The following is a 57,671-nucleotide window of genomic DNA, read 5'->3' on the forward strand; positions in this document are numbered from 1 at the left end:
AATGGAATCATTGCAGTTAATAATCTTCCTGAAAATAAGGAAATTACCATAGAAGGTAAACTAGAAAGTATGACTTCCAACCGTTTTCCCTTTCCCGGAATAAGGATAATTAATAAAATATAAATAAAAGGTATAAATGCAATAGCACCCCTTGATACAGTCATAAGAAGTGCTGTTAAACTGATAAGCTGTAGGGCAGAATAAAGAGCTTTTAGGTGCTTTTTGTCTGAACATATACCAAGGGCTATTAGAATAAAAAACACAATTCCCATATATGCCCCAAAGCTATTAGAGTATTGTAATACTCCCCGGACACGACCATATTCATCTATTACCCCTTTAAAACCTAAGGCATCACTTAAATTCTTTCCAAGGCCCGCATCAATTCCCAAAAAGGCTGCTATGCTGCCACTTATACCCAATATGTTAAGCCACAAAAAAACGTCCTTTTTGGTTTTTGTAAAATCCGATAAAATCAAAAAAATTACCATATAACTTAAATATCTAAAGACATATGTTAATGCTCCATAACGACTTGCCGCCACCCCAAATACTAAAGGAAGAACATATACCACCGGGAGCAATAGTACAAAAATCATAGTAAAACTATCTATCTTCAATTTTTCTTTTTTCAGGATTTTAAAATAAGACCACAAAATAAAAAGAGCAAAAATTCCTATTTGTATGGGTAATATTTCTTTTTCAAAGAATAGTCCCCTAGGAAAGGGAAGTAAAAATAAAATTATTCCTAAACCTATATATAAAGCCCACCGTAGATACCCTTGTTGTTTCATTATTTGTTATCTCCTCTATCTTTCTTGTATTTTAATGTATTATATCACATTACTCAATTTAAAATCAAAAAAATAGTGCCTACCAGACCATACTTCCACACTTTTACAAATGTGGGCATGAGGTCTGATAGTCACTATAATAGGCCTTAATTAAAGTAGATTATATCTTCCCTATAACTCTTTTGAAGGTCTTTTTGTAGAAATTCTAAAAACCTATTAATAATTGCTGAGGCTTCGCCCCTTTTCATTTTATCCTGAGCATTTATATTGTTATTCTCATCCCCTCCTATGATGCCTATTTCTGATGCCATATATATAGCATCCCTTGCCCAATTAGGAATCTTCCCATCATCAGAAAAGGAAGTCTTATATCCTGGGGTCGGTGCCATGGATTCAAAACCTAGGGTCCTCATTAGGATTGTTATTGCCTCCCCTTTTGTTATGGTTCCATTGGGATTAAATTTATAATCATCGGTTCCTGATATTATATTTCTATAATAGGCTTCTTTTACATATGGAAAGTTAAGATCTGATGATCTCACATCTAAAAAGATTACTTCTTCTACTTCCTTTTTATTTCTGCCACCTCTTTTTTTAGTTTCTTCCTCTTGTACCTTGATATCACAGGACTTTACAATTGCCTTTACAAAGTCAATCCTGCTCATGGCTGTATTGGGGCTAAAAAAGGTCTGGCTGCCATCAAATACTCCAAGGGAGTAGAGTTTTTCAATATCTCTTTGTGCCCAATATCCACCTATATCCCTAAACTTAGGGACTGGTAATCTTTCCACCATCGGTAGCATGGAAGCTTGGAGAGTCATGGTGTTTTGAGTTCTTTTATATGAATCAAAGCCCTCATCTACTTTTTTGGGAAGATTATAGGTATATTTTGATACCATTTCTTGGGTAGTAGTTTTTATATATCCTCCATTAAATGTGGTCATACTTGCTTGATTTTGGGAATACTTTAAGACTTTCATGGTGCTATCGGATACTTGAACATTAACTGTTCCTTCCCAAGATAAATTATTAACTTCTTCCCCCTCGCCAATCCTATCGATTGTATATACATAATCTAAGGATTGGGTTTCGGTATTTCCCCAAAAGTTCTTATAACCTACATTTTTTCCGGTCATCTTCACTTGGGCCGTACCTTCATTATTATTTATTGTATAATATTTAAATATCTCTATATTACCATCATAGAAGTCTATCGCTGGGCGGTTATCTATAATATCTGATTGAGAAAACTGAACATTCCCTGCTGTCAACCTATAATTATCTCCATCGATAGTTACCGTTTCCGTGTATCTTGTTACTTCCGTATTGGCAATTGTCTGCCCCTTATCATTATAAGGGGCATACTCTGTTTTAAGCGTTACACTCCTTGATAACCTACCAGGGATATTTCTATCCTCAGGGGTTAAAGTAAATGTGTATTTAGTTTCTTTTGATTCACCTTTTTCTTTTTCGTCTATTTTGACTATCCCTTTGAATACGATAGGTTCCCCTGATAGAAAAACAACTTCCTTGTATTCAATTTTATTATACACTCCCCCAGTAAATTCTATGGGGGTTGCCCACAGAATTTGGGTGAAAAATAAGGTAAATAGGATTGTTAGTGGTAATTTTTTCATGAGATCCTCCTTGTTGAATAATGGGGCGGTATGAAAACTGCCTCATACGTTTGAATGATATGTAGTCCCATCCCTGTCTAGGGTTAAAAGATTTATTTTACTATGATGATTTTGGCCTTAAAGTCATCCCTTATGATGTATAATCTATCGGCTTGTTTTAGCTCATCTGGTTCTATTATTTTGTTATTTTTGATGATTAGGGATTCCTCCAAGGTTAGGTAGAATGAATCTTTTCTTGCCATCCAATTATCTTTTCTTGGACTATAGTCAATGGCGTTAGATATATTTATTCTCCAGCCTGTCCATTTATGATCTTCTGGTGCACCTGCTGCTACCCCATTAGTGGTTCTTAATCTTAATAAGGAGTCCCTATTTTTTTGAACCATAAGGGCAACTATTCTATCTCCATCGGCATAAATATATACATATCTATCTTCTAAATCATTATCCCTTGCGTAATCACTATTTTCGTCTATGGCATAATCCCCTGCCTTAAACTCTTCTAAGGTCTTCATCTTCTTTTCATCTAAATCATATATTAAAGTATCATCATCATAGAATAGCTCCTTGGTGCCCCTAAATCCTTCCCAAGCATTATTGTTTAATAGGGCAAAATCTTTTAATAGGATACTATTACTTGGTAAGATACTATCTAATCTTCCTTCGTATATGTAGTCTTGACCAATATTCGAATTATTGATATCTTCGTTATAAACATATATCACATTGGCATTCATTTGATTCATTAAGTTCCCATCTCCTACAATAAAAGCATCCATCCCAGAATCTAGGGAATTAATATCTACCAATCGCCCGTTTTTTATTACTATAGTTCCATTATTAATACTTAAATTTCTATGCTTTACAGCTAGTTCGAGGGAATTGGAATACCAGTTTATTTCTCCTATTTTATCTAGGTAATTAAATTCGTTGTTTGCTTTAATTACCATGCTCTCTATTCTCTCGGTACTGAAGAAATCTTTAATTACCAAATATGCAATGTTTTCTCTATAATGTTTAAGCTTAGAGGGGGTTATTTTTTGCCCCCCTATATAAATAGGTAAATTTTCCGAATAGGATATGGTTTTGGCGCTACTTAGATTTTGCCATTCTCCATTATTAAATACCTTTAATTCGGTCAGGGTTAATTTATTGTCTATTTCATGGGTTACCGATATCCTTCCTTTATACAATCCCTTTATCTCTATGGATTTCCCTTGCACTGCTATTATGCTAATTACGCTTGTATCCATTTCATCAAAATATAATTTCACCCTATCCCCCACATAAAGGGTCTTAAAATCTGTCTTTAATCCGTCTTTTAAGAAAATGGTTCCCGGTCCCGTAAAGTAGCTTTCCACTCCCCCTATATCCAAGGCTATGATTAGTTGATTTCTATCTATAGTCTTAATGGTCCCAACCCTTGTTTTACTACCTTCTTCTATATATCCTGCTTCTACTGTTGAATATCCTTCCATATAATTTATTTTGCGGTTCCTGAGGGTTGCATAAACTTCCATTCCTACTCTAAAATCACTTAATTTAGCACTGAGGGTATCTATACTAAATATAGGATTTTCCCCAAAGGAAAGGGTATGAAGTGTCCCATCATATTCTTCTATAGACACCTCATTTTTACCTATTTCCGTAAGAAACCCTTCAATAAGACCCTGACGATAGGGGGTTCTCTCATCGGCAAAAATGCCCGTGGTACTAGAAAACACTATAAATAATATTGTTACTATCATTAGTATTTTATCCAAGATACTATTTCTCATCATTCTGACCTCCCTATCTCTTGCTGCCTACTACCATATATCTTCCTAATCTATTGATATAGGTTCCGATTGCCATTTGTTCATTAGTTTCTACCTTTTTAAGTGATACCCATCTTCTACTAGATGCATCATATCTATTAAAGGAGGCAGTATTTAATCTCCTCATAGAAGCCATATTCCCATTATAATCAAGATTTAATAAAATATTGGCGTCTAGATGTTCCATTTTTTCGCTACTTTTTCCAATGTATTGAGTCGCCTCTAATACATATTCCGTAGAAAGAGCAGTCATTCCGCTTTCTAAGTTCAGATTGCCCGTATTTGGAAACATTCTAAATCTTATTCCTGAATCTTTATTGTATCTATTTGCCAGCATCTTTTCAGTTTTAAATGCCTTGGGATTGATGACTAAAACAAAGTCTCTTCCGATAATTGTAATATTCTTAGAGTAATAAGAAGTTACTACCTCAGAGGCCATACGAATATCTACTTGGGTAGCTCCCGATAGGGGGCCTCTTATTAAGTCTATAGTCAATTCCGTATTATAATCCTCTCTTCCAAGGGTTATCTCAGCCCAATTCCCATTTTTTCTAATTATGGTCTTTTCGTTAAGTTCACCATCTATGTCAGGATTGCCTGTTACTGAACCGGTTCTAACCATATTACTTTCTTTAGATGCTTTAGATATATTAAATTCCCCAAGGGCTTTAACAATAAATTTGTATCTCGTTCTAGGCTCTAAATCCTCATAAATAAAGCTATTTAGCTTTGTGGTTCCTATCATTTCCATATTCCTATTATCTATAACTGCATATATTTCATACTCTATGACATCGGGAACAGAATCCCATACTATTTTGATATATCTATCATAGACTAAGTCAGCCCTGACCCCTCCCGGAGCACTAACTTCTGGCAGGGAATAGGAAAGAGCATAAATACTACTTGCCCCCCCATCGGAATTTATAATGATGACTCCTAAACTGTCTTTATTACCTTCTGGAGTGATTACCCTAAGAGTTTCTTCATCAATAAATTCTACCTCTTTAGCTTCTATTCCCGACTCTAAGGTATAGGCTTCTCCATCAATATAAAACACGTTTGTCCCTTGGGTATTTCCCTCTATCTTTCTAATAACAGGATTAAAGTATACCCGAGCTCCTGCCTTAAAGCCATAACCTTTTAGTTTAACCTCCTGTCCTCCTTCAACAGATATAACTTTAATCTCATTTAATTCATTTAAATCCATTACCTTTACAATCTTTGGGTTACTTATAAATGTAAATTTATTTGGGAGAATAACAACAGTTCCATCGGGATTTTGTATTTTTACTTCTACTTCTCCTGGTTCATGGGCAGGAGTGGTAGCATAAATATATTTCCCGTCCATTGACACACTTATATTTGACGCGGGAACTTCCCCAAAGTATACCCTAAGTTTTTCATTAAATCCTGCCATCGTATCTCTAAAATCTTTTCCTTCAATGGTTACTTTTGTTCCTCCACTAGAAGGTCCTTTATTTGGAGTGATGCTACTGCCACTAGGATTGCTTTCTCCTTTTGTAAATATTATATAAATAGGCAGCTGCCCAGCTATTTTGTCAGAAGATGCACTAGCTCCATCTTCATTTAAAACAACCAATCGATAGTACTTTCCTATTGCACCTTCGGGGACCGCAGGCATATCAAAGGTTAATCGGGTAGGAATACCTTCAAAATTTATCCTATTGGATGGTATATCCAGTATATTTCCGATGGATATAACAGCATTTTCTCTAAAATCACTCCCTAATATCCTTATAGTATTTCCACCCTTGTGATTTACCCTTATTATTCTAGCCGTAATTTCTTTTCCATTTAGATTAATAACCTCTGACGTGGGAGAAATATTTTGACTGGTAATATCAGTAATCGTAGGTTTACTAGCAGGATTTAAATATTCAAAAGTTGAAGTTCCTATTCCCCCATCTGGATTGATTACCCTTATGGGAACTCTTCCTACTGTATGATAAAAAGGTGTGGTTACGGTTATTTCCCCACTTGAAATATAACTTGTTGCTGGGGCAAAACCCCTTTCTACTATAAATCTTCTATCCACTACTGAAAACTTAATAAGCTCGCTGTAGGGGTATTGCCTTCCCTCATTGTCAACTAATAACTTAGTATTAATAAAAGATTCTTCATCGTTAAAGTTAGTGAAGGTATTAAAATATAAGATATCTTCATGTTTTAATCTAATAGTTATTGATGGACTCGGATTGGTATGGGCATTATACACTGCATTGTATACTGCTGTGAAATCCTTTTCAAGAGATACCTGAGCATTTCCTGCATTGATAAGCCCTGAATTCGGTTTATCTCTATCGATACTTTTATTTGTATTATCTCCAAACTGTACCAATACAGTTGTTAGATTCTTCTTTTTATCTACTGAATCATTATACACTTTAACATTTGATTCCCGAAAATCAGAACCATATATGGTTACCCCTGTCCTCCCTGCCTTATTTCCCGCATTGGGGGATACCTTTGTAATAATAGGTTTCGAACCCTCATATGTATAATTTACTGAATTCGACCTTCCTGAATCATTATTCTCGATAAATACTTGCGCTGTTCCCGCCGTCGCTTTAGGTGTAAGAACTTTGATATATGTACTGTTAAATTCTACAATCCTAGCCTTTTGCATCCCAAAATATACCTTAGGAAGAAGGGGTGACTCATAGTAGTAGTTATATCCACTAATTGGGGGATCAAGTTTTACCTTGCTCTTTTCTATATCAAACTTATCGTCATAAATACCGTTTTTGTTCAAGTCTGTATAAGGTTCATCTTTGTCCCTAACTTGGTTTCTATTATAATCTTCAAAGGGTTCAAAATCCCTAAAATCACTTCCAGTAATCTCCACTATAGCTCCCCCTGCTGCTGTCCCTGATGCCGGGACTATCTTTTGAATTCTAGGGTTACTACTGGGCACTACATAAGTATAGGCATTTTCCATGGAATCATTACCCCCATCAGGATTAATAATAACCACCGGAACCGTCCATCGTCCCACTCCTTTATCTTTCATTAAATCTCCGTTGTATGGCGGTACGACAACAGTCATACTACTTCCTGATGTCGCAACATTTATATTATTAGGGGATACCTCTACACCATTTATGAATACTTTTATTTTTTCATATCCAGTATCTATAAAATCTTTCCCAGTGATGGTAATGATATTATTCCCATAAACACTTCCTTCTTCAGGCTCGATTTTTGTAATAGCCGGTCTGCTTAAAGGCTGTTTATAGTAATAAAAGCCCTGTTCGTCTTTTCTAGTATCTTTCTTTGTATCCGGATTTTGAACTGTTACGTCATACCATCCATCTGACGGTAAAACTGGAACTGTAAAATAGATGGTATTTTTATCTATTACCTTTACCCTATCCCCTGTTACTATACCTTCTTTTTCTTCATAGGGGGTTACGATTTCTAATTCTAGGGGTGGGGTCTGTCCTATCATTACCTTATTGTCCAAAATGGTTAGATCAAATAATCCCCCTCCTAACTTATCTGCTTTAAGCTTAGTCTTTGTTTCATCTAATTTAACCGTATAATCATTTCCAATACCATCAGAAATAATCGGAACACCGGATGAATCTACATCAATTGTATAAAGTCGTTCTCCTGCCCTTAGTAAAATACTATGGTAATAATTTGCTACATTCAAAGTTCCATTTTGTATCGTAAATAAATTTTGTTTAGGAGAAAAAGTTCTTAGTTCAATCTCCCTAGTGGAAGTATTTATGTTATAGGAGTTTATTTCTTTACCTTCTAACAGTATTCTTGTCCCTATTAGACGGTAAATCCCATCTACCCCCCCCGTAGGATCGGGTTTTAAAAAGTTTTCCCCTTTAACCACAACTAATGTACCTGTATTTCCCTTCCTTGGCTCAATTGATGTAATCTTGGGATCTGTAAAGGTCTTTACATATATGAAGGGATAAATATCCATACCTCCTTCAATATTCATGACTTGAAGCTGCGTCTGACCTTCTCTGCCTTTAGGTGCCTTAAAGGTAATAGTCTTACCATCTGCTTCCCTTCTAATAGGCTTTACTTCCGCCCCATCTATGAAAATCTTAACCCCATCGGTAAAATTACTACCGGTAACTATGATATCTTCTCCTCCATCGACAGATACCACGTTTGGATTTACATTTTGAATAATAGGATTTTTGGAGGTGTCAGGATTTACAAATTCAATATAGTCAAGAATCTGTGTATCAAGTCCTGTTTCCTTAGAATTTCTCATGGGGTTGGTTAGCCTAATATATGCCTTTCCTAGAGCCACACCTGTTGCAGGGGTTCCCTCTTCTAATTTTATTAATATTTTTGTCCCTATTTCACTTCCACTAGAACCATCCAATTCTCTTCCTGTAGAATCAAACACCTTTAAAATCACATCATTCCTTCCATTAAGACTTTTATTAGGGTCATTAAAGTCTTCACTAGGATTGTTCTTATCGATTCTAAGATTTGGACCCAGTTCTACTATAGGATATCTGACTACTTCCCTTCCATCTGCATTAGTATATTTATGGATCATGAAGTTTTTACCATACACCGCCATATACCTATCACTAGGAATCTGGAGGGCTCCATTATTATTAGTAACCTGGATTTGTTTTGGAACAGCATCAGTGATTTCGGGTTTTACCTTACTAAGTATAAATGTATATCCATTTATTTTTACGGCTCTTTCCTTAATAGTTATGGTATTACCATCTTCTTTTGTTAATACGGTTTCCGTTTCTATTACAACATCCTTTACAGGATTCGTATCTGCATCTGTGATTTGTGGTGCCCTGACAGTTATTTTATCTAAATCGTTATTAAAGGATACATCATATTCACTGCCTCTTTTAATAAAATTTGCTTTATTCCCTATTATAACCCGTATGGTCCTTTCCGCCTTTTTTATCTTTATCCCAGAAGGTCCATAGGTTCCATGACCATATTCTACTTTTAAGGCATCGGGGGTGGAATTTTGATTTACCACCATGGTTGATTCCGCAGAAGGGGCGAATTCGGATACATTTAAGCTTCCTATAAACTGTCCAGAAATTGTTACCAATTCTCCTGTATCTGCACCTCTATTTGGCTGCACATCTATGATAATTGCTTTATTCCTTCCATCAATAATAGTAAATTTATCAGTAATTATCGTTTCCCCTGTTACTTCTTGCATTGGATCTTTTCCTTGGGATATTTTATTTGTTAAAACTACATAATATTCACCCACAGGAAGATTAGGTACCTGGGTTGTTAAAAAGTCATTTTCCTCTGCAAGGGATTTTGCTTTATATACTGTGTTTAATCCTTTATTTGTATTACTGTAAGGGTCCGTACCGTCTAAATTCTTTAAAAAGAAAACATCATATTCATCTAATTTATTCGCTGTAAAATAGACAGTATCCCTAGGTTCTCCCCTATTAGGAAACATTTCAAGGGTCCCCTCAATGGCTAAATCTTTTGTGAATCTAAACTGATCTAGGTATGTATAGTTAATTTGTACCTCTACATCATTGCTTTTACCGTTATTAAAGTTAACATTTTTATTGGTAAATTTGCTTTTAAATATTAGCTCTTGAAGACCCAATTCACCGCTGGGCTTTTCTACTTTTAATACAGTTTTATCCTCTGATAGGGTATGGGAAAGACTTTTAATAGACTTATAGTTATTTTCCCTCCCAAATAAAGCATCTATATTAAGCTCTGAATTCCCAAGATTTGAAAGTCCTGTCCCTTTGATCTCTAAATCATCAGTACCAATTTTTACATTTCTCCTAACTTCCGTAAGGGTTGGCATATTTGCTTCATTAATCGGGATTCTAATACCTTCGATTGAAATAAATTCTCCTAATTGATTTTGGTTAATACGAAATTGTAATTCTCCTTCGGAATTTATCTCCCTATTTCCCAATGTCACAATCCCGCCTTTATAGGTTACAATTCCTACATTGGCATCTTTTAAACTCGTTCCCGTAATAGTTATATACATATTTTCGATAATACGGTTTCTATCATATGTTTTACCGATGGTTACACTTGTAACAGTAAACCTCGTCTGATCAAAAGCATATACGAATTGCTCAGGCAAAAGACTAATCCCCATAATTAAAATCATAAACCATGATAAACAAAACTTAATTCCTTTATGCATATATTCATCCCCCGTCTAATAAGTGAAGTACCTGTCACCGCAGTTATTAAATCTTGTTAATTTTCTAGTATTACAAACAATCCAGCTTTTTGGGTGGTACAGGTTACCTTTTGATTAATATAGTCGATATAACTTATTTCTTTGTTCCAAGTTCTTCTTATTTCATCGTAGCGATATATATTTAAATTAGCTCCATTGCTATTTTTATAGGGTATGGATACATCTATCGTGTTCCACCTGCAATTTTGAGCCCTTATTTCTATAAAATCGGATTTTACTATCCTTTGCCCTAATTTAGTTTTTACCCCCTGGACCACTCTCGGTTCCGCTCTTCCTATATATAAATTTACCTCTGAATTATTGCCCCCTAGGTTGTAGAAACTTACATCTGCATATTTTGACTTTGTATATAATTTTCCTATATAATCGCCCATGTAGGTCTTATAGTTTATTCTTCTAGTCCAAACCTCTTTCCCCATTAATTCATCCAAATCTAATTCCACTATCGTCCTATTAGTGTATCTTCCACTTAGGTATAGGGTATCTGTACTTACTTTGATATCTGCTAGTACATCTCCTTTTAAATCTCTATTTTTAACTTTGTACTCTTCCGTTGGTATGTTATCTCTATCTCCCCTAGGTAACACGCTAAGGGTCCCATATGTTATTGTAGAATGGTTATTATCATTTTGAATTATTATATTGTATAATCCTGAACCAAGCCTTCTTGGCAAGTATACAACTAAATATGTATTTCCTTTATTGTCTTTTTTAATTATTATATAATCTGCTTCTTTTTCGTTAAAGAAAACCCTTATAGAAGATGTATAAAAGAAATCCCCATAAATCTTGATATATGTATCTGACGAATAATCTTCTATTACCGTTTGATTGAGGATTTCCTTATCTGTTACAGAAGGGGAAGCCATGGTTGTAAATTCCCAAGTGATTGGACTGCTATATCTTTCTTCTTCTACCGCATCATTTCTTAATACCCTCCCAGCTATTCTTACAATATAGTCTGTTTGAGGGGATAGTGGTTTTATAGGAATATACAGATAAGCTTCCTTTTTAGTTCTATCTTTTTTAAAGATATATGTGTAATCATCATCATTTGGATTGGCTAAATCATTTCTACACATATTCAAAAATTCCGTATCCAGGTATTCTATATTACTACCAATAGCTTTTATGCTACTTGAAAGAAGAAACTCTATTCCTACAGGTGAATTAAATTCTAGTTTCCCATCTATGTCCTCAAAAGTTACTTTAAGGAAACTTCTATCCTTTAAGGCATTATGGGGAAGTTCTCCTTCATCAATCCAAGGATATCCTCCGTTTGACTTTGGATAAACATCTGTTACTTTCGGGGTTGATTTAGATAATAAAGAAAATCTTGCGGTATCTTCGATGTAATCTTTATAATTATATTGAAGCTTATCTTTAAGGGTAACCTTTTCGTTAAATCTTAACCCATAATTATATAAAACCTTTAAATCTACCCCTGATGTAAATTCCCTAAGGCCTTTTCCTGGTGAGTATACAACTATGATTTTATAATCCCCAGAATGATTGTATTCCCTGAATTTATCCAGCACATCTTTTCTAAACTCCATATTAAGCCTTGTATTACTTACTACCCTTATATCTCTTTTTTCTATGATTATATCCTGTTCCTCTATCGGAAGAGATAAGGCTCTTCCCGATATGGGTCTTAATATTATCTTTTCGACTCCCTGTCTTAGGTTTTCTCCGATTAAGGTGTAATCCCAATATCTAAGGTCTTTATCGAATACGCAATCCGATGTATAGTCTATTACAACTTCTATATCTGAATTATTAAGTCCTCCTGAAAGCTTTTCTACATCCTTATCTTCTAATGTTAAGGTTAACTTAGTATCATTTTCATATTTAACTCTTTGCTTGGGTATTACAATTTCCCATGCACCATTTTTGATGTTTTTGAGAACAATTTGCTTGATATCTTTCTTAAAATCCTGTCCTGTTATAGTAATATTTTTAGAATTATATCGACCTATGATGGGTATCCATATTTCTTCTCCTTTATATTTCAACTCTAGATTATAATTCCCTGCATATTTTTCTTGGGAGAACTTTTCTGCATTGCTGCCTTTAATTTTTACTGTAAGTTCCCTTTCATTGCTAATTGTAAAATCACTTTTGTTAATTATAATGGTATTATTACTATCCATAATATTTACCAAGCGGATACCTTCCAAATCCTTCGTAAAATTCTTATCCCCATATACGGTAAAATCCCATTCACCTTTTTCATAAATGTCTGTTACTTTTGCCCCATTGTTTTTCATACGGCCATATACAACTCCTTCTACGGTTTGAGAAGGAACCTTTGTATCTTTTTCCAGTCCCCAAGAAGTACTTTGGGGAATCATACCAATTAATATTAATGGAATAAGAGCTAGACAAAATCCTTTTATTTTTGTAAGATATAAACTTTTCAAAACACAATTCCCCCTTAAGTATAAAGATTGGCTTATTGTTTTTATCGTCATATTATGTAAATATCTTTATAATAAAAACAACCCCTATTTCGGGGTTATTTTTTGGTTTTATCTAATATAAAGTGTAGATATTCTAAAAATTCATCTTTTAAATCATCACGATTAAGGGCAAATTCGACGGTTGCCCTTAAAAAGCCCATTTTATTTCCTACATCGTATCTTTTCCCTATAAAATCATAGGCATAGATAGCCTCTTCCTCTGAGAGCTTTTTCAAGGCATCGGTTAATTGTATCTCTCCCCCTGTCCCAGCTTCCTGAACTTCAAGATAATCAAAAATTCTAGGGGTAATAATATATCTTCCAAGAATTGCTATATTTGATGGTGCCTCTTTTGTCTTTGGTTTTTCAACCATATCAGTTACTTTATAAACCCTATTTTCTATATGTTTAGCCCCTATTATTCCATATTTATTAACATCTTCATCAGGAACCTTTTGCACCCCTAAGATAGAAGTCTTAAATTCATTAAATATTTCTATCATCTGTTTTAAACAGGGATTTTCTGAAACAATGATATCATCCCCTAATAAAACTGCAAAAGGTTCGTCCCCGATAAAATTTTTTGCAGTTAATATTGCATGTCCTAGGCCTTTGGGTTCTTTTTGGCGGATATAATGGATATTTGCTAGTTCTGAGGCTTGTCTTGCTAACTTTAAAAGTTCTACTTTCCCTTTTCTTTCTAAGTCTAATTCTAGTTCTATAGACTTATCAAAATGATCCTCTATGGACCTTTTACTTCTTCCTGTAACAATAATTATATCTTCTATACCTGAATTTACTGCTTCCTCTACGATGTACTGAATGGTTGGTTTATCCACTATGGGGAGCATTTCTTTAGGCTGTGCCTTGGTTGCAGGGAGAAATCTTGTTCCTAGCCCTGCTGCTGGGATAATTGCTTTTCTTATTCTCATGGTTTTCTCTCCTATATTTTGGGCTATTATAATACCCTATACTTTTTTAAGATTCTTCACTACGCTCAGAATGGCAGCTTAATACAATTAACTCCAGTCATCCTGGGTAGAGCGAAGGTTCTTAGTTTCTCCATTATGTTCTAAATAACAGGAAGTAGGTATGGTCCTTTCCTGATTAACTGTAGAATTAATCTTTATATTTAAAAAATTTATTCCCATGGATGCGTGATTTATCTCCATTTCGTAAGTGATTTTAATTTCACCTTCCCCCTCATATAAATCTGTATTAATTTTTTTAGCTAAGACGGAAATAACCAAAGCTCCCTGACTAGTATCATAGTAAGTTGTATGCTTTTTATTAAGCTCGAAGGTCATATTGGAATTAATCCCCCCAAACCTCATAACCGACACCTTACCATTATCAATCTTTATTGTAGTCACTGTATCTTCTTTGTCTTCATTTTCCTCTTTATATGTTAGATATTCTTTATTATTTTTTATATAATAATATCCTGGGGCAACTATTTCAACAGCATCCTCATGCCCTTCGTATTTTTGTGTTCCTAGTATGGATAAAATAACTTTCTGACCCTTTTGTGTATTTTTCATGATTTACTCCTTCTTAGTACTTTTCTATATCTATTTTTTGCACTGGCGGTATCATTTTTTTAAGAACAATGGCTGCTATTTGTTCAAACTTTGTTGTATTATCACTGACATAGAAAAAATGATTAGGAGAACTTTCTGATTCTCTTAAGCCCTTTTTATTTGCTAAAAGTTCCTTTAGATTCATTGCGGCCTCTAGAGCAGGATTTACTAATTTAACCTCAGGCCCAATTACATCTTGTATAACCCCCATAAGAAGAGGGTAATGGGTACACCCAAGGACTAGTGTATCTATTCTTTTTTCATAAAATGGCTCTAAATATTTTTTAGCTACTAAATAAGCAATATCGTTATCTGTCCAGCCCTCCTCTGCTAAGGGAACAAATAAGGGGCATGAAGATGAAAAGGTTTTTATATTTCCATTGTACTTTTTAATAGCATTTGTGTAGCTTTTTGACCTTATGGTTGCTTCTGTGCCAATAATCCCCACTCGGCTATTTCTAGTCGTCTTATATGCCATAACAGCCCCGGGCCCAACCACTCCTATAATAGGAATCTGAAAAGTGTTTTGTACATCTTCTAAGCTGTTGGAGCTAGCTGTATTACAGGCAATAATAATTGCCTTAATATTCCTTGTAAGTAGGAACCTAATAATTTGTTTTGAATATTTAGTTACAGTTTCTTTAGATTTACTTCCATAAGGGACCCTTGCAGTATCTCCAAAGTATATTATTTCTTCATTAGGAAGCACCTTTAGTATCTCGCTAACTACTGTAAGCCCCCCGACCCCTGAATCAAATATTCCTATGGGACGATTGTCCATTTGTATTCCCCTTCTCCATTAGTTTTCTACTTTTTTTAGAGCTAATTCAATAAGTGTATGACAAAGTTTCTGCTTTGGAATACCAGCATTCTCCCAAAGCATAGGATACATACTGATGGAGGTAAAACCAGGCATCGTATTTATTTCGTTAAAAATCACCCTATTAGTATCTTTTTCCACAAAAAAGTCGACCCTTGATAACCCTAAACCTTCAACAGCCTTAAATATACGTATCGCTTTGGCTCTAATTTCATCGACAATTTCCTTTTCTAAATTTGGGGTTAATATTGTTTTTGATTCATTATTGTTATATTTTGCATCGTAATCATAGAATTCTGCAGCTGGAATTATTTCACCCACTCCTGAGGCAGATACATCTTCATTTCCTAGAACGGCACACTCTACTTCCCTACCTATTATGGTCTCTTCTATTAGTATCTTTCTATCATGAAGGGCTGCTATATTTAGACCCTTTATTAATTCTTCCCTATTATGAGCCTTAGTTATCCCTACAGATGAACCTGCATTGGAAGGTTTAATAAAACATGGATAGGCAATAACATCTTCTATCCTTGATACCGTATCATTTATATTCTTTAATTCTTCCTTATATACGACGGTATATAAAGCTTGCGCAATATTTTGTTTTTCTATAATAATTTTGGTATATACCTTATCCATAGAAATACCCGAGGCTAAAACCCCACACCCCACATATGGGATATTTGCCATTTCTAGCATTCCCTGGATGGTCCCATCTTCTCCATACATGCCATGAAGTACAGGAAACACCACATCTATAGGAATTATTTTAAATTTATCCCCAGCAATTTTCACTAAACCCTTAATGGTAGCATCGGGACTTATAAAGGCAGGGGTTGCAAATCTTTCCCATTCCCCTGATTCTATATGTTTAATAGGACCGTTATATAACATCCACTTACCCTTTTTTGTTATACCTACGGTAAGAACAAAGTATTTATTTGTATCAATACTGCTTATTACATTTTTGGCAGATACTAAGGAAACCTCATGTTCCGAGGACTGTCCCCCAAAAAGTACAACTACTGTCTTTTTATTATTCAATCCAATCCCTCTTTTCAAATGATATATAGTATTATTGTATGACCTTAGGCTTATTAGAATCATAAATATGTATAATTTATTATTTATCATATTTTTATGCTCAGGCATAATGAAGGATTTTATCACTTATGCCCATTACCTATACATTTTAATGTTTTATGTTAATGAATTCAAGTTCTTTTATTATAGATAAAAACCCAATAAAACAAGGCACATGAATGTGCCTTGTTTTATTGGGTTAGGACTGAATTTTTATTTTGTATTATTTGTAATATCTTTTCTTGCCTTCCATTTTCAGCATTAATATAAACTATGAATGGATTTTTTTCATGTACGCCCTTAAACTCGTAGCAAAGTACCTCCCTTTTAGATTCTAATGGAATAACTGCCATATTTACTTTTTGGATTTTAAAATTGGAGGTTATCTTTTCCCTTGCTTCTTCTTCAGTTAATTTTATTTCTGGCAACTTTCTATCGTGGTGCATCATTATATACCCCAAAGATTCAAAACCTATTATCTCTCCATTATTCATGGATACCTTTACTTTAATTAAATCGGGGTACATTATTACTTCGTCTATTTGAGGAGCAAAATTTATAACAACCGTACTATCTACTTTTTCATAATAACTAGGCTTCATATGGGGATAGTCTTTTTCCTTTAGAAATTGCTCCGCCTTTTTTCTAGCTTCCTCTAGATTTATTTCCTTTCCGGAAGACTGTGCTTCTGTGTAATTTAACATCCAAAGAATCATACCTTTTTGTTGAGTCACATCCACTGAAATTGTCGGTTCATCTTGATTTTTTAAAATTACTTGGTAACTATATACTGGGATTGTGTGTTCTACCTTTGTATCTGTTTGACCTGTTTGTTTAATGGAATTAATTTTATCTTTACCTATAAAATCTTCAACTATTTTTTCTCCTTCTTCTTTTGTAATCTTTCTTTTATTCCTAAGCATCCTAGGTTCCATCTTTTCTATATGGTCTGAGAAGGGGCCATCGTAAATTAATGTAGGAATATCCTGGAATTGCTTACTAACCTCCGATATTGAACCTGTTATTTTCTTACCTTCCCCCTTAGCCAAATCTTGATATCCCGCCTTTTCTACCTTTTCCCAGTCTATTCTGCTGCCATTATTGATTTCTTGCTTTATATTATTTAATTCCTTAGAAAGAGCCTTTGCATATTTTTGTATCTGAGATACCTTTTCCCAGTCTTCTTTATCTAATTCATGCCCTCCTATTGCCTTATTCGTCATGGCAAAGGAAAAGTCACTGGCTTGGGATAGAAACTTTAAGGCTTTTGAAATACTAGCATGCTGATAAGGTAAATCCCCCAGGTTTCCTTGGGCTGAGGAAGCTTCTCTCCAAATCTGAGCAAATATTGGAGCACTTTGATCGGGATTTTTAGTGAGTTTTGTTTTTGATAGCAAATTATCCATATTGTCTACATAGGTAACCGTTTCATAAAAAGACTTTTGGAAACGATTTTGTAAATATTGTCTATAATTTAGCTTTTGCTTATACTGGTATATGCCAAAACCCAGAGTAAGAGCCAAAACCACCATTGTAATACTATACATTTGGACTCTGGATAATTGTTTTTTCCATTGATAAAATTTGTTATTTCTTTCTTTCAAAAAATTCACCTTCTTAGTATCTTATTTTTTACCAAAAACATGCTTTCCTATTCGTTTCGTAATCGGTACTGACCAAATCCATTTACTTTTAGCTGTTGCAGGGTTCCAATAATATATCGCCCCACCGGTAGGATCCCACCCATTTAAGGCATCCCTTGCCGCTTTAAGGGAGGAGTCCCCCGGGTCTAGATTAATCTGACCATCTTTCACAGCATCAAATGCCCCTGGTTGATAGATTACCCCCGCTATGGTGTTGGGAAAAGATGAATGCCTTACCCTGTTTAAAATCACTGCTCCAATTGCAACTTGACCTTCATAGGGCTCTCCCCTTCCTTCCCCATGGATAGCCGATGCCATAAGCCTCACATCCTTACCTGAGGCTGAATCTCCTCCCCCTCTTTGTGAATTATCTTTAACTTGAATTCCTATTTTTTCAAGGGTTTGCTGTCCTGCTATGCCATCTGCCTTTAATCCATTTTTAGATTGAAAGGACTTAACAGCCTCCCAAGTTTTATACCCGTATTTGCCATCTGCATTACCTGTATAATATCCCCATTGCTTTAGTTTTTGCTGTATCTGCCTTACTACATCTCCTTCCGAGCCCCAGGTATACGTAGCAGCCTCTATGGTCTTAGGGGTAACTAAATAAACCCACCCACTAAAACCAAGATTAATTATCATAACGGCAGAAAGTACTATAAGTGATATCTTTTTAAAATCCATAACCTACCTCCTGTATCTATTTTGCAAATACATGCTCTCCTATTTGAGTTATAATTGGTCTTGACCATATCCATTTGCTAGTTGCCGTTGACGGATTCCAATAATATATCGCCCCCCTGAAGGATCCCAGCCATTTAGAGCATCTTTTGCTGCTTTAATAGAACCTTCATCCGGAGTCAGGTTTATTTGACCGTCTTTTACGGCATCAAATGCCCCCGGTTGATAAATTACTCCTGCAATAGAATTAGGAAAGGACGAATGTCTGACTCTATTTAATATAACCGCCCCCACAGCTACTTTCCCTGTATAGGGTTCCCCCCTAGCTTCTCCGTGGATTGCAGCGGCTAAGAGGTGTACGTTCTTATTTCCCTCAGAAGCAGTATGGCCTGTGGGGATTCCTAAAGCGGCTAAGGTAGCACTACCTGTCACCCCATCCACTGTAATTCCATTTTTTCTTTGGAAACCTCTTACAGCAGACCAAGTTCCATAACCATATACCCCGTCTATATTGCCCTTATAATAACCCCAGTTTTTTAGCCTTCTTTGAATCTCACGGACTGTCTCACCCCTAGAGCCCCAGGAGTATATTTTTTTGCTGCCGGAAGTGCCTACTCCTGTACTAATGCCAATTTTACTTAAGGTAACCGGCCCCGCTATACCATCTGCTTTTATGCCATGTTTTTGTTGAAACTTTCTTACAGCTGCCCAGGTCTTGTATCCGTATTTCCCATCTACATTGCCATAATAATACCCCCATTGCTTTAATTTAGTTTGAATCTGTCTGACCCCACTTCCCTCCGAACCCCAGGTATATGTAATAGCTTCTACCGACTCCGGAGTAATATATGAAGTAAATAATGCTGCTGAGCTGCTTATTATCGCGCCAATAATAAGTAAGCTTATGGCAATTTTCTTTGTATTCATCGTGAGCCTCCTAGTTCGCCTTTATTTCCATAATAGTATTTGTGAAAATATAGTTTTTTATCCAAAAAGGAGAATAAAAACAGATGCATAATGCATCTGTTTTTATTCTCCTATACTTCTTCCAAGGACTCTTATATAATTTACATAGGGATCTGCCGTTCCCTGCATCTGACAATTTTCCTCTTTCAAAATCTTTACATAGTCTATAATATCTTTGGTAATTCTTTCTCCCGGGCATATTATCGGAATACCCGGAGGATATGCCATAATCATCTCGGCACAAATTTCCCCTGCACATTCCTCTAAGGGGATTGCCCTTTTATGGCTATAAAAAGCATCCCTTGGTGATACTATAAGTTCTGGCATATCGGGAAGGCAAATTATATTTTTTACATCATGGACTCCCCTTTTCTTTGCAATATCTGCCACTGCATCCACCAGTTTGTCTATATCTTCTTTTTTATCTCCCAAACTTATAACAGCCATAACATTGTATATATCAGACATTTCGACTTGTATACTATATTCATCTCTTAAGACTTTTTCCATTTCAAAGCCACTGATTCCAAGTCTTCTAACATGAATCCCTAACTTGGTTTCATCCAAATCATAGCAACCGGGATTTCCTATTAGTTCTCTTCCAAAGGCATATATTCCTTCTATTTCATTTAACCTCTTTCTAGCATACCTACAGAGCCCTAGGGTTTCTTCTAACATCCCCTCCCCCTTAGTGGCTAGTAGCTTCCTAGCCGTATCAATGGAGGCCATAAGTAGGTACGAAGCACTAGTTGTAAAAGTTAAATTGATTACCTGTTTTACTTTTTCTTTCTCAATCATATTTCCCCTAAGAAGTAGGACTGAACTTTGGGTTAAGCTGCCCCCTGTTTTATGGGTGCTACATGCACTCATATCTGCCCCGACCTCCATAGCTGTCAAAGGAAAGTCATCATGAAAATGCATATGGGCTCCATGGGCCTCATCTACCAAAACTGCCGTACCATTTCTATGGGCACTTCTCACGATTGCCTTAAGGTCTGATACTGCTCCATAATATGTAGGATTAACAACAAAAACTGCCTTTGCGAAATCATGGATTTCTACTGCTTTTTTTATAACAGATGCTGCCACTCCCATGGCAATGCCCAATTCTTCATTAATCTCTGAGGGTACATATATTGGGATTGCTCCAGATAAAATGACGCCTCCTATAGTTGACTTATGTGCATTCCTTGGAATAATTATCTGCTCCCCTGGTCTTACGGCACTCATAATCATGGCCTGTATTCCCGAGGTTGTGCCATTTACTAAAAAGTATGCACTCTCAGCCCCAAAGGCATCTGCTAAATATTCCTCTGCTTCCTTAATAACTGAAATGGGGTTACAGGCATTATCAAGATCCTCCATCCCATTTACATCCGCCTTCATTGTATTTTCACCTAAAAACTCTAAAAGTTCCGGATTTCCATGACCATATTTATGTCCTGGCACATGAAAGGGTACAATATCCTTATCCATATGTTCTTTTAGAGCCGTAAATAGAGGGGTTTTTGTATGATCAATTCGGTTCACTTATCTGCCTCCAATTCTTAATTGCATAAAATTTATTATAATGATAATCAAAATATGAGTTTTATGCAATACAAACTTTTTAAAGATTCTTCCCTACGTTTAAAATGATAGAAGGTTGATATTTAGAATTCCAGTAATTAAAAAAGAATTATGAAATTATCATAATCCTTTTTCAACAAATTGATATTTCTTGTTGACCTTTTTCCCTTGCCACCATTCCACGATTTTAAACTTTATTTTAATGGGAATTTCCTCTTCATAAGCTGCTTGGGTTATTATTTTATATTCTTCTTCACTAAGAACCTGTTTTAAATCCTCCTTCGTATCTTCCGGGACTACCCCGTGGGTCACATCAACAAAACAAAGAGGAGGAAACATAACACACCACCAGTTCTTTCCTGTAGCTTTCCCTATGGATACTTTTAGCGCTTCATACTCCCCTGTTGGAAGAATGATATCTCCATATTGCTTCGTTGGAAATACCGCAGGGCCTAAGGTAACTTTAACAGGATAATTTTTACCCCATTTCTTTATTATTTCCTTTGCTATTTCTTCCATCTTATTGCTATTTTTAATAAGGATGTCTCTTGTTACCTCTATTTTATCAGAGGTAGAAAGTAGGGGAGTCATTTCTTCTAAAATAGCATCCCTTACTTCTATCTTCATTTCTTGGTCTTCTCTAGAATCACTATTTGCTACGACATGAAATCTAATAACATGATTTGCTAAGGAAGTTTGGATGGCTTCTGAGTATCCTTTAGTATAATTTAAAATGACTCCTGTAATGATACTTCCTAGGATTATAGATACAAGGAGTATGGATTTTTCCCTTTTAAACCAGTTGATTATTTTCATTAATAATTCCCCCTTTTTGGTATATTTTTATTGTTTCCATTTATAATCCTTTTATACCATAAATTTATTTTGCCTGTCCTATACGGCGGATTTTTACATGGATATCAATTATAAAATCCATCTCTTGAAATTCTTCTTCCCAGTTATCCTTTACCTTATTCCACCTTTTGTAATCTTGCCTTTCTAATTCTTTTCCTATTTCTATTACATCTGCCTTATATTCTTCCTGAAGTACTCTAAGGGAGTTACGGATTTCTTCTTTTATAACCTTTTCAAATGCCATTTCAATCTTTTTAATTTCCTTATTGTCCAATGCACTTTCATCAAGTATATATTCATCAAGGTTTCCCTCTGCTTCAATTATGATATTACAAGACAGCTTCCCGTTATCTTCATTAAATCTTATCTTGGACTTGGCGCTAGATACATGATATGCAACATGGAAATCCTTATAAGGAGCACTAACCTCTAGCCTTCTATTTTTCTTTTTGATCCAAAGAATTCCCTTTATCTGCCTATCGTCAAGCCATCCTGCTAATTCATAATCTTTAATAATTGCTGCCCCGGCAATTTTAATATCTTTTTCCCCAAGATGTATTTGAGGAATGATTGCCATTTTATCTTCTTGAAGGCTTTTAATAAGTTCTCCTAAGGTTTTTTCTTCAAAACGTATGGTTTCCCCTTGGTTGTTTTCAAATAACTGTGTAATATGCATTCCTATCATGGGCTGCATATCGGGGTGAACCTTGACAACATCCTCTGCGGCACCATCGATTGCTACAATGGGAATACTTCTACTAAATTCTGAATTCCTTAAAAAAATATCTAAAACCTCTTTAAATAAGGCTTTATCCTTTAGAAGTTCATCACCTAATACTATTGCCTTAGTATGTCCAAAATAAATTGTCTTGTTAATGCGTCCTTCTAATCCTTTATAGGTATTAGAAAATGTTGGTCCTGTACTAACCTTGGCATATCTTGGTTCTTCAGTTACCCCTTGCTGACCTACAAGTTTTGGAAGGTTAGGGATACTAAAAGCTACCCTGAATTTTGTCCAATGGGTATTCAAATTAGGATCATCTTTTTCTTCATCAAATATAAATTTATCTATACCTATCGCTAAGACAAATGCCCTTCTATCTATGCTCATTCTATCCCAGCAGCCTGTAAGTATAGTCACTATTAGTATAGTGGATAAAATAAATATCTTATTTCTTTTCAATGGGTTCACCTAGCTTTCTTACCCTTGCAATAATCAGAAGAATGAGAGGTATGGGAAGAATAAACAAAATCCTAAAATAGTTTCTAATAAGTTTTGTCCATTCTAAAGTTTCTACAATATTATTAGGAATAAGAGATATAAAATATAAAACAGGTACTAAGGGAAGTACTAAAAATCGCTGTTCCCTAGCTTTGATAAGCCTTGTAATAATCAAGCTAATAAAATATAAGCCCGCACTGATAAATGAGAACACAGATAAAATCCAAAAAATCATCATAAGAGCATCTTGTCTTTCAATAAAAGCACCGGGGATTTCTATTACTTGCATTAAGGTCATAACAGGCCATATTTGCTGTTTTGTCCCTATGGAGCCAAGAACTCCTATGGTGATTATAACTAAAATGGTACTCATAACCCCAACAGCTCCTATGGCGGTAAAAGAGACCCTCCTTAACTTTTTAGGATTATTCACAAGCGGAGCAACCATCAAAAGTAGTTCCACAGGGGTATAGGTAAATGCCATAAAATACATTCCCTCTAGCATTTTAGGAATGGGTGTTGTAAACACAGGCATCAGATTGGAAAAATCTGTATCCGGAATTACAAATATCAAAATAATAATTAGGGGAATAAACATAATAAATATAAGAATTTCTCCAAGTCTCGCCCTACACTCATAACCTTTTCGAACCATATAGGAACATATTAAAAGCATGGAGGCTATTATAATCTCAATGGGAGTCCTAGGTAGGAGGACCTGTTTTGTCAATTCTCCAAACACCCTTAGCTCAAGGGATATACTAAAACATAATTTTATAGCTAAAAGACTGCTTAAGATAATTCCAATAGGTTTTGATAGTATTTTAGAAGAAAACTCAACAAAGGTATCCCCCGGAAATCTCATAGCTATTTCTGTTACAAGGTATCCATAAACAAATGCCAGTAAAGTTGAAAGAATAACAATTATCCACGCATCCTGATTTGCAAATTCAGCCGCACTCCTAGGAAAAAAAAGTACGGATGTACTAAATAAATCTAAAATGAGTAGTATTTCTACTTGTCTAATAGAAGCCTTATCATTTTTAGAAAACATAATGCCCTCCTACTCATTCTTTTTTTTATCTATTCTTAAACGTATTCTTTCATTAGGTCTAGCAAAAATTGGCCTTCTTCTCATCATAAATATAGGCAACCTAAAGATAGAGTCCTTCAAATCTTCATATTCATTGATGCCGGAAGAAACATAGGGAGACATATATGGGATATTAAAACTCTTTAAGGAAACAAGATGAATCAATACAATCAAACTTCCAAGCAAAAATCCATAAAGACCAAGGGTCGCTGAAGATATGATAATAAGATACTTTACAAGTCTTAGACCCACGGTTAGAGAATTATCGGGAATGGCAAAACTAGAGATAGCCGTAACCGCCACAATTATGACTACAACCGGGCTAACTATTTTAGCTTCAACAGCAGCCTGTCCAATGATAATCCCCCCTACAATCCCGATGGTGCTTCCTATGGGCCCTGGGAGCCTTGTTCCTGCTTCCCTAAGAAGCTCAAATGCCAATTCCATCAATACGACTTCTACGACTGAGGGAAAAGGGACTACTTCCCTCGATGCCGCTATAGCCATAGTAAGAGGAGTCGGTATCATAGAAGGATGGTAATCCGTTAAGGCTAAATAAAATCCTGGTATCGCTGCCGCAAAAAATGCTGCAATATAACGGATAACCCTAGTAAAACTCATAATAGTCCAACGCTGATAATAATCTTCTGCCGATTGAAAAAAGCTATTTAATGTGGATGGAACCAAGAGTACAAAAGGGGTAGTATCCACGATAATGACAATTCTTCCTTCTAATATGGCTGCAGCCGCCTTATCGGGCCGTTGGGTCGATTGAATTTGTGGAAAAGGGGTTTTCCAGTCGTCCTCTATAAGATGTTCTATATATCCACTATCTAATATTCCATCTATTTCAAATCTATTTAAACGTTCTTCTAAATCCTTTAATATATCTGGTCTAACTATATCCTCTATATACATAAGAGCGATATCTGTTCTGCTTCTAATTCCTATCTGAAGCTGCTTTACTTTAAGTTTTGTATCCCTTATTCTTCTTCTTATAAGGACAGTATTTATCCTTAGGGCTTCACTAAAGCCCTCCTTAGGCCCCCTTATAACAATTTCCGAATCCGGCTCTTGTACACCTCTGCCGGGCCACCCCTTTGTGGCTACTATAATAACCTTGGCATAGCCATCTATAAAAAGTGCTGTATCTCCTGAAAGTATAGCTAAAGCGGCTGCATCTAGTGTATCTTCTTCTTTTATATCTGCAGTTGTAATTCCCCCATCACGGATAAAATCGAAAAGTGATGTTTTTATCTCATCTATACTGGGTGGAACCTGCCTAACTTGTATCATTAGCTGTTCTAATAAGGAACCTTCTATAATTTGTCTGTCTGTCATTAAATCAATATATGCAATAAACATATTTACATTTTTATTTTTGCCTATGGGAAATTTTCTTCTTACAAAATCGCCACAATCCTTAAAAAGCATTTCAAGATTTTCTATATTTTCATTTAGATTTTTAGAAAGAGGTATTGTAATCTTATTTTCAGCGTCATGAAAGACATCCTCTCTTTTTTTATTGTAGAGTTTATTCCCAAACCACTTTTTAATTTTACTCATCTTAAACCTCCATATTAGCATTAGCTCAATACTTTAAGGACTATAAAAACTCCCAATCCGCCTATAATATATATAAGGCCGATATATCTTGCCCATTTAGCTTCCTCTACATATTTTTTTGATTTAAGAACTATGGCATCATTAAAGATAGTAAGAACACCAATTCCTACAGTTAATACCATAAACCATACAGAATATAAACTTTTTATTTTTTCGAATATAAGACCCATAAATTACCACCATCATATTTTTTATATTTATTTCATTTTCTGTATTTTTTACTAATTTTATTCACAAAAAAAGCCTTCAGGAAATTTTCCTGAAAGCTTTATTTTGCAGCTTCTCTTCTTACATACTTAATAACTGCTCTTTCTTGATTTTTAATATGTTCTGTTGCAACTTTTTCTGCTAGGCTTGGATTTTTATTTTCGATGGCATGAACAATTTGTTCATGTTCTTCTTGTATCGCTTTAAAGTCACCAAAACTCTTTAAATATGCAACTCTATATCTATGAATCTGTTCCCTTAAATTATTTACTATTTGAATAAGCTTTTCATTCTTGGTTGCCCCAAAAATAATATCATGGAATTCTGTATCCTTTTTAATCATAGTATCCACATCTTCTTCTTTAGCTGCATCAGAAAATATATCCATGGTCTCCTTTAACTGACCCAAATCTTCCTTTTCCATCTTATCGCAGGCAAGCCTTACAGCTAAAGCTTCTAATACACTCCTTACCTCAAGTACATCTTGAATGTCCTTTTCCGTAATATTAGCGACCTGTGCCCCTTTTCTCGGCACCATTACAACAAATCCTTCCAATTCTAATTTTCTTATGGCTTCTCTTATAGGTGTTCTGCTAACCCCCATCTTTTCCGCCAATTGTTTTTCCATAAGTCTCTCCCCTGGAAGCAAGTCTCCAGATAATATGGCTTTTCTAAGTGTATTAAACACAACATCCCTAAGGGGAAGATATTCATCTAAATTCAAATTTAATGCATTTTTATCCATCGTTATCTCTCCCTGTTAAATATGGTAGTAACAAATACATCCTTTGCCTTGTTATGAAGCTTAAGCTCCTTACTAACTGCCTGGGCCTGTTTTTTTTCCTCAAAAATCCCATATACTGATGGGCCACTGCCACTCATTAATGCGCCTAGTGCCCCATATTCTACCATGGTCTGTTTAATCCTATCAATAGCTGGATATTCCTTTATGGTTACGCTTTCTAATACATTCCCAAGATTTTTAGCAATAAGATTTAAATCCCCTTTTTCGATGCCCTCAATAACCTTTTTTGTATCAGGCCTTAAAGATAGTTCATTTAATTTAAGGTTTTTATAAATATATGCCGTAGATACATTAATAGATGGTTTAGCAATAACTAAATAACAAAAAGGCATGGGGGGTAATTTTGTGAGTTTCTCCCCTATACCTCGGGCTAGGGCTGTTCCCCTTAAAATGCAATAGGGTATATCTGCCCCTAATCTAACACCTAAGCCCATTAATTCTTTCTTTGGGATATTTAAATTAAACAATGCATTGAGTCCCACAAAAACCGCAGCTGCATCGGAGCTTCCTCCTGCAAGACCCGCCGCTACAGGTATTCTCTTTTGAAGTTCTATTAATATTCCATCCTTAATACTATAAGTTTCAGTCATTAGTTGGGCAGCTTTATATGCAAGATTTTTCCCATCCTCAGGGAGCCATTTTAAATTCGTTTTTAGCTTAATCCCCGGAGCCCTCATTTTTCTAATGGTAATATGGTCATATAGGTTAATACTTTGCATAATCATTTCTACATCATGATATCCATCGGGTCTTTTGCCTAATACATCAAGGGTCAAATTAATCTTTGCCCTAGCTTTAAGTTCTATTTGGTGCATGGTACTCATCATATCATTCCAGTCCTAAGTGGTATACTTAATATTATATACATTATTGCAAATAGAAGTCAATAACAGGTAGGAATGTACTTATAATATTATATTAAAAATAAAAGGCCTGCATGAGCAAGCCTTAAATTGCCGATAGTTTTTTAATTATTAGCAATTTCTGTCCCTTATAGATTTTTTCGGGGTCTTCAATATCATTAATGGCTGTTAGTTCTTCTATAGTTGTATTATATCTTTTTGCTATTTTCCATAAGGTATCCCCATCCTGTACCATATATATTATCAGGCTCGGCATATTCATAAGTACATCGGGGTCTATTTCTGTTTCCGCCATATCAATTATAATATCTATTTCTTGTTCATCCATAATTTCTGCATCTACTTGGAACATCATTTTAACCCCAATATCTCTTTCTGATTTAAAAGTATGCATAATATCATCTACATCGACCCTTATATCTACCTTTTTATCGATTGATGCCCCCTCTATATCCATGGTCTGTTTAAAGGGCATCATTGTTTCATAAAGATAAATCGGATTTTCCCTCTCTCCAGTTAAATATATTAATTTTATTTCCGCTATACCCTCTAAACCTATCTTATCATCCATAAGGCGAATATCTTCTATCTTAGGTTTAGCATAAATATTATAGATTTCGGCAATATTGGGGGCATCGGAATCTAGGGTCAGGGATTCTTCTAATACGATACTTTCTCTATCTTTGTTTATTAATCTTTGATAGGGAAGTTTTTGTTTGTTTATTTTTATTTCTTTCCCCGGGCAATATGCATCATCTATAACCTCTATCTTTTCCGCAGAAATTAATCTAATACTAATTAATATAACCAATTCCACTTCCAGTATTCTTTCTTCCCCATCTAAATCAGGTCTAATTTGAATATATTGATTTAATACTTTAATATCAGTGTTGCAATGCATACCTTCACTAGCCCCTGGACATTCTATGGTTCCATTGTAAGGAATTTTATGATCTATGCATTCTATTTCATTTTCGCCCATAACCCCTGCATACAAGGTTCTTATATTCACATCACCTTTTATGGTAACTGAATCCTCTCCTACCTTAGCTTCCTTATTAGAAAGACAAATATCACTTTTTAAAACTTCTTGTATATTAGGTTTTCCTGAAGGTACAGCCAGCTCGTCTTTTATAACCATTTTATCTTGATTTAATCCTGCCGTATTATAAAAAGTGAGAGTTTGCTTTTGAATTTGAACCGGATTCTTACTATTAGCTCCAATGATTATCTCATTTTTCTTTCTTTCAGTTACATTGGCATTCATAGAAACTAAAGCCTTCACGCTAATTTTTCTGCTATTTATCCAAGTATAATCCAAGTGTTCCAAATCATACTCCATAGTATAATTCATTTCTTTCTTAATTCCATCCATATTAATAAAGTTATCCAGGGGCAGACTCCCCGTCATATTATGTACCACCCTTTCAGAACCTTCTGCAGCGTATAGTACATAAACCCTAATCTGTCCTTTATAATTAATCCTATCTGCTAAAATGTCAACCTGTTCTAATTCCACCTTGCCATTCATTTGTAAAACCCTTACCATATCGGGTTTTATATCTGGTACAATAATATCTCCTTCTACAATATCCTGAACTGTTTCTTTACGAATGGGCCGGTCAAATTCTATTGTTTCCTTTATAAGTTCTAATGACATAAATTTCCCTCCTTAAGGACCTTTGTCTATATAAAATGTATGACTTATCCTAAGGAATTTATGACTACGATTTTATATTTTTACAAAAAAATAAAAGCATACAGAATTTGCACACTTTTATCAATCAAAATTTGCTATCTTTAGTCAAAATCCAGCTTTTAAAAAAGAACAAAATCATATAAATTGACTTTGCTCTTTTTCTACTTCATTATAAAAAGAAAGCTCTACTGTTTGAGTTAGGATATCGGTATAACTGTAGGAAATTCTTCTAAAGCTGTTTTCAAAAGCATTTTTAACCCTAACTACGAAAACGCTTGAGTAAGCATCCTCTAGTACTCCTTCATTGATGACGGTTTTGCGCCTACCCTTATTGGTTTTAAGCTTTACCTTTTCACCTACACATTCTTCGATATCTCTCCGAATCTGGGAAAGATCTTGCCTTAGCATCATTCACATCACCTCATCCTATGTCACTTTATAGAGTATATCATACCCTCTTAATAATGTCAATAAATTTTTGATTATATCAAAATCGGCAATAGTATGTCAATAGAAATACGTAAAAATGTTAAACTAAAAATCTTCAAAAAACTACAAAATACTTGGTGCACCTTCCCTATATTTTCCTCTTGTTTGAAAACCTCCTATTCCTTTTAGCCCCGTAATGGTATTTTCTATAATTTCTTCTATCGCAAGAATCTTTGCCATGGAAGCATATGCTATCTTTTCACATATAAAAACCGGATCTAAAGCATGTATCATCACTCTTTCCGGAGAACTGGCAAAATTAGCCCCTGCCTCTATTAAAGCTTCATAATTTGATTGACAGGCTCCAGCAAATACTACCAGTTCATCCATATTGGGCTCATATTCTCTTGCTCTTTTTACTGTCTCAACAAAATGCTTTGAATTCCTATAATTATTTATATTTTTATAATCACTAGTCCCCTTTACTATAGAATCATGCCCGGTTATTACCAATATATCCGGTCTATATTCTCTTAGCATAGATGAAATTTCTAAGGGATGATCCTTTTCTTCTATGTCTTTACCCACGACATCAATTCCCAGTCCTTCGTAAAACTTTAAGCAGACTTTTAAATATGATGGGTCTCCATCTACATGCAGAACCTTCCCCGGCCTTTTTAAAATTGATTCTCCCGAAGCCCTTCTTTGATTTTCTTCTGATAATCTTTTTTTTAATATGCCTCTCATGGTCTTTTCTGCTTTAATTAAAGTGATATCATCTAGGGGATTGCTATAATAGACTTTTTGCAAATCTTGCCACGGGGCATCTGCCAAAATCCTATAATTAAGCCCTGATAATTTCACTATTCCATAGGGTGTTACTTCAGTTATTCGAAAATATAAGTCCCCGCCATAAGACCTCCTAACTACGATATCTCCAACCTTTAGCATATGGATCCTCCTTTCAAAGGCTATAATCCATATTATGTAAAAGTTGGCTTGCTGTGCATAAAAATAAAGTGTAAATGTCTTACCCTTTATTCTTGTTGGAATATCGCATTTTATAAAAAAACAATCCCCTTGACTTATTTCTTATATGCAAACTTTAACCATATTGGGGTAATTAATGTGGTTAGTATAACCATAATTATTACAGGGGCAAAAAAGGCCTCTGGCATCAATCCGACTGCGGCTCCTTTATTGGCAACGATAAGGGCAACCTCCCCCCTTGAAATCATACCTACCCCTATTCTGTAAGATTCTTTAGTTGAATATCCACTTATTTTAGCCCCTAGTCCACATCCAAGGACTTTACTAAATACGGCAACTAATACTAATAAAACCGTAAACATGATAATTGTGTTATTCATTCCCACGATAGAAGTTTTAATACCTATACTAGCGAAAAAAATCGGAGATAAAAACAGGTATGAAAGAATCCCTATTCTCCTTTGTATATAGCGAGATTGTAGGGTGTTGCAAAGAATTAACCCTGCAATGTAGGCCCCTGTTATATCTGCTATCCCAAATTCCTCTGCGACATAGGATAGGATTAAACAAAAGGCAAGTCCAAGTACTGGAATCCTTCTTTTTTTACCCCCTTGCTTACTAAGCCATTGAAAAAAATAATAGGATATAACCCCTGCCCCTATAGCCAATATAAAAAATGCAACTATTTTAAAGAGTATCATTAAAATACTCGGAGCATCGGGGCTAGCCGTGCTGGTTATTATGGTTAAAATAATAATTCCTAATATATCGTCTATTACTGCAGCCCCCAAAATCGCTGTTCCTGATTCAGTCCTTAATTTTCCCATTTCCTGAAGGGTTTCCACAGTAATACTAACCGATGTAGCCGTTAAAATAACCCCAATAAATATATTCTCTAGCCAGTTTTGATTAAAGAGTACAGAAACCAAAGCTCCCCCTATCAATGGAACTACCACTCCTATAATAGCTATAACCAAAGAGGCCTTCCCACTTTTTCTTAATTCCTTTATATCTGTTTCAAGACCTGCTGAAAACATAAGGACAATTACTCCTAATTCTGCGACTAGGGAAATAAATTCTGTTTCCCTTAAAAAATTTATTCCTGCGGGTCCTAGTATAATTCCTGCTATAAGTGCCCCTAAAACTTGAGGCATACTAAACCTCCTGGTAATTAATCCAAAGACTTTTGTAAAAACTAAGATTATAGCTATATCTAATAAAAAGGCTGTGGACATGGTGTCATCTCCTTATGCAATCTATGATAGAAAATCTACAATACTTTAATATTATAGCAATGGGAACAGCTTATTATTCTGGTATGTCCCTATAATTTAAAAAAATCCTTAAGAAATATAAAAGTGTGCAATCTCTGCACACTTTTAATCATATTCCCTCTATTTTTTTCATTACCGAATTAGATAAATCCATTAGTTTTTTATTGGCATCTTCTTCGCTATTTCCTTTGACTCCAAAATAGAACTTTATCTTTGGCTCTGTCCCCGACGGTCTTGCACAAACCCAGGCACTATTTTCTAGATTGAAATATAATACATTGGATTTTGGAAGATTTATTTTAGTTTCTTCGTTGGTTACTTTATTTATTACAATTTGTTTTTCATAATCTTTTATTTCTAATATTTTCATTCCAGCAAATTCTACAAGAGGACTATTTCTTAGAAATTCAAGAATTGTTTTGATTTTTTCTAGGCCTTCTATGCCTTTTAAAGTAATAGAGTTTAGGGATTCTTTATAATACCCATATTTTTTATATAAATTTTGTAAGCCTTCATATAAGGTTATGCCCTTATCCTTATAAACTGCCGCCAATTCACAAGCTAGCATTGAAGCTACTACGGCATCCTTATCCCTAGCATAGGTTCCAGCTAAATATCCATAACTTTCCTCAAAACCAAACAAATATTCGTTTTTCCCACTTTCTTCAAAGTATTTTATCTTTTCTCCAATATACTTAAATCCCGTTAATACTTCAAATAAGGAAATATCGTATTCTTTAGCAATAGCCTCAGCCATCCTTGTTGTCACTATGGTTTTAATAAGAGCTCCGTTCCTTGGAAGGATATCCTTTGCCTTTTTAGCAGATATTATATATTCTGCTAAGAGGACTCCTGTCATATTTCCCGTCAAAACTATGTATTCTCCCTTTTCGTCCCGAACTAAAACCCCCATCCTATCTGCATCAGGATCAGTGCCTATGATAATATCCGCATTGTTTTCTTTTGCTAATTTGATAGCTAGTTTAAAAGCCTCTGGATCCTCAGGATTAGGATATGATACTGTAGAAAAATTAGAATCGGGTTTTTCCTGTTCTTTAACAATAATTACATTTTCAAAGCCTACTTCTTTTAAAACCCTCCTAACCGGTTTATTTCCCGTTCCGTGGATAGGGGTATAAACAATGGTAATATCAGAAGCCATCTTTTTAATAATATCCCTGTTAATACTTTGGCCCTTTACTGCCTCGATATAGGCATCGTTAAGTTCTTCTCCTATTACATTAAAAAGACCTTTTGACTTGGCTTCTATCTCATCTATGGTCTTTACTTGCCTAAAATCGGTTATCTTATTAACCTCTTTGATTATTTCCTCATCTAATGGCGGTGGCACCTGTCCCCCATCGGACCAATATACCTTGTACCCATTATATTCTGGTGGATTATGACTGGCAGTTATAACAATCCCCGCTACACATCCTAAATATCTAACAGCAAAAGAAAGTTCTGGGGTTGGGGTTAGTTCTTTAAATATATATGTTTTAATACCACTTCCATTTAAGACTAAGGCAGCTTCTGTTGCAAATTCTTTTGAATAATGCCTTGAATCATAAGCAATAGCAACGCCTTTTTCTGTATTTTCCAATCCCTTATCTAAAATATAATTTGCAAGACCCTGGGTTGCCTTCCTAACTGTATATTTATTCATGCGATTTGTTCCTGCCCCTATGATTCCCCTTAGACCCCCTGTACCAAATTCCAAATCTTTATAGAATCTTTCTTTAATTTCATTCTCGTCGTTTTTTATTTTTATTAATTCATTTTTGGTTTCCTCATCAAAATAATCATCTTTTAACCAACTCTCATAGCCTTTAACAAAATCCATTGTCTTCCACCCCTTTATACATATTTTATTTATATTTATACTACAGTTTTACTCTCCCATATTACCATTTTCTAGGGCTGAGCCAGTATCTTTTTTATCCTCTTGAAGGGTAAATAAGAATTGTTTTTCCTTTTTACCTTCCTCTAGAGAAGCTGGGAAATGAATAGGACTATATCCTTCCTTTACAAGGGAAATCTTATGTTCTCCAAAGGGTATTTGCCGTTCAACAGGAGATGTACCTATAAAGGTATCGTCTATATATACCTCTGCCCCTGGGGGATTGGTATCAACTACCACTTTAACCATCTTAGCCATTTCATTTTCCTCTAATTTTATTTCAATTCTATTGTCTTCTTTTTCCACCTTAAAGTCTCGGCTCCAGTCTTTATAACCCTCTTTTTTTACTATCATATGATAATCCCCATATTCTAGCAATATAATTTCGTTAGCAGGGTATTCAACGTCATTAATAAATATCTTATAATCCGTAGTGCCCTTTGCTATTACTTGGAGTCTTCCAATTTTCTTTTTCATATCCTTTAGGTCAATTTCCCGAACCTGTCCAGCATCTACTTGAATATTTTTTACGACTGGTTCATAACCCGTTCTTTTTATTACTACCTTATGGCTCCCCTCTAAAACTTCTATCTTTTTTGCCTCTTTTATACTTATAAATATATTATTATCTATTTCCACCGTTCCATCCTCATCGGAAGAGTTTACAGCTATATATCCATGGGAAGTTTCAAGATCGATAAATAATGCTTTGTTTTTATAACCTTTTAGGCTTATTCTATCTATTGCACTAATATCTTCTAAAGATATTGGATCATTTTTATACATTGTAATCAATCTGTGGGTATAGGAGTATATTTCATTACCTACTTGTATGGTCTCTGATTCTAAATCTATTATTACGTCCCTAATCCCCTTCTTTTCCCAAGCCTCGCCGCTGATTCTAAAGTATTTCGGGACCCTACTGCCCTTATCATATTTTGTTTGGATTATATCCCCTTTTTTAAATTGCTTTAGGGTCATGGCATTTCCATATAAATCCTTCATTTCTGTTCCACTCTCAATATTAAGGATTAATTGCTCTTCTGTGTCGATATTTATGATTTCTATTTTATTGCTATCTACCCCAGTTACTACTCCTATTGTTTCCTCCATTTCTCCTGTTTCTTCACCCTTTTGGGGATCTTTATCTTCCCTAGAAATACCCTTATCTTCCTTCTTAAACCCATCTTCCTTTCCCATCATGGAATAAAAGATTCCAAACATAATGAATAATATTAACAAGCCTCCAAGCCCTGTTAAAAGCATAAACTTTATAAAATCTGATTGTGATTTAGCATTATTTTTCTTTTTATTAGCCACTACAATCCCTCTTTTCAACCTATATTTTTGTGCCGTATAAACTGACAATTGTATTATACACCAATAATAAAACAAAAAAAAGAAACCTTTTCAGGTTCTTAAAAGGGAACCACACAAAACACTCATCTGTAAAGGGCTAAAGGGTATTTCAATATCTATGATAAGTTCATAGATTGGAGAGGACGATGATTGTGTTTTGTATGATTTATCAGTAATCATACCAGTAAATAACGAATTTTTCAACAATAAATTTTTATAATTTATCTATATACCTTATAAACTCTATTAAATTTTCTTTTTGTTCCACAATGGAATTGAGTTTCCTTATAAGATTTCGAGATGGCCACGCCCTTTTACTATTATAATACTTATTACATGTCTTCCAAAAATCAGTAGGAAAAATTAAAAGACTGATTAATATATTCTTCATGCCTTCTATAGTAAATTCTTTATTATACAATGCTAGAAGTTCATTAAGCATTTGGATATTCCATCCGTGCTTTTTCATTATCTTTTTTAATACTGAGGCCAAATCGTAAACGGGAAGACCATATTTACACTTTTCAAAATGGGTCACATATAAATGTCCCTCGGAAACCATAATCAGATTATGATATGTATAATCATTATGGCAAATATACTTGCTTTTTCTCATTTCTTTACTTATTTCACTGTAATAAGCCTTCTTAAGATGTTCTATAGCCTTCAAAGAAAATTCCTCATAATCCTTATGATGTTTTAAAAATAATATATCAAAATCACTCATATGGCTTTGCCTATTAATCTTTTTTTTCATTGTATTAAATTCTTTTACCCTTTTTCTAAAGATTAAGGGTAAATCATCTCCATAATATCTAATCCTACTCCCTTCAATTGCAGTCATACCCTTTGATTTTTTATGCATATAACCTAAATTAGAAATCGCCTTTTTTATATCTATCGGATTTCCGAAGTCGCATTCTCTTCCATCCACCCAATCGGTCATAATATATATTACCCCATCGTGAATATAGTAGGGGGCATTTTTATCAGAAATATGAAATCTATCAATCCATTTAAATCCATTGGCATATAGGTATTCTTTTGCACTATGTTGGAAAAGGAGATTAGGGATATCTTCATTTACGGCTCTAATAATTTTTATCCCTTGATTCGTTTTACATATAAAGGAGTTTCTAAAGGGTGTATAGGTCTTTAATCTATATCCAAATGCTTTTATAATTTCTGGCTTTAGCTCTTTCAATATTTCACCCCCAATTTATTTATGCAGGACCAAATCTAAATTATCAATTTAGCATAGAAAACGGTTCTCTATATGTTTATGAATGAATATAGGAAAATATGAGGACATGATTCGTAAATTTTATTTGATTTACAATTTGTTCATAATTTGTTCATAGTATCAAATTATACTATGAGGGAAATCACTTTATAAGGAGAAGTTTTATATGATAGAGGTAAATGACTTAACAAAGTCCTTTGGCTCCCTAAGAGCTGTAGATAATATCAGTTTTTCTCTTAATGATGGGGAAATCCTAGGATTTTTAGGTCCTAATGGGGCCGGAAAATCAACTACAATGAATATGCTTTGCGGCCTATTGCTTCCCGACAAAGGAAGTATAAAAATTAATGGAATTAATCTGCTGGAAAACCCAAAAAAAGCAAAATCCCATATAGGATATCTTCCTGAACATCCTCCTTTATATCCCGATATGACCGTTATGGAGTTTCTTTTGTTTTGCTGCGAATTAAAAGATATTCATAAAAATCCTAAGGGAGAATGTTCTAGGGTTATTCATTTATGTGGCATTGAAGAAGTAAAAACAAGGCTTATTAAAAACCTTTCTAAAGGATATAAACAAAGAATAGGAATTGCCTCTTCCCTAATTGGAAGTCCCGACGTGCTTATTTTGGATGAGCCTACCGTAGGTCTTGATCCTAAACAAATTAAGGAGATTCGAAATGTAATAAAGGGGTTATCAAAAAGTCACTCTATCATTTTAAGTTCTCATATTCTTCCTGAAGTGAGTACCCTTTGTGATAAGGTTATTATTATGAATAAAGGAAAGATTGCTGCTATAGATACTTCTGATAATTTATCCCATTCCTTACAGAATTCTTTTGATCTTTATATGGAAATAGAAGGGCCAAAAGAAGATGTATTATATACTATTTCATCCCTTAGGGGGGTACTATCTGCCCAGGCTCTAAAGCCCATTGAAGAAAACATTTTTGCCTATAAAATCAAAGGGGAAAAGGATATAGATATCCGCCGACCCCTTTTTTATGCCCTTGCTGAATGTAGAATGCCCATACTTAAAATGGACCTAAAAAAGATGAGTCTAGAAGATGTATTCTTACATATTACCCTAGATGAAAATGAGGAAAGGGAGTAAATGTTAATGAAAATATGGATCATATGTAAAAGGGAATTAAAAGGATATTTTTACTCTTCCCAGGCCTATATTTTAATAGGACTTTTCTTGTTATTAAGTGGTTTTTTCTTTTGCAATTTTATAATCGGTGCTAAAAACTCCAGTATTCAGTATGCAATGGCTAGCTGGCCCATTATATTTTTATTTATTGCCCCCATCCTAACCATGAAACTTTTTACCGAAGAAAAGAAAAATGGAACAGAAAAACTAATCTTTGCTTCTCCCATATCCGTTAGGGATGTGGTTATTGGAAAGTTTTTAAGTGTTTGCCTAGTTTATATTATGACCCTAGCTCCTACCCTTATTCATGTAGTACTGGTGCTTATTATTGGCAAACCCGATATGGGAATCATTTTTTCATCCTACATAGGTAATCTACTTCTTGGATTAAGTTTCCTATCTGTTGGAGTGTTTGCGTCTTCTCTTACAGAAAATCAAATTATTGCTGGGGTTATAAGCTTTGGTCTTCTACTTTTCTTCTGGCTTGCCGACCTTTTACAGGGGGTTTTTTCGGGACTTCCTCGAAGCCTTATAGTAATATTTAGTCTCTTTGAACCCTATAATCCTTTTCAAATGGGAATCATCTCCCTATCGGGGATAGCTTATTATCTAAGTTTTACAGGGATATTCCTATTTTTAACCATTAGAGTAATCAAAAGCCGCTGGCTACAGTAGGAGGAGTACAATGAATATAGAAAAATTAATAAGGGGAATTAAATATGGAAGCAATTCTATAACTTTTGCTGCTACTATTATTGGAATTATTATTATCATTAATTTATTTATCCACTCTTTTAATATCCAATGGGATTTAACTAGGAGCAAATTATACTCCCTTTCTAATGAAAGCAAAACCCTTTTAAAAGACATAGATGAAAAAGTAGAATTGTTGTTTTTTGCTAATCCTGCTGATTCTATTTCCCTAGATATAAAGCAGTTATATGAAAGTATATCTAAAGTGAATAAAAACATTTCCCTCGACATCATCGATCCTATGAAAAATCCAAGCCTTGTTAATGAATATCAAATTAACTCTGAGTATACCTTTGTTGTTTCTTCTAATAAGAGAACAAAACAAATTCCCTATTATGATTTAATAAGGGTTAATTATAATACGGAAGAACATTATTTCGATGGTGAAACCTCTCTTATACAGGCCATACTAGATGTAACCGCTGAAAAAGAAATCACTGTTTATATTCTAGAAGGGCACGGAGAATTTCATAAGGATAAAGAATTAACCCTCCTTACCCATCTTTTAGAACAGAAGGGAATTAAGGTTGTAAACTATTTCCTTGCAAAAAACAAGGATATACCAAAGGATTGTGATATTATCTATATAATAGGTCCCCAGTTTGATTATAGTCCTGATGAAATTAAACTCCTAGAAAATTACCTTGATGATGATGGCAAAATGCTTCTAACCTTTAATGCTTATGCGGAAGGTGAGAATCTTAATAATTTAAAAAATCTTGCCCTAAACTATGGCATAGAAATAGAAGATAGTTTGCTAAAAGATCCTATAAATAATTATGGTGGAGATGAACAAGCCCTAATACCCTTATATAATTCCCATGATATCGTTAAAAAATTGATGGAAGATAATATTGCAACAATAATCCCTAGGGCTAGGAAGCTTTCTATAAAAGAAAAAAGCGCTGTAACCAACAATGTTGTTTTTGAAACTTCTGAGGGATTGCCCTTTGCCATAACTGCGGAAAAGGAAATAATTGCCGGTAAGAAAGCTCAACTTTTAGTAATTGGTAATTCTTTTTTTGCCCATGATGAAATTATAAGTATTGGGGGAAATATTGAAATATTTTTTGGAGCTTTATCGTGGTTTAGGGAAGATTCTAATATAGTAGACATACCCCCTAAAACTTATACCCCAAAACCCATTGTACTAGTGGGCACCCAGCCGGTTTTAATATTTATTGTTTGTATCTTTCTTATGCCACTTTTTGTATTTTTGTTTGGGGGAATAGTCTATTTCAGGAGGAGAGCTTTATGAAAAAGGTTATCCCAACCCTTATAGCCCTTGCACTGTTTATAGGAATGTTCTTTTATTATAAACATTTTAAAGACTTAAGGCTGGACAAAGAACTTAACAATGGATTCATATGGAAATGGGAACAAAATAAGATTACACAAATAAACATCACTTCTGAAAATGAATTTATAAAACTAAAAAGAGATGGAGATACTTGGGATATCCTTTCCCCTATAGAGTATCCTGCCAACTCTTTTAATGTAAGTAATATAATTGCTAGATTTTCTTCCCCTACCTTTAATGAAATTGTAGAAGAAAACCCCAAGAACCTAATAACTTACGGTCTTAAATCCCCAACTAAAAGTATTACTTTGACTAATGATGAAGGGCTTTCCAATACCTTAAACCTTGGCAGCCTTGCTCCCTTATCTAGGGGATATTATGCCTATAATAATAATAAAGTATATACCATGGATTTTTCCATTTGGGATGAAATCCCCCTAGAGCTTACTTATCTTAGAAAAAAAAGCCTTCTCTCCTTTAATAGTGATTATATAGATAAAATCACTGTAGAAAATGAAGGAAATTTCTTTTCTATCATTTCCAAGGAGGAAGATGGCAAAACTAATTGGTATATCGATAATCGCCTTTTAAATCAAGCCTCTGTGAATTCTTTGATAACTTCATTAAATGGAAAAATCATTAAGGAATTTGTAGATGATAATGCCTCGAAAGAATCCCTAAAAAAATATGGGCTTGAAAATCCAAGGGCAAAGATAACCCTTTATTTGAACGATAGGGATGAATCCCGTTTAATGCTTTATATTGGTGAGTTAAAGGAAAATATGGCCTATGCAACCACAGATATGAAATTTATATATAAGATAGAATCTTCCTTCCTTCTACCCCAAGAGTTAACCGTAGATTATTTTATGTCCTTACAATAAAATAATAGTACCGATACAAATTCAAAAGTAATTTAGTCATTGCTATGAAGCATTTTTTCTCTTCCATAGGATAGGAGCTGCTCTTTAGTATTTAAACCTGGGTTTTTTATTACCATTTCAAGAAGATATTCTAGGGTTTCTCCTATTGTTTTTCCTTTTTTTATACCCAATTTTATTAAATCCTCCCCGTTTATTGCCAGTTCCTTTAAGGAAAAACACTCTTTGTTTTGCTTGACTTCTTTATATATCTCATAAAGACTTTTAAGCCTTTCTTCTTTTTCTTTATAAAATTTTGGGTTTTGTGCTTTAGAATCTGCCAATTGGACTTTCAATAAATCTAAAAAGGCATCTTCCCCTATTTTATGGAGGACTCCTTTAATAGACTTTTTATCTTCTTCTATTCTCTCATCATGCCATTTAATAAGTTGTAATATATGCTTTGAACTTTTTTTATCAAATTTCAGCCTGTCCATAATTTTTTCTGCCAATACTACACTTTTTTCTACATGGCCATAAAAATGATCAATTCCCTTATCATCAGTTGTTTTATGTTCTGGTTTTCCTATGTCATGAAGGAGCATTGTCCATCTAAGGGATAGGATTTTATCCACAGCTTCCACGGATTTTAGGGTGTGAATACCAACGTTATCCCCATGATGGGGATGATTTTGTTCGGTTTTAAAACATTCTTCCACTTCTTTAAGGATATATTTTAAAATTCCCGTATCATATAATAAAATGAACTTTCTTACGGAATCAGATAAAAGGATTTTATCTAGTTCTTCCCTTACTCTTTCACTACTTATATGGGAAATTAAATAACTATTATTTTTTATGGCACTTAGGGTATTTCCCTCTATATCAAAATTAAGTTGTGAAGAAAATCTAATCCCCCTAAGCATACGAAGAGCATCTTCTTCAAATCTCCTATCGGGATTCCCAACACATCTGATTTTTTCTTTTTTTATGTCTTCTATTCCTCCCATAGGGTCTATAAATCCTTCCTTAGGATGGTATGCCACAGCATTCATTGTAAAATCCCTTCTAGATAAGTCTTTGGATAAATCCTTAGTAAAAGCTACTTCCTTAGGCCGTCTATGATCTTCATAGAATCCTTCTATTCTATAAGTGGTTATCTCAAAATGTTTTTCATTTAAAATAACCGTTACCGTTCCATGGGCAATACCTGTATCATAGGTTTTCTTAAACATGGATTTTACCTCTTCAGGCTTTGCCGAAGTTGTTATATCCCAATCATGGGGAGTTCTATTCATTAAAATATCTCTTACACATCCTCCCACTATATATCCTTCATACCCTTGTCTATTTAACATAAATATAATTTCTTCAGCTTCCTTAGGAATATCAATTTTCTTAAACATTTTTCCCTCCAAAGTTTCTTCATTATCTATAATATTATATTAGTTTCCCATCTTTTAAAAGTATTCATGAATAAATTTATAAATTTAAGCAAAACTAATCATGAAATGAAAGGAGGATTTTAAATGGATAAAACTGTGGTAGCTTTATTTGGAAACAGGCAAGATGCTGAAAATGCCGCATACGAGCTTAGAAATCAAAATCTTCGTATGGATGATATCTCCATAGCAGCCCGAGAGCTTGATGGGGGTGAAGACGAAGGCGAATTAATTAATGATAATATTTCTGATGGTATTACAACAGGAAGTGTATTAGGAGGTCTTGCAGGACTTTTAATAGGAGCAGGTAGCTTTGCCATCCCTGGACTTGGGGTGTTGGTGGCAGCAGGCCCTTTAGCCGGCCTTTTATCAGGAGCAGTTACCGGGGGTGTTGTCGGTGGTTTAATCGATCTTGGAATCCCAGAAAATGAAACTGCTAGATATGAAGAAGGTATAAAGGAAGGGAAGGTCCTCCTTACTACGAAGGCAACGGAAGAAACTGTGGATTCAGTAACGGATATACTTAAAAATTTCGGCGGAGAAGAAGTAGCCGTACATTAAAATTAAAAAGTAACCACCTTTGGTGGTTACTTTTTAATATGCTCTTCCCCAATATAACATCTTACTTGCAGGTTTTTCGCAGCATACACAAGTATCTGAAATATGCTCCTGCTCAAAAGGAATACATCTTGAAGTAGCCCCTGTTTCCTCTTTTATTTTATCTTCACAGGCTTCATCCCCACACCACATAGCCTTAATAAATCCTGGGGAGGTTGCTAGTATCCTTTTAAACTCTTCAATATTTTTTGCAGTATAGGTTTTTTCGTCCCTCATTATTCTTGCTTTTTCTAATAGTTCTTTTTGAAGAATATCCATATGCTTTGGTATTTCGGTTTCTAATTCATCTATTGAAATTATTATCTTTTCTCTTGTATCTCTTCTAACCAATACGACTTGGTTCTTTTCTATATCCTTAGGTCCTATTTCTAGTCTATAGGGAACCCCTTTCATTTCATGTTCACTAAATTTCCATCCAGGCATTTTATCCCTGTCATCCAATTCTACCCTAACCAAAGAAGATAGCCTATTTTTTATTTCATTAGCTTTATCTAATACCCCTTCTTTATGAGCAGCAATAGGAATCATGACCAGTTGAGTTGGAGCAATTTTAGGTGGTAAGACTAGTCCACTGTTATCTCCATGAACCATAATAACAGCCCCTATTAATCTTGTGGTCATTCCCCAGGAGGTCTGATGAACATATTTCAGTTCATTATTTTTATCCGTATATTGAATTCCAAATGCCTTAGCAAAACCATCTCCAAAATTGTGACTAGTTCCTGATTGGAGTGCCTTTCCATCATGCATTAAACTTTCTATAGTGTAAGTTGAATTTGCCCCTGCAAATTTTTCTTTATCGGTTTTTTGCCCTTTAACCACGGGGATTGCAAGAACATTTTCGCAAAACTTGGCATAGACATTTAGCATTTTTATGGTTTCTTCTTGAGCCTCTTCGGCCGTTGCATGGGCTGTATGCCCCTCCTGCCATAAAAACTCCAAAGTTCTTAAAAACGGTCTGGTGCTTTTTTCCCAACGAACAACAGAACACCATTGATTGTATAGTTTTGGAAGATCACGGTAAGATTGAATGACATTGGCATAATGCTCGCAAAATAGGGTTTCTGAAGTCGGACGAACACAAAGCCGCTCGGTTAATTTTTCTTCTCCCCCATGGGTAACCCAAGCAACTTCTGGAGCAAACCCCTCTACATGATCTTTTTCCTTTTGAAGAAGGCTTTCGGGTATAAACATTGGCATGTATACGTTTTTATGCCCTGTTTCTTTAAATCTCATATCTAGTTGACTTTGAAGTAATTCCCATATGGCATATCCATAGGGCTGAAGAATCATACATCCCCTTACACTGGAGTAATCTATAAGTTCTGCTTTTTTAACTACATCCGTGTACCATTGGGCAAAGTCCTGCTCCATATCGGTTATTTCTTGAACGAATTTCTTATCTTTTCCCATATCACTTTTCCTTTCTCATTAAAAATAAAAAAACCCCAATCCCATAAAGGGACCGAGGTTATCGGCGGTACCACCCTAATAATACAATGATATTAAAAAATAAGTGTTTTAATATCATCTATCGCTCTTTTTTGATAACGGCAGAAAACTGCCGCTGCATTTTTCATGCAGAACTCCAAGGCGGGGCATAAATAAATCTTTTAGAAATCTTTCACCTATGATTCCCTCTCTGTAAAAAAACCTTATTTATGATTCCTTTTCATTGTTTCTTACAGGTATTTGGATTTATGATATAGCAAATTAAGCTTGTTTGTCAAGGGGATTTTAATCTTCTTTAGGTAAATTACCTTGCAATATTACTACTTATTAACATTGTATTAAAAGGATAAACAACAAGTGATGTTTGTTTTTTTAGTTCAATACCTTAAAAATAATCACAAAAATCTTATATGTTGAATTTATTAACTCTAAGGGATAAATCTTGAGATAAATTATTTAATTTATTGATAGCCTTTTCTATAGTCTGCACACTTATTAATTGCTGCTCTGTCAATGCTGATACCTGTTGTGTATTGGCACAAGTTTCCTCACAAGTACTAGATATGTTTTCTATCATTTGTACGCTACCTTCAGCGTTTTGAGTTGTTTCCAATACTTGTTCTATAATTATATTTATACATTCCGCCATATCTTTCATTTTCATATTAACTTCTGTTAAGGTTATATTAGTCTCTTTTACAGCTTCATCCTGTTTTAATACAGTTTGTTTCCCCTTAATCATATATTGTACTATAGTTTCAATTTGATTAAATATCTCCCCTATAACACTATTAATAAACTTAGTTTGTTCTTCTGTTTGTATTACTAACTTTCTAATTTCATCTGCCACAACCGCAAATCCTTTCCCTGCCTCTCCTGCCTTTGCAGATTCTATCGCAGCATTTAGTGAAAGAAGATTTGTCTGTTCAGAAATAGAGCGAATAACACCTGTAACTGAATGAATTTCTTTTGATTTGATTTCAAGTAACTTAATTTGTTCATTAATCCAATAAAAAGTTTTCATTGTCTCATCAGACTTAACCGTTAAAGCTTTTGTGGCTGCATCTCCCCGTTCCACGGCAATCCTTACCTCATCTGTGATTTTATTCATGCTATAGGTTGTATTTTTTGTGTAGTTGGTAGATCTTGATATAACTTGCATCGCAAGAGTACCCTTTTCTGCATCCTCGGCTAGCTTTTGGCTAGCAAAGGCTATTTCTTCAATGGCCCTTGCTACTTCCTCAGAATTATAAACTGTTTGATTTACCCCTATCTTTGTATCTTGAATTGCTGCATAAAGTATATCTGTTGCATCTTTTATATTGATGGCTAATTCTTTTAAGGTAGCAATCATTCCATTAAATCCGTTGGAAAGCACCCCTATTTCATCCTTATTTTTAACTATTATTGGATTCACTTGTAAATTCCCTTTTTCAACTTCTTTCATTGCCCTTGAAAGTATAACTATGGGTTTCATTATTCTAGTCATTACAATGTATATCCCAAATGCTGCTAAAACCAATACTAAGAATCCAACTATAATCAGATTTTTCAAAGCTGTTTTTTGTGCTGCAATAAATTCATCATAAACTCCAGATAAAGCAATAAATAAATCCCAATCATAGTGATAAGTATAGTAGGCAAATTTTTCCTTACCGTTCCATTCATAAGAAACCTTTTGAACCCTTGCTCTTCCATACCCATTGTTATTGACTGCTTCCTTGTTGTCCATAATTTCTTTTACAAAATCGTATTGGGTAGCATCAGCCCCTACTAGGTTTTCGTCTGGATGCATTAGAAATTTTCCATTTCCATTTATCACGAAGCCATATCCAGTCACTCCTATTACTCTATTAGAAAGGTATTTTAAAAATCTCTCTCTTGCTTGCTCTTCTACCTGTACCAGTTCCCTATACCCCTCAATTATTCCTACAAGGGCTGCCGTTTGTTGTTCCATTTGAATAGATAATATTCTATCACTTTGGGTAACTGTAGTATAGTAACCAGGAATACCGGTTCCCAAGATAGTAATTAGTATGATTAGTATTGTAATAAAAACTATTTTGTTACTTACTTTGTTCATTTCCATCCTCCTAGTCCGTTTTTACAACAGACATTAGACCCGCAAAATATATAAGTTGCCTATCTTTTTACTTTGCTTTATTCCTAGTTATCACATCAAATATTACTGCCGCTACAAGTACAATACCCTTTATAATATACTGGTATGAAATCCCTACACCCATGAGATTCATTCCACTGGTCAATGCTGTAATAACCAATGCTCCTATAATTGAACCTGTCACCTTACCTACACCCCCGGCAGCAGATACACCACCAATATACGCAGATGCAATGGCATCAAGTTCAAAGGCTGTTCCCGCTGTTGTAGTTGCCGATTGTAATCTTGAGGTATATAAGATCCCAGCTAAAGCTGCAAGCATACTCATGGAGGCAAATACTATTAAGGTTATTTTATTTACATCAATACCACTTAACTGCGCTGCTTCAGGATTTCCACCAACGGCATAAATATGCCTTCCTATTACAGTTTTAGTTGTAATAAAATGATATATTGCTACTATAATAATAACTACCACTACAGTCCAAGATAATCCATTATAATTTGCTAGTATCCATGTAATATATGCTATAACAGCAGATACTAAAAAAATCTTAGCTACTAACATACTTGGGGATATTACATCAAAATTATATTGTATATTTAAAAGTAAGAATTTTCAACTTTACCCTAAAAAAACTCCATTTATCATCATCTAATTTTCAGACCTGCTGATAATCGCTTAGTAGTATAGATGTGACAATGGAGTATAAACTTAAATTTGATAAATTTCACTAGCATTAATCAATTCCATCTTATGCCTTGTGATAGAGTCAATTGCCCTTTGTATATCGTCGGTTTTAATTATTACCAATGCCTTTTCTCCTACCTCAAATGCATACATATATTCGATGCTTATGCCGTCCTTAGATAGGATATCTAAAGCCTTAGCTAAAGCTCCGGGGATATGGGGAGTGGCAAGACAAATTACCTCTGTTAGACTCACAGAAAAGCCCTTTTCTTTTAAGGCAGTAAAAGCCTTATTAGTATCTGTCAAAATTAGTCTAAGGATTCCATACTCTGCTGTGTCTGCAATACTTAGGGCTGAAATATTAATATCCAAATCTCCTAAGGTCTTAGTAACTTCTGTTAATCTTCCTGATTTGTTTTCTAGAAAAACCGATAATTGTTTAATAATCATATTACCCTCCTTTTGCTGCCTCGCAGCATAAGTTTAAATTTTTCTTCTATCGATAACTCTTTTAGCTTTTCCTTCGCTTCTCTCGATGGTCTTTGGTTCTACTAACTTAACCTTAACACCGATTCCAAGGGTACTTTCTATCTTATGCTTAATTCTTGATGTTAGAGCCTCTAATTTTTTAATTTCATCAGAAAAAAGATTTCCTTCAACCTCAACCCATACTTCTAAGATATCTAAATTATTAACCCTATCAACAATTAAAAGATAATGGGGTTTTGTTTCTCCCATATTAAGAAGTACACTTTCAATTTGAGATGGAAATACATTCACCCCCCTTATAATTAACATATCATCGCTTCTTCCCGTGCATTTTTCCATACGAACGAGGGTCCTTCCACATTGGCATTTTTCATAATTAAGTGTAGTTAAATCTCTTGTTCTATATCTAAGAAGAGGAAGGGCCTCTTTGGTAATAGTAGTAAATACTAACTCTCCGATTTCTCCTTCTTTAACTATCCCTAGGGTATCTGGATTGATGGTCTCGGGTACAAAATGATCTTCTTGAATATGAAGTCCATTTTGTATCTCGCACTCGCAGGAAACCCCAGGTCCTATGATTTCACTTAAGCCAAATATATCAATAGCTTTAATATGTAACTTTTCTTGAATCTGCCGCCTCATTTCCTCCGTCCAAGGCTCTGCTCCAAATATCCCAACCCTTAAGTTTAAATCCTTAGGATTGACTCCCATTTCTTCCATAGCCTCTGCAAGATAAAGAGCATAGGAAGGTGTACAAGCAAGTACGGTACTTCCAAAGTCTTTCATAAGTTGAATTTGTTTTGCAGTGTTGCCCCCTGAAATAGGTATAACAGTTGAACCTAGTTTTTCACTGCCATAATGAAGACCGAGGCCCCCTGTAAATAAGCCATATCCATAGGCAATCTGTATGATATCATTTTTAATAACCCCAGAAGAACCAAGACTTCTTGCAACTACTTCTGACCAGGTTGTAAGATCTTTTCTCGTATAACCTACTACAGTCGGCCTTCCTGTGGTTCCTGAAGATGCATGAACCCTTACAACTTCACTGATGGGTACTGCAAATAAACTATAGGGATAATTCTCCCTAAGATCTTGTTTTGTCGTAAAGGGTAGTTTATCTAGATCATCAATTCCTTTTATATCTCCTGGTTCTAGTCCCAACTCCTGCATCTTTTTTCTATAGAAAGGAACATTATGATATACCCTTTCAACCGTTGCGCCCAATCTTTTTCCCTGGAGGATTCTAATTTCCTCCCTACCCATACACTCATTATATTCATTCCAAATCATCTTTTTCCCGCCCTTTTTTACTTAATTATTTTTGTATTTTTCTTTTTGTGTATCATATAAATTATTTCCCCTGCAATCAATGGTTACAACTACAGGAAAATCCTCTACCAAAAGTTTGTAAATAGCCTCAGCACCCAAATCCTCGTAGGCAACTACCTCTGATTTTTTTATCTTAACTGAAAGTAATGCTCCTGCTCCACCTATGGCTGTAAAATAAACAGCATTATTTTTTTTCATAGAGTCAATGACTTCTTTGCATCTTTGTCCTTTTCCTACCATACCCCCTAAGCCTTTATCTAGCATCATAGGAGTATAAGCATCCATTCTTCCACTGGTAGTAGGACCACAACTTCCAATAACTTCTCCAGGTCTTGCGGGACAGGGCCCTACGTAATAAATAACTTGGTCCTTTATATCTATTGGCAACTTTTCTTCCCTGCTTAAGGCTTCTATCATCCTTTTATGTGCTGCATCCCTTCCTGTAAAAATAATTCCCGATAAAAGTACTTCCTCCCCAACTTTTAAAGTTTTTATTATCTCTTTTGTTAATGGCAAAGATATTTTCCTTTTCATAGTCTCCCCCTAAAGAATAATGCTTCTATGCCTTGTTACATGACAGCTTATATTAACTGCCACCGGAAGGCTTGCAATATGAGTCGGAAAAACTTCTATATTTACCCCTAGGGCCGTAATTCTTCCCCCTAAACCCTGAGGGCCAATTCCTAGGGTATTAATCTTTCCTAAAAGTCTTTCTTCCATTTCCCTAATATGAGTCTTGGGGCTTTTTTTATCTATAGGTCTTAATAATGCCTTCTTAGCCAGTATAGCCGCCATTTCGAAATTTCCCCCAATCCCTACTCCCACTACTAATGGTGGACAGGCATTAGGACCCGCCCTATCTACAGTATCTAAAACAAACTGCTCTACCCCCTCTATACCATCGGAAGGCTTCAACATCCTAAGGGCACTCATGTTTTCACTACCCCCTCCTTTGGGGGCTACGATAATTTTGATATTATCCCCCTTAACTATTTGATAGTGGATAATTCCTGGGGTATTGTCCTTTGTATTTTCACGGATTAGGGGATCTTTTACTATAGATTTCCTAAGAAAACCCTCCTTATAACCTTTTCTTATTCCATTTTGGATGGCACCTTCTAAATCCCCCCCGATAATATGTATATCCTGTCCTAATTCAATAAAAACTACAGCAGTACCCGTATCTTGACATATGGGTATCTTTTTTTCTTTAGCTATCTTGGCATTTTCCATTATATCTTGTAGGATACTTTGTCCTAGGGGATTTGTTTCTTTTTCTTTTGAATTTTCCAAGGCCGTTTTTATATCTCTTGATAAATAATAATTAGCTTCCTTGCAAAGTTTTTCTACTGCACTTTCTATTTCCCTAGTATGTATTTTTCTCATCGTGGCACCCCTTTTGCTTTTTTAATTATAGATTAATGACTCATACTATACAAGTTTTGTTATCATCTCCATGGAGGAATTATGCCAATCTTTTGCATAGTTTTTAAAAAAATCACAAAGACAGGACCTATGATAATTCCCACAAATCCAAACAGTCTAATCCCAATATACATAGACATTAACGTTACAAGGGGATATACCCCTATTTGGCTAGCTAATACCTTTGGTTCTAGCATTTGCCTAAATAATATGACAATACCATAAATAATAAGTAACCCTATGGCTCCGTAGAGATTACCACTTATCCCGTTATAAATTGCCAAAGGGATTAAAATAGTACCACTGCCTAAGATAGGAAATGCATCTACAATACCAGTAACTATCCCTATTAAAAAAGAATATTTAAATCTAAGGATACTAAGACCGATTGTACAAATAGTTATGATAAACAACATTAAAATGAATTGAGTTTTTATATACCCAAGCAATGCTCCAAATAAATCCCTCTTAATCGTATCAAATTTTCTAATCCAAGACCTTGGCATTTGCCTTTCCATGAAATTTTGAATCCTCTTTCTATCTTTACTCATAAAAAAGGTCGCAATTAAAGCTACTATACCAAAAAACAAGGCATTAGGTAAGGCCACTACAATCCCTATAGACCCCCTTCGAACACTCGATCCTAATATATTAGGAAAACCTTTTATAACTATACCCATACCCCCTGCTAATAGGTTTTGTATATGAAGAGGCAAACTAAAAATGAAATTCTCAGTCCTTCCTTTAATATTTTCTATAGTTATCATAAAGCTACTATAATACATTGGAATATCCTTTCCAAAAGCTCTAGCCTGCTCTACTATTTCTATTACTATAACTGTAAGCATTCCCCCTACTAAGCCCAGAACAATAATAATTGATAAGATACTAGAAACCCCTCTTGCCAACTTCCACTTTTTATTAAACCATCTTACCATAGGCTCCATCAGGGATGATATAACCCAGGCTACAACAAAGGGCGCTATAAAAGAAAATAAATATCTAAAAAAGATATAAACTCCTATCGTTAATAATATAGTAATCATAATCCTTTGTATAAAGTGTTTGTTTTTCTCATAGAATTCCCACATATCTGCCTCCATTAGATATGGATATTTTGTATTATCTTATTATTTTTTATGATACAAAAATTTACAGGTTATTTCAATAGATTATACTTATTGTTCTTGTCCAATTAACATATAATAATCCTATTCTTATAAATTTGATTATAGAATTTAAAAAACCCAGTCCAAAATTTTATAAGGTATTATTTTAATTTTATTCTTTATATGACAACGAAAGGAGAATTTTAATGAACTTTGAATTGCGCTCTATCGAAAATGCAAAGATTAGATTAGAAGAAATAGAAGACAAACTCCAGGAAAATCAAAAAAGCTTAAGTGAGGGAACCCTAGGAACCCAACAAGAACTTATTAAAGAATCTATTCAGGTAATTGAAAGAGCTAAGGAAGAGCTGGGTAAATTAGAAAGAAACTTATAATAAATATAACAAAAGGATATTCCATTTTGGAATATCCTTTTGTTATACCATATGCGATTGGGGGGACTCGAACCCCCACGGACTATTGTCCATTAGATCCTTAGTCTAACGCGTATACCAATTCCGCCACAATCGCAAAATACACCATCGGGGGCTCGAACCCCGGACGCCCTGATTAAGAGTCAGGTGCTCTACCAACTGAGCTAATGGTGCAAATTTTCCACGCAAAAGGTATTATATCACGGCTATTTTGCTTTTGCAATAGGAAAATTTTATAATTTAAAGTTTTATTGACCTGTATTTTATCCTGTGATACTGTATGATTATAGATATGTTAAGGAGTGGTTAGCCATGAAAAAAATGCCCTGGGATGCAAACTATTTTAAGATTGCCTTATATACTTTTCTAGTATTAGCCTTAACTGTTTTATTCGAAAAAATCATAGGCAATATAGATCTTATTATCCAATACCTTTCTATGCTCTCAAAACAAATATATAAAATATTATCTCCTTTTATCTATGGATTTTTCATTGCATACATATTAAATCCTGCAATTAGTAAAGCAGAAAAAGGACTCCAAAGGTTAGATAAAAGAAAAGGACATTCTAGATTTAGAAGAATCCTATCAATTTTAACCGTATATATTACTGTGTTTGGTTTTTTGAGTCTAACCTTTATTTACGTTATTCCTCAAATAACCCAGAGCATTATAGACTTATTCCAAAAGATTCCTAGTAGTCTAATAACTTTAGAAAAAAATATAGAAAATCTTTTGGAGGATTATAGCTGTTTTGATTATTACAATTTCAGCTCAATAATTGAAAGTAATATTAATCCCTTTATACAAAACTCTAGTTTAATATTTAACCGTATTTTTACATATATTGTTAATAGTGCCCTAGGAATTACTTCAGGGTTATTAAATATTTTTGTAGGTCTTATGATAAGTTTTTACCTGCTAAATGAAAAAGAAGGCTTTCTTAAAAAGACAAAAAAGGCTATTTACGCTATCTTTAAGGCTAAAACCGCTGATAAAATTATTATCATTGCAAAAGAAAGTCATATTATGTTCACTCGCTTTTTCGTTGGTAAATTTATTGATTCTCTGATTATCGGGATTTTATGTTTTATAGGCATGTTATTTCTTAAAAATCCCTACGCCCTACTTATTGCAGTAATCGTAGGAATTACCAATATGATACCTTATTTTGGACCTTTTATAGGGGCTATTCCTTCTATTTTAATCACTCTTTTAATTAGCCCTCTAGATGCCCTTTGGGTTAGCCTATTTATTTTTGCCCTACAGCAATTTGATGGTAATATTTTAGGTCCTAAAATATTGGGTGATTCCACCGGACTTAGTCCTTTTTGGGTAATCTTTTCTATTATAATTGGTGGCGCTTTTTTTGGAGTCCTAGGTATGTTAATTGGTGTTCCTACTTTTGCAGTAATTCGCACCTTATTTAACAACTGGGTAGACAAAAGACTGGAGAAAAAAAATATAAAAACAATTTAACTTGTAAAGAGGTGTGCTTATGAACGCAATTTTAAAATCAAATTTATTTGCGGGAATCTTACTACTCCTTCAATTATTTGGAGCCTTCTTTTTAATACTTATTCCGGGTTTTATGGATCTTCCCCTTCCCATAATTCTTATCCTAACCCAAACATTATTTCTATTGGTACCAACGACTATATATTTTATAGTTACCAAGGCTCCTGTTAAAAAAACTCTTAGATTTAATTGGCCCGGATTTTTTACTATCCTACTTACACTCTTATTTGCAATATTTGTTCAGCCTGCCATGATGTTCTTATCTGCCCTTTCGGGACTATTTTTTAACAACAATATTTCTGAAATTGTAACGAAATTAAATTCCTATCCTTTGATATTGATGATCGGTGTTATTGCCCTTACACCTGCTATATGTGAGGAAGTAACCATGAGAGGAATTCTTCTTTCGGGATATGATAATGTAGATATCAAAAAAGCTATGTTATTAAATGGGTTGTTTTTCGGGATGCTCCATGCAGATTTACAGCAATTTTTATATGCTTTTGCCCTTGGAGCCATATTTTCCTATTTAGTTAGACTTACTGATTCTATTATTCCTTCTATGGTGGCCCATTTTACTATTAATGGTTCCCAGCTGCTTATGCAAAGATTTATATCCCATATGGCGACGTTCACGGGGCAGGATCTATCTACTTTGGCATCTATAGAACCAACTCTTTATGATAAGCTTATTGCTTTGGGATTTATAGCAATCTTGGCTGTAATAATAACCCCCATTGCCGGAATCTTACTATATGCCATTAGAGATATGAATATAAATAAAAAACGAAAGGACGATAAAAACCTTTCCAATCATAAGGTATTTAATTGGCCTGTATGGGTATCTATTGGAATCTTTATCCCTTATATGGTTATCACTTTATCTCTTCAATATATTTTGGATTTACTCGATAAATTCTAAAACTTAAAATCAACCATATGGTTGATTTTTATTTTTTCCTTTTTCTCCTCCCGCTCCCCCCATTTATTTCTTCATCTAGGTATTTATCTATTTCCCCTACTTTTTTAACAATACTTCTTGACATTGCCTTAATATTTTTGTATTCATAGCTGTGTTGACGTAACCTGTATTTTGCTTTTTGATAAAATTTCATAAAATCACCTCAATTCTATAAAAACACTCTCCCCTACTAGTCTATGCCGCCAATAATAGAAGAGTTATTACAAAGTTGTTAAATAGGGGTTTACAAATTAATAATTTTGTAATAAAATAAAGATGTAAAGAAGTTATGTAATCCAAGACATCTAAGGAGGACGTATTATGAATAAAAATGTAAAGAGATGGATGACAGGACTTTTGGTTACTACAATCTTTTTAGTACCTCAAAATGCCTCAGCTATTCTTCTTAAACAGGGTACAAGGAGTGCAGAGGTTACAAAGGTTCAAACAGAATTAAAAAATCGGGGATATTTTAAATATCACACGGCTACAGGCTATTATGGCCATATTACCGCCGATGCAGTTAGGGCATTCCAAAGAGAAAAAGGGCTCGCAATTGATGGAATTGTAGGTAACAATACGTACAATGCCCTTTTTGAAAATAATAGCACTAATAGTATTAATACCAATACTCTTCAAAAGGGTGCTGTTGATTGGTTTAGTAAGGTTCAATACATATTTCCAAGAGGAAAAAATGCCAAAATCACTGATATTAAAACTGGTAAATCCTTTATTATTAAAAGGACCTTTGGTACAAACCATGCCGATGTGGAAGCTCTAACAAAAGAAGATACGAAGATAATAAAGGATATATGGGGAGGATTTAGCTGGGAAAGAAGGGCTGTTGTAGTTGAAGTAGACGGTCATATACTTGCTGGTTCAATGACTGCCATGCCCCATGCAGGGGTTGATAATAAGCCCGCTGTGGTAGTGGTAAATAATAGAAGTGGTGGATATGGTAGAGGCCAAAACCTTGATGCTGTAAAAAATAATGGTATGGATGGTCATATTGACATTCATTTTTTAAATAGCAGGACTCATGGCACTAACGTTATGCAGAAAGTTCATCAGGATAAAGTCAAGGAAGCCGCAGAGCATATCTCAAAGAATTAAGAATAAGGCAACTTTCGTTGCCTTATTCTTGTCTAATGGGTAATTCAATAATCCAGTAACCATATTCTCCTGTGGTTGGTTTTACATCCCTACAACATAGAAAACTACTACAGCCAAAGACCTTGGCTCTTTCTACCATATTAGGATAGTAAATATCTGGAATACCTAAGCAGTAAGTATTTAATTCTTTGTTTTGGCCAAGTAAAAGATGGTTATATTTTTTAGCCCCTACAAGAAGATACGGATTACTGTACCATCGCCACGGATAATCTAAAATGAGGGGAAGTTCTTCATATGAAATCCTATACCATTCCATACCTTCACTGGGTTTTTCAAAGGGATTCATTCTAATATTCCCTTCTAGAATCTTCCTTAGGAAATCTTCTTTTTTAGGCTCATTCCTTGGAAATTGCCATTTGTTATCAGGTATAAAATAGGATGGTTCCTCTTCATCTAACTTAGAATCTTCTTCTTTATCTTCCTTATCTTCCTTATTTTCCTTAGGAATTTCTTCAGACATCCTCTTTATAGGCTCTTCATTTTCGACTTGCTCCTCTTTGGTAAAACTTTTTTCTGTCTTTTCATCTTCCTTTGGAAGTTCTTCATTATTATTTATCTTCCATGGAAATGGTTCTTTTTTAAAACCTACAAGTGGTATTGAGTTTTCATGGGTTAAAATAACTACTCCCTCGAATTTATCTATAGAGAGGCCACTCCCCCCTACATCTCCCCTATCTACTTCTATATTTATATCTCTTTTCCCTTTTTCATCCACATAAAAAGATTCTATGAGAATTTGTTTGGGGCCTTCCGGTAAATTAGCAAGCAAAAAAGCTCTATATCCTTTTTCCCTTGGAATAAGCTTTAAATCTTGCACATATATTTGTACTTTAGCTTTATTACCATAGGAGTTTATTTTGCAATATCCAGAGGGCTCTTTATTAGCAAAGGAATACCCTCTTGTGTCCTGTTTTAAGATAATAAAAGTTCGATAATTACGCTTTTCCAATTTAACTCCCCCATTTCATACCTTGTCTTTATAATATATTGGGGAAGTTCTAAAAATATGCTAATATTCTTTACTTAGTGCATCAGACAACTTAGCAAAATCATGAATGGATAGCATTTCTCCTCTAATCTTTTCATCAAACCCTAAACCTTTAAATATTCCACCCATTTCTTCTTTAGAAAGGGTCGTTATATTATTATTTATAAGACTATTTATAAGGGTTTTTCTTCTTTGGGAAAAAGAGGCCTTTATTATTCTGAAAAACAACCTTTCATCTATGGCCTCTACTGAAGGCTTCTCTAGAACTTCTAAATGTATCACGGCAGAATCTACATTAGGTCTTGGTATGAAAGAATTTCTCGGTACCTTTGCTATGATACTAGATTTTGCATAGTAAGCTGTGGTAAGGGTAATTGCCCCATAATCCTTATTATTAGGGGAAGCTATTAGCCTCTTTGCCACTTCCTTTTGGACCATTACAGTTATACTTGAAACTGGAAGGTTATTTTCTAAGAGTCCCATAATAATGGGAGTTGTTATATAATACGGGAGGTTAGCTACTACCTTAATCGGCTTATTTCCGTTTTTATCCTCTACTAATTTTTTAATATCTACTTTTAAGATATCATTATGGATTATTTCTATATTTTTGCACTCCCCAAGGGTTTCACCTAATATAGGTATTAACTGATTGTCTATTTCTATAGCAATAACCTTTTTTGCATACTGGGATAATACTTGGGTTAGGCTCCCTATTCCAGGTCCTATTTCTAATATGCAGTCTTCATCTGTAATTCGTGCACCATTTATTATTTTATTTAATACATGGGTATCAATTAAAAAGTTTTGACCATATTTTTTTCTAAAAATAAAAGGATATTTATTTAATATTTCTTTTGTCTTATTAGGAGTTGCGATTAATTCCATGGTTTCTCCTCCATTTTTCAATCCTTTTTATAACCTACAAAAAGCCGAATACCTTCGGCTTTGGCTATTGTACTAATATATATACTTTTCTTTGTTGTCTTCCAAATT

At 34.6% G+C, this 57,671-nt stretch carries 46 protein-coding genes, 2 tRNA genes and 3 pseudogenes (1 of these 51 running past the window's edge); 9 read left to right on the forward strand and 42 right to left on the reverse strand.

Translation table 11 applies throughout. The features are described from left to right. The 27 genes and pseudogenes from GX308_07980 to GX308_08110 all read right to left on the reverse strand — a co-directional run. On the reverse strand, positions 1–794 hold a 794-nt coding region (locus GX308_07980), incomplete at its 3' end, for a hypothetical protein (GenBank protein ID NLK22006.1). Between the two features lie 146 nt (positions 795–940). Further along, complete coding sequence (locus GX308_07985) at positions 941–2,431, reverse strand: S-layer homology domain-containing protein (protein ID NLK22007.1); 1,491 nt, start codon at positions 2,429–2,431, stop codon at positions 941–943. 92 nt (positions 2,432–2,523) lie between these two features. Beyond that, positions 2,524–4,209 carry a hypothetical protein gene (locus GX308_07990; GenBank protein NLK22008.1) on the reverse strand — a complete coding sequence of 562 codons (1,686 nt, stop codon included), beginning with the start codon at positions 4,207–4,209 and terminating at the stop codon, positions 2,524–2,526. 13 nt (positions 4,210–4,222) lie between these two features. Next, the gene (locus GX308_07995) at positions 4,223–10,423 is read right to left on the reverse strand and encodes a cell surface receptor IPT/TIG domain-containing protein (GenBank protein NLK22009.1); all 6,201 of its coding nucleotides are present in this window, start codon (positions 10,421–10,423) and stop codon (positions 4,223–4,225) included. A gap of 56 nt (positions 10,424–10,479) precedes the next feature. After that, complete coding sequence (locus GX308_08000) at positions 10,480–12,906, reverse strand: hypothetical protein (GenBank protein NLK22010.1); 2,427 nt, start codon at positions 12,904–12,906, stop codon at positions 10,480–10,482. Positions 12,907–13,001: 95 nt separating this feature from the next. Then, positions 13,002–13,877, reverse strand: a complete 876-nt coding sequence (galU, locus tag GX308_08005) for a UTP--glucose-1-phosphate uridylyltransferase GalU (protein NLK22011.1) — start codon at positions 13,875–13,877, stop codon at positions 13,002–13,004. Between the two features lie 87 nt (positions 13,878–13,964). Continuing rightward, a complete protein-coding gene (locus tag GX308_08010; protein ID NLK22012.1) occupies positions 13,965–14,486 on the reverse strand; it encodes a DUF1934 domain-containing protein in 522 nt (173 codons plus the stop codon). A 13-nt stretch (positions 14,487–14,499) separates the two neighbouring features. Then, positions 14,500–15,306 (reverse strand): glutamate racemase, encoded by an 807-nt coding sequence (locus GX308_08015; protein NLK22013.1) that lies wholly within the window; start codon positions 15,304–15,306, stop codon positions 14,500–14,502. A gap of 18 nt (positions 15,307–15,324) precedes the next feature. Continuing rightward, complete coding sequence (locus GX308_08020; protein NLK22014.1) at positions 15,325–16,455, reverse strand: D-alanine--D-alanine ligase; 1,131 nt, start codon at positions 16,453–16,455, stop codon at positions 15,325–15,327. Positions 16,456–16,622: 167 nt separating this feature from the next. Continuing rightward, positions 16,623–18,035 (reverse strand): germination protein YpeB, encoded by a 1,413-nt coding sequence (gene ypeB / locus GX308_08025; protein NLK22015.1) that lies wholly within the window; start codon positions 18,033–18,035, stop codon positions 16,623–16,625. Between the two features lie 21 nt (positions 18,036–18,056). Then, positions 18,057–18,758, reverse strand: coding sequence for a spore cortex-lytic enzyme (gene sleB / locus GX308_08030; protein NLK22016.1), 702 nt, complete (start codon positions 18,756–18,758; stop codon positions 18,057–18,059). Positions 18,759–18,774: 16 nt separating this feature from the next. After that, positions 18,775–19,382, reverse strand: a pseudogene (sleB, locus tag GX308_08035) (spore cortex-lytic enzyme). A gap of 402 nt (positions 19,383–19,784) precedes the next feature. After that, positions 19,785–21,251, reverse strand: coding sequence for an aminotransferase class I/II-fold pyridoxal phosphate-dependent enzyme (locus tag GX308_08040; GenBank protein NLK22017.1), 1,467 nt, complete (start codon positions 21,249–21,251; stop codon positions 19,785–19,787). A 159-nt stretch (positions 21,252–21,410) separates the two neighbouring features. Beyond that, positions 21,411–22,106 carry a stage II sporulation protein R gene (gene spoIIR / locus GX308_08045; GenBank protein NLK22018.1) on the reverse strand — a complete coding sequence of 232 codons (696 nt, stop codon included), beginning with the start codon at positions 22,104–22,106 and terminating at the stop codon, positions 21,411–21,413. Positions 22,107–22,170: 64 nt separating this feature from the next. After that, positions 22,171–23,328: a Ger(x)C family spore germination protein gene (locus GX308_08050; GenBank protein ID NLK22019.1), complete on the reverse strand. Its 1,158-nt coding sequence runs from the start codon at positions 23,326–23,328 to the stop codon at positions 22,171–22,173. Next, complete coding sequence (locus tag GX308_08055) at positions 23,315–24,421, reverse strand: endospore germination permease (protein ID NLK22020.1); 1,107 nt, start codon at positions 24,419–24,421, stop codon at positions 23,315–23,317. The genes GX308_08050 and GX308_08055 overlap by 14 nt, the downstream gene beginning before the upstream one ends. A gap of 9 nt (positions 24,422–24,430) precedes the next feature. Beyond that, positions 24,431–26,026, reverse strand: a complete 1,596-nt coding sequence (locus tag GX308_08060; GenBank protein ID NLK22021.1) for a spore germination protein — start codon at positions 26,024–26,026, stop codon at positions 24,431–24,433. Between the two features lie 20 nt (positions 26,027–26,046). Further along, positions 26,047–26,256 carry a hypothetical protein gene (locus GX308_08065; GenBank protein ID NLK22022.1) on the reverse strand — a complete coding sequence of 70 codons (210 nt, stop codon included), beginning with the start codon at positions 26,254–26,256 and terminating at the stop codon, positions 26,047–26,049. A 98-nt stretch (positions 26,257–26,354) separates the two neighbouring features. Next, a complete protein-coding gene (locus tag GX308_08070) occupies positions 26,355–27,038 on the reverse strand; it encodes a GntR family transcriptional regulator (protein ID NLK22023.1) in 684 nt (227 codons plus the stop codon). A 2-nt stretch (positions 27,039–27,040) separates the two neighbouring features. Beyond that, on the reverse strand, positions 27,041–27,922 hold the full coding sequence (locus GX308_08075; GenBank protein ID NLK22024.1) for a 4-(cytidine 5'-diphospho)-2-C-methyl-D-erythritol kinase: 882 nt from the start codon (positions 27,920–27,922) through the stop codon (positions 27,041–27,043). Between the two features lie 124 nt (positions 27,923–28,046). Beyond that, on the reverse strand, positions 28,047–29,621 hold the full coding sequence (locus tag GX308_08080) for a DUF3794 domain-containing protein (GenBank protein NLK22025.1): 1,575 nt from the start codon (positions 29,619–29,621) through the stop codon (positions 28,047–28,049). Between the two features lie 174 nt (positions 29,622–29,795). Continuing rightward, entirely contained in the window at positions 29,796–30,071 is a 276-nt protein-coding gene (locus GX308_08085) for a Veg protein (GenBank protein ID NLK22026.1), read from the reverse strand. Between the two features lie 141 nt (positions 30,072–30,212). Further along, positions 30,213–31,040 carry a sporulation peptidase YabG gene (gene yabG, locus GX308_08090; protein ID NLK22027.1) on the reverse strand — a complete coding sequence of 276 codons (828 nt, stop codon included), beginning with the start codon at positions 31,038–31,040 and terminating at the stop codon, positions 30,213–30,215. Between the two features lie 134 nt (positions 31,041–31,174). Next, positions 31,175–32,314, reverse strand: a complete 1,140-nt coding sequence (locus tag GX308_08095; protein ID NLK22028.1) for a cation:proton antiporter — start codon at positions 32,312–32,314, stop codon at positions 31,175–31,177. A gap of 148 nt (positions 32,315–32,462) precedes the next feature. Continuing rightward, on the reverse strand, positions 32,463–34,196 hold the full coding sequence (locus tag GX308_08100) for a phospho-sugar mutase (protein ID NLK22029.1): 1,734 nt from the start codon (positions 34,194–34,196) through the stop codon (positions 32,463–32,465). 48 nt (positions 34,197–34,244) lie between these two features. Next, a complete protein-coding gene (locus tag GX308_08105; protein NLK22030.1) occupies positions 34,245–35,573 on the reverse strand; it encodes a PEGA domain-containing protein in 1,329 nt (442 codons plus the stop codon). Positions 35,574–35,826: 253 nt separating this feature from the next. Beyond that, the gene (locus GX308_08110) at positions 35,827–36,816 is read right to left on the reverse strand and encodes a CotS family spore coat protein (protein NLK22031.1); all 990 of its coding nucleotides are present in this window, start codon (positions 36,814–36,816) and stop codon (positions 35,827–35,829) included. A 205-nt stretch (positions 36,817–37,021) separates the two neighbouring features. On the opposite strand from GX308_08110, the gene GX308_08115 reads away from it, so the two are divergent. From GX308_08115 to GX308_08130, 4 genes are read left to right on the forward strand one after another with little or no spacing between them, the layout of a single operon-like run. Beyond that, on the forward strand, positions 37,022–37,969 hold the full coding sequence (locus GX308_08115; GenBank protein NLK22032.1) for an ABC transporter ATP-binding protein: 948 nt from the start codon (positions 37,022–37,024) through the stop codon (positions 37,967–37,969). A 6-nt stretch (positions 37,970–37,975) separates the two neighbouring features. Beyond that, complete coding sequence (locus GX308_08120; protein ID NLK22033.1) at positions 37,976–38,683, forward strand: ABC transporter permease; 708 nt, start codon at positions 37,976–37,978, stop codon at positions 38,681–38,683. A 10-nt stretch (positions 38,684–38,693) separates the two neighbouring features. Next, entirely contained in the window at positions 38,694–40,019 is a 1,326-nt protein-coding gene (locus GX308_08125; protein ID NLK22034.1) for a GldG family protein, read from the forward strand. Beyond that, positions 40,016–40,945: a DUF4340 domain-containing protein gene (locus GX308_08130; protein NLK22035.1), complete on the forward strand. Its 930-nt coding sequence runs from the start codon at positions 40,016–40,018 to the stop codon at positions 40,943–40,945. The genes GX308_08125 and GX308_08130 overlap by 4 nt, the downstream gene beginning before the upstream one ends. Before the next feature lie 32 nt (positions 40,946–40,977). Here GX308_08130 and GX308_08135 read toward each other — a convergent pair whose 3' ends face one another. Next, complete coding sequence (locus tag GX308_08135) at positions 40,978–42,327, reverse strand: CCA tRNA nucleotidyltransferase (protein ID NLK22036.1); 1,350 nt, start codon at positions 42,325–42,327, stop codon at positions 40,978–40,980. Between the two features lie 123 nt (positions 42,328–42,450). On the opposite strand from GX308_08135, the gene GX308_08140 reads away from it, so the two are divergent. Further along, the gene (locus GX308_08140) at positions 42,451–42,924 is read left to right on the forward strand and encodes a DUF1269 domain-containing protein (protein NLK22037.1); all 474 of its coding nucleotides are present in this window, start codon (positions 42,451–42,453) and stop codon (positions 42,922–42,924) included. Positions 42,925–42,957: 33 nt separating this feature from the next. Here GX308_08140 and GX308_08145 read toward each other — a convergent pair whose 3' ends face one another. The 8 genes and pseudogenes from GX308_08145 to ytvI all read right to left on the reverse strand — a co-directional run bounded on the left by GX308_08145 (position 42,958) and on the right by ytvI (position 51,583). Then, a complete protein-coding gene (locus GX308_08145) occupies positions 42,958–44,394 on the reverse strand; it encodes a proline--tRNA ligase (protein ID NLK22038.1) in 1,437 nt (478 codons plus the stop codon). A gap of 445 nt (positions 44,395–44,839) precedes the next feature. Continuing rightward, positions 44,840–46,516, reverse strand: coding sequence for a methyl-accepting chemotaxis protein (locus tag GX308_08150; protein ID NLK22039.1), 1,677 nt, complete (start codon positions 46,514–46,516; stop codon positions 44,840–44,842). Between the two features lie 67 nt (positions 46,517–46,583). Next, positions 46,584–47,156: pseudogene (locus GX308_08155) on the reverse strand (sugar ABC transporter permease). A 114-nt stretch (positions 47,157–47,270) separates the two neighbouring features. Next, positions 47,271–47,696 carry an acetolactate synthase gene (locus tag GX308_08160; GenBank protein ID NLK22040.1) on the reverse strand — a complete coding sequence of 142 codons (426 nt, stop codon included), beginning with the start codon at positions 47,694–47,696 and terminating at the stop codon, positions 47,271–47,273. 33 nt (positions 47,697–47,729) lie between these two features. Further along, a complete protein-coding gene (locus tag GX308_08165; GenBank protein ID NLK22041.1) occupies positions 47,730–49,028 on the reverse strand; it encodes a phenylacetate--CoA ligase in 1,299 nt (432 codons plus the stop codon). 21 nt (positions 49,029–49,049) lie between these two features. Further along, positions 49,050–49,601 (reverse strand): Fe-S-containing hydro-lyase, encoded by a 552-nt coding sequence (locus tag GX308_08170; GenBank protein ID NLK22042.1) that lies wholly within the window; start codon positions 49,599–49,601, stop codon positions 49,050–49,052. Positions 49,602–49,610: 9 nt separating this feature from the next. Then, entirely contained in the window at positions 49,611–50,453 is an 843-nt protein-coding gene (locus GX308_08175; GenBank protein NLK22043.1) for a fumarate hydratase, read from the reverse strand. 62 nt (positions 50,454–50,515) lie between these two features. Further along, positions 50,516–51,583 (reverse strand): sporulation integral membrane protein YtvI, encoded by a 1,068-nt coding sequence (gene ytvI / locus GX308_08180; GenBank protein NLK22044.1) that lies wholly within the window; start codon positions 51,581–51,583, stop codon positions 50,516–50,518. Positions 51,584–51,807: 224 nt separating this feature from the next. Here ytvI and GX308_08185 point away from each other — a divergent pair, with 224 nt between their 5' ends. Continuing rightward, positions 51,808–51,996, forward strand: coding sequence for a hypothetical protein (locus GX308_08185; GenBank protein ID NLK22045.1), 189 nt, complete (start codon positions 51,808–51,810; stop codon positions 51,994–51,996). A 52-nt stretch (positions 51,997–52,048) separates the two neighbouring features. Here GX308_08185 and GX308_08190 read toward each other — a convergent pair. Continuing rightward, positions 52,049–52,132: transfer RNA gene (locus tag GX308_08190), tRNA-Leu, on the reverse strand. A gap of 4 nt (positions 52,133–52,136) precedes the next feature. Continuing rightward, positions 52,137–52,209, reverse strand: a tRNA-Lys gene (locus GX308_08195). Positions 52,210–52,347: 138 nt separating this feature from the next. Here GX308_08195 and GX308_08200 point away from each other — a divergent pair. Further along, the gene (locus GX308_08200; GenBank protein ID NLK22046.1) at positions 52,348–53,514 is read left to right on the forward strand and encodes an AI-2E family transporter; all 1,167 of its coding nucleotides are present in this window, start codon (positions 52,348–52,350) and stop codon (positions 53,512–53,514) included. A gap of 19 nt (positions 53,515–53,533) precedes the next feature. Continuing rightward, positions 53,534–54,475, forward strand: coding sequence for a CPBP family intramembrane metalloprotease (locus tag GX308_08205; protein ID NLK22047.1), 942 nt, complete (start codon positions 53,534–53,536; stop codon positions 54,473–54,475). Between the two features lie 28 nt (positions 54,476–54,503). Here the strand turns inward: GX308_08205 and GX308_08210 are convergent, their stop codons facing one another. Then, the gene (locus GX308_08210; GenBank protein ID NLK22048.1) at positions 54,504–54,668 is read right to left on the reverse strand and encodes a hypothetical protein; all 165 of its coding nucleotides are present in this window, start codon (positions 54,666–54,668) and stop codon (positions 54,504–54,506) included. A gap of 167 nt (positions 54,669–54,835) precedes the next feature. Between GX308_08210 and GX308_08215 the strand changes: the two are divergent. Then, positions 54,836–55,066 (forward strand): annotated as a pseudogene (locus tag GX308_08215) (peptidoglycan-binding protein). Between the two features lie 583 nt (positions 55,067–55,649). Here the strand turns inward: GX308_08215 and GX308_08220 are convergent. The 3 genes from GX308_08220 to GX308_08230 form a co-directional block, all read right to left on the reverse strand. Continuing rightward, positions 55,650–56,636, reverse strand: coding sequence for a hypothetical protein (locus GX308_08220; protein ID NLK22049.1), 987 nt, complete (start codon positions 56,634–56,636; stop codon positions 55,650–55,652). Positions 56,637–56,696: 60 nt separating this feature from the next. After that, complete coding sequence (gene rsmA, locus GX308_08225; GenBank protein NLK22050.1) at positions 56,697–57,563, reverse strand: 16S rRNA (adenine(1518)-N(6)/adenine(1519)-N(6))-dimethyltransferase RsmA; 867 nt, start codon at positions 57,561–57,563, stop codon at positions 56,697–56,699. 64 nt (positions 57,564–57,627) lie between these two features. After that, positions 57,628–57,671, reverse strand: the 3' end of a protein-coding gene (locus GX308_08230) for a DUF348 domain-containing protein (protein ID NLK22051.1). Its footprint extends 958 nt past the window's final position; 44 of the gene's 1,002 nt are visible here — the last part of the coding sequence; the start codon falls outside the window, past its right edge — the gene reads right to left on this strand; the stop codon is at positions 57,628–57,630.

Origin of the sequence: Candidatus Epulonipiscium sp., from assembly GCA_012519205.1 — a bacterium.
Classification (GTDB): Bacteria; Bacillota; Clostridia; order Lachnospirales; family Defluviitaleaceae; genus JAAYQR01.

Excerpts from the sequence above, each read along its gene's own strand:
- GX308_07985 (NLK22007.1), bottom strand. The coding sequence starts at position 2,431 with ATGAAAAAATTACCACTAACAATCCTATTTACCTTATTTTTCACCCAA.
- GX308_07990 (NLK22008.1), bottom strand. The coding sequence starts at position 4,209 with ATGAGAAATAGTATCTTGGATAAAATACTAATGATAGTAACAATATTA.
- GX308_07995 (NLK22009.1), bottom strand. The coding sequence starts at position 10,423 with ATGCATAAAGGAATTAAGTTTTGTTTATCATGGTTTATGATTTTAATT.
- galU (NLK22011.1), bottom strand. The coding sequence starts at position 13,877 with ATGAGAATAAGAAAAGCAATTATCCCAGCAGCAGGGCTAGGAACAAGA.
- GX308_08010 (NLK22012.1), bottom strand. The coding sequence starts at position 14,486 with ATGAAAAATACACAAAAGGGTCAGAAAGTTATTTTATCCATACTAGGA.
- GX308_08015 (NLK22013.1), bottom strand. The coding sequence starts at position 15,306 with ATGGACAATCGTCCCATAGGAATATTTGATTCAGGGGTCGGGGGGCTT.
- GX308_08020 (NLK22014.1), bottom strand. The coding sequence starts at position 16,455 with ATGATTCTAATAAGCCTAAGGTCATACAATAATACTATATATCATTTG.
- sleB (NLK22016.1), bottom strand. The coding sequence starts at position 18,758 with ATGGATTTTAAAAAGATATCACTTATAGTACTTTCTGCCGTTATGATA.
- spoIIR (NLK22018.1), bottom strand. The coding sequence starts at position 22,106 with ATGAAAATAATCAACTGGTTTAAAAGGGAAAAATCCATACTCCTTGTA.
- GX308_08055 (NLK22020.1), bottom strand. The coding sequence starts at position 24,421 with ATGTTTTCTAAAAATGATAAGGCTTCTATTAGACAAGTAGAAATACTA.
- GX308_08060 (NLK22021.1), bottom strand. The coding sequence starts at position 26,026 with ATGAGTAAAATTAAAAAGTGGTTTGGGAATAAACTCTACAATAAAAAA.
- GX308_08065 (NLK22022.1), bottom strand. The coding sequence starts at position 26,256 with ATGGGTCTTATATTCGAAAAAATAAAAAGTTTATATTCTGTATGGTTT.
- GX308_08070 (NLK22023.1), bottom strand. The coding sequence starts at position 27,038 with ATGGATAAAAATGCATTAAATTTGAATTTAGATGAATATCTTCCCCTT.
- GX308_08075 (NLK22024.1), bottom strand. The coding sequence starts at position 27,922 with ATGAGTACCATGCACCAAATAGAACTTAAAGCTAGGGCAAAGATTAAT.
- GX308_08080 (NLK22025.1), bottom strand. The coding sequence starts at position 29,621 with ATGTCATTAGAACTTATAAAGGAAACAATAGAATTTGACCGGCCCATT.
- GX308_08085 (NLK22026.1), bottom strand. The coding sequence starts at position 30,071 with ATGATGCTAAGGCAAGATCTTTCCCAGATTCGGAGAGATATCGAAGAA.
- yabG (NLK22027.1), bottom strand. The coding sequence starts at position 31,040 with ATGCTAAAGGTTGGAGATATCGTAGTTAGGAGGTCTTATGGCGGGGAC.
- GX308_08095 (NLK22028.1), bottom strand. The coding sequence starts at position 32,314 with ATGTCCACAGCCTTTTTATTAGATATAGCTATAATCTTAGTTTTTACA.
- GX308_08100 (NLK22029.1), bottom strand. The coding sequence starts at position 34,196 with ATGGATTTTGTTAAAGGCTATGAGAGTTGGTTAAAAGATGATTATTTT.
- GX308_08115 (NLK22032.1), top strand. The coding sequence starts at position 37,022 with ATGATAGAGGTAAATGACTTAACAAAGTCCTTTGGCTCCCTAAGAGCT.
- GX308_08120 (NLK22033.1), top strand. The coding sequence starts at position 37,976 with ATGAAAATATGGATCATATGTAAAAGGGAATTAAAAGGATATTTTTAC.
- GX308_08125 (NLK22034.1), top strand. The coding sequence starts at position 38,694 with ATGAATATAGAAAAATTAATAAGGGGAATTAAATATGGAAGCAATTCT.
- GX308_08130 (NLK22035.1), top strand. The coding sequence starts at position 40,016 with ATGAAAAAGGTTATCCCAACCCTTATAGCCCTTGCACTGTTTATAGGA.
- GX308_08135 (NLK22036.1), bottom strand. The coding sequence starts at position 42,327 with ATGTTTAAGAAAATTGATATTCCTAAGGAAGCTGAAGAAATTATATTT.
- GX308_08140 (NLK22037.1), top strand. The coding sequence starts at position 42,451 with ATGGATAAAACTGTGGTAGCTTTATTTGGAAACAGGCAAGATGCTGAA.
- GX308_08145 (NLK22038.1), bottom strand. The coding sequence starts at position 44,394 with ATGGGAAAAGATAAGAAATTCGTTCAAGAAATAACCGATATGGAGCAG.
- GX308_08150 (NLK22039.1), bottom strand. The coding sequence starts at position 46,516 with ATGAACAAAGTAAGTAACAAAATAGTTTTTATTACAATACTAATCATA.
- GX308_08160 (NLK22040.1), bottom strand. The coding sequence starts at position 47,696 with ATGATTATTAAACAATTATCGGTTTTTCTAGAAAACAAATCAGGAAGA.
- GX308_08165 (NLK22041.1), bottom strand. The coding sequence starts at position 49,028 with ATGATTTGGAATGAATATAATGAGTGTATGGGTAGGGAGGAAATTAGA.
- GX308_08170 (NLK22042.1), bottom strand. The coding sequence starts at position 49,601 with ATGAAAAGGAAAATATCTTTGCCATTAACAAAAGAGATAATAAAAACT.
- GX308_08175 (NLK22043.1), bottom strand. The coding sequence starts at position 50,453 with ATGAGAAAAATACATACTAGGGAAATAGAAAGTGCAGTAGAAAAACTT.
- ytvI (NLK22044.1), bottom strand. The coding sequence starts at position 51,583 with ATGTGGGAATTCTATGAGAAAAACAAACACTTTATACAAAGGATTATG.
- GX308_08185 (NLK22045.1), top strand. The coding sequence starts at position 51,808 with ATGAACTTTGAATTGCGCTCTATCGAAAATGCAAAGATTAGATTAGAA.
- GX308_08200 (NLK22046.1), top strand. The coding sequence starts at position 52,348 with ATGAAAAAAATGCCCTGGGATGCAAACTATTTTAAGATTGCCTTATAT.
- GX308_08205 (NLK22047.1), top strand. The coding sequence starts at position 53,534 with ATGAACGCAATTTTAAAATCAAATTTATTTGCGGGAATCTTACTACTC.
- GX308_08210 (NLK22048.1), bottom strand. The coding sequence starts at position 54,668 with ATGAAATTTTATCAAAAAGCAAAATACAGGTTACGTCAACACAGCTAT.
- rsmA (NLK22050.1), bottom strand. The coding sequence starts at position 57,563 with ATGGAATTAATCGCAACTCCTAATAAGACAAAAGAAATATTAAATAAA.